The organism is Oceaniradius stylonematis (assembly GCF_965223445.1).
Classification (GTDB): domain Bacteria; phylum Pseudomonadota; class Alphaproteobacteria; order Rhizobiales; family Rhizobiaceae; genus Roseitalea; species Roseitalea stylonematis.
The window spans coordinates 2,120,585-2,176,329 of the sequence record NZ_OZ244994.1 but is presented as its reverse complement, the minus strand read 5'-3'; the positions used below and the strand labels follow the sequence as shown (position 1 = coordinate 2,176,329).

Here is a 55,745-nt window from a genome sequence, read left to right as displayed (position 1 = left end):
GGTGTCGCCGCAGCGCAGACCGGCCCCGGCAACACTTCGTTTTCGTCGCTGCTCTCGATGATCTCGCTGGACACGTTCGAGGTCGTGCAGCTGGCGCTGTTCACCGGCGCCATGGCCGCGGCAATCGGCTCGGCGCTGTGGCTGATCCGCGAGCGCGGGCGCACGGCCTCGCAGAACCTTGCGCTGCGCGGCAAGGTCTCCGCGCTGACCGGGCGGCTGAGCCAGCTCGAGACGCTGGCCGCATCGGAGGGTCAGCGTGCGATCGTCTGGAGCGACGAGCCGAACAAGCCCGCCGCCGTCATCGGCACGCTCGGTGCCCGCTCGGGCGCGCCGGAATCGCGATCCGAGTTTCTTGCCTTCGGGCGCTGGCTCGAGCCCCGCTCGGCGGCGCGCATCGAACAGGCCATTGCACGGCTGCGAGACCATGCGCTGCCGTTCGACGATCTGGTGCAGACGCCGACGGGCAATCCGGTCGAGGTGACCGGCCGGACCAGCGGCGGCAGCGCGATCGTACGCTTCGTGTCGCTGTCGGGCGAACGGGCGGATCATGCGCGGCTGATCGCCGATCACGCCCGGGTCGTCGAAACGCTGGAAACCCTGCAAGGGCTGATGGACCAGTCCGACATGCCGGTTTGGCTGCGCAGTGCCGACGGGGCGCTTGCCTGGGTGAACCGCGCCTATGCGGACGCCGTCGAGTGCGCCGATGCCGATGCCGTCGTCGCCGAACGGGCCGAACTGTTCGGCACGCAGGCCGGCAAGACCATCGCCCAGCAGCGGCAGGCCGACGGCCATTTTGCCGACCAGGTTTCCACGGTGGTGCGCGGCGACCGGCTGATGTTCGACGTGATCGACGTCGCCGGCCCCTTCGGATCGGCCGGCATCGGGCGCGACCGCACGGAGACCGAGGCCGTTCGATCGGAACTGAACACAACCATCCGCAGCCACGAGGAAACGCTCGACCAGCTGACGACGGCCGTGGCCATGTTCGACAGCGATGCGAGGCTGCGTTTTCACAATCAGGCGTTCGAACAGCTCTGGGAACTCGACAGCGGGCTCCTGGCATCCAAGCCGGACATGTCGATGTTCCTCGACCGGATGCGCGCCGAGGGCAAACTCCCCGAGCAGCCGGAATGGCGCCGCTGGAAGGACGGGCTGCTCGCCGCCTTCAAGGCCGTCGAGCCGCAGGAGGACTGGTGGTACCTGCCCGACGGGCGCACCGTGCGCGTCATTGCCAGCCCGCATCCGCGCGGCGGCCTTACCTGGGTTTTCGAGAACCTGACCGAGCGCATCGATCTGGAAAGCCGCTACAAGACGCTGATGCGCGTACAGGGCGAAACGCTCGACCATCTGGCCGAAGGTGTGGCGGTCTTCGAAGCCGACGGAACGCTGCAACTGGCCAATCCTGCCTTCGAGCGCTTCTGGCATATCGGCCACCTGACCGGCGAGGCCCGCGTTCATATCAACCAGATCGGCGAGGCGTGCGCCGCCAAGTTTGGCCATGCCGGGCCCTGGGAGCAGTTTGCGGGTATCGTCACGGGGTTCGACGAGGACCGTGCCGGCGCGACCGGGCGGACGGAGACCGGCAGCCTCACACTGTCATGGACCGTCGTGCCGCTTCCCAACGGCCAGACGATGATCACCTTCGTCGACATCACCGCCAGCGACCAGATGGAGCGCGCCTTGCGCGAGCGCAACGACGCGCTGGAAAAGACCGCACTTGTGCGGGACCGGCTCATCCGGCACGTATCATACGAGCTGCGCGCACCGCTGACATCGATCGGCGGCTTCACCGAACTTCTGGAGATGGACGCGACCGGCCCCCTGAACGGCAAGCAGCGCGAATATCTCGACCATATCGCCGCTTCCACCGGCACGTTGAACGATCTGACCCGCGACATTATCGATTTGGCGAGCGTCGATGCCGGCGTCATGGAACTTGCGCTCGACGAGGTCGAACTCGAGCCGGTCATGCGCACGGCGGCCGCCGAGATCATGCCGAGGCTGGAAGACCACGGCATCAGCCTGGCGCTGCGCATCGCGCCGGATGCGGGCTGCATCATCGCCGACCGGGCACGGCTGACCCAGGTTCTCACCAACATCCTGGCCAATGCCGCCGACTATGCACCGGAAGACAGCGAGGTCGTGTTCACCTGCGAGCGCACCGAAGATGGAGTCCGGTTCCGGATCCGCGATCACGGGCCGGGCATCGAGGAAGGGGCGCTGACGGAGGTCTTCGAACGGTTCCACACGGACCAAGGCGGCCGGGGACGAGGCGCCGGCCTTGGCCTGGCAATCGTCAAGAGTTTCGTGGCGCTGCATGACGGCGCCGTGTCGATCCAATCGTCGCCGGACAGTGGCACCGAAGTGACCGTCACCTTCCCGGAGGCGCCTGCGCGTGTCAGCGTCGCTGCCGAATAGGATCGCCTTGCCCAAGATGCAATTCGGACCGTTCGACGAACCGGCCATGGCGCGGTTCGCCGCCGATCTGGCGCGCATCGTCCTGCCGGGCGATTGTGTGGCACTGTCCGGCGATCTGGGCGCCGGCAAGACCAGCTTCGCGCGGGCCTTCATCCGCGCGCTGGCCGGCGACGCCGAGCTGGAAGTCCCAAGCCCGACATTCACGCTCGTACAGGAATACGCCACCAGTCCGCCGGTCGCCCATTTCGATCTCTACCGCATCGCCGACCCGGACGAAGTTGCCGAACTGGGGCTGGACGAAGCGCTGGAGGCAGGGATCGCGCTGATCGAGTGGCCCGAACGGGCCGGCACTGCCCTGCCCGCCGGTGCGATCGGGCTGGCTTTTTCGGAAACCGTGACCGACGCCGGCGCCGATGCCCGCACGATCGCGATCGAAGCACCCGAAGCGGCCGTTGCGCGCATAAGGCGCACGCTGGCGATCCGCGCACTGCTCCTGTCCGCGGGCCATGGCGGGGCAAACCGCGCGCCGCTCACCGGCGATGCCTCGACGCGCCGGTACGAAACGGCAACCGACGGTGCGTGGCGTGCCATCGTCATGGACGCGCCGCCCATGCCCGACGGGCCCCCGGTGCGCGACGGCAAGCCCTATTCGCAGATCGCTCATCTGGCGGAAGATATCGGCCCGTTCGTCGCAGTGGCCCGGATGCTGACCGGAGCGGGTTTCGCCGCGCCGGAGATCATGGCGGTCGACCATGAGGCCGGGCTGATCCTGCTCGAAGATCTCGGCGATGATGGCGTGCTGGATGCTGCCCGCCGGCCGATCCCGGCGCGCTATGAGGCGTCGGTCGATTGCCTCGCCGCCATGCACGCCACCGACTGGCCCCGCGAGATCGTCCTGGAAGACGGCACGGTCCACCGGGTGCCGGCGTTCGACCTCGGCGCCTTCCTGATCGAGGTCGATCTGCTGCTCGACTGGTATGTTCCGAGGGTCGCCGGCGCTCCGGCCAGCGCCGAGGACCGGCAATCGTGGCACGCCATCTGGCAGGCGCTGTTCGCCACCGTCGATGCCGGCCCCAAGACCCTTGCGATGCGCGACTTCCACTCGCCCAACATTGTCTGGCGCGGCGAAAGGACCGGACATGACCGGGTCGGGCTGATCGACTTTCAGGATGCGCTCTGGACCCACCCCGCCTATGACGTGATGTCGCTGATCCGCGATGCGCGTGTCACCGTCGAACCGGACCTGCAGTCGCGGCTTCTGGAAGCCTATTGCGCGGCAAGGGACCAACAGGCGGAGGACTTCGACGAGACCGGCTTCCGGGAGTGTTCCGCCATTCTGGCCGCGCAGCGGGCCGCCAAGCTTCTGGGGATATTCGTGCGCCTCGACGAACGGGACGGCAAGCCGGGCTACATCGCACATCTGCCCCGCATCCAGACATACATGCGCCAGTCGTTGTGCCATCCGGCGCTCGCCGATCTCGACGCGTGGCTCGCCGCGCGCGGCCTGCTCGACGTGACGGTCGAACCGCGATGACCGCACCGGTCTCAACAGCCATGGTGCTGGCCGCCGGCTTCGGAAAACGGCTGCGGCCGATCACCGACACCGTGCCCAAGCCCCTGGTCCCGGTGGGAGGGCGTACCATGCTCGACCGGACGCTCGATGCGGCGGAAACGGCCGGGATCGCGCGCGCCGTGGTCAACGTTCATTATCTGGGCGAGCAGATCATTGCGCATTGCGCGAGCCGGCAGACGCCGGCGACGTCGATCAGCGACGAGCGCGACGCGATCCTTGAAACCGGGGGCGGCGTGGTCAAGGCGTTGCCGTTGCTCGGCGATACTCCGTTCGCGCTCCTCAACGCCGACACGTTCTGGGTCGATGGCGGCCGGTCGACGCTTGCGGCGATGATCGACGCCTTCGACCCGGCACGCATGGACATGCTGCTCCTGACCGCGCGCCTTGACGATACGACGGGACATTCGGGCGGCGTGGACTTCACACTGGACGCCGGCAGCCGGATCGCACGGGCGCCGGATCCGGCCGGAGCCGGCGTCATCTACGCGGGCGCGGCGATCATCGATCCGGCGGTCTTCACCGGCGCGCGTGCCGAGCCGCATTCGCTGAACCGCTATTTCGACGCCGCCATCGCCGCCGGCCGGCTGTTCGGCCATGCGCTCGAAGACGGCCACTGGTACACGGTCGGCACGCCGGACGGGCTGACGGAGGTCGAGGCGCATCTGGCAGCGGGCAGGGTTTGACCGCCGAGCGGGAGGCCCGCAGACTTGGGCTCTCCGAATCGCGATCTGCCGCCGTGACCCAGAACCGCTACGTCCATCCCAAAGTCTTCACCGTCGCGCCCGGCGCGCCTTTCCTGCCCGCCATCGCCGATGGACTGCTGGAGGGCACACTGGTCGACGGCTTCACCTTCGATGGCGATCCGATGGCGTTGGCGCGGGCGACCATCTATGTGCCGACGCGGCGCGCGGCGCGCGAGCTGCGGTCGGTGTTCATGGATGCGCTCGGCCAACGCTCCATCCTTTTGCCGCGCATCCGCCCGCTCGGGGAATTCGACGAGGATGCCGCCTTCTTTGCAGCAGGCGCGGGGGAGATGCTGTCGGTGCCGCCGGCGATCGACGCGCTTGAGCGCCAGCTTGCGCTCGGCACGCTGACGGCGCGCTGGACAGAGGCGATGACAGAGGAGTTGCATGCGCTTTACGGCATCGAGCGGGTGACGACGCCGGTGTCGACCGCCGACGCTTTCTGGATGGCGGCCGATCTCGCCGCGCTGATCGACCAGCTTGAGACCGAGGGCATTCCGTTCAAGGCCATCGAGGATGCCGCCGGCGCCGAGGTCTCGGAATGGTGGAACGTCACGCTCGCCTTTCTGCAGATCGTCAAAAAGGCCTGGCCGGCGCATCTCGCCGAGGCCAACCGGCTGGACCCGGCCGACCATCGCAACCGGATGATCCGGGCCGAGGCGGCCCGGCTCGCCGCCGCGCCGCCCGCCGGACCGGTGATCGTCGCCGGCTCGACCGGCACCATCCCTGCGACGGCGGAACTGATCGCCACCATTGCGCGGCTTCCCCAGGGCGCTGTCGTGCTGCCGGGCTACGACACGGAGATGGATGGCGAGACACGCGCGCTTCTTGAAACCGTTGGCGATGCCACGCCGGTGATCGGCCATCCGCAGTTCGGCATGCACAAGCTCGTCCGCTCGATCGGGATCGCGCCCGACGCGATCGAGCGGCTCGGCGCGGCGGAGGACGATGCGGTTGCGGCGCGAAGCCGCTGGGTCGCAGCGGCGCTGGCACCCGCCGAACGCACGGCGGACTGGGCCGCCCAACGCGCGACGTTCAAGGACGCCGCCTTTGCCGGAACTGCGGTTCTGCACGCGGCCGACGAGCGGACCGAGGCGCTGGCGATCGCCTGCGCGCTGCGCGAAGCCATTCTCGATCCGCAGGCGACGGCGGCGCTGGTGACGCCCGACCGGCAGCTGGCCCGCCGCGTTGCAACCGAGCTTGCGCGCTTCAGTGTCGAAGCCAACGATTCCGGCGGCACGCCGTTTGCATTGACGCCGCATGGCAGCCTGCTTGCGCTCGCCCTGCCGCTCGCGGCGGGAGAGGCGGACCCTGCCGCGCTTCTGGCGCTGCTCAAGCATCCGCTGGCGCGGTTCGGCGCCGACCGGGCGGCGCACATGACGGCGGTCGCACATCTGGAAATGCTGGCGCTGCGCGGCGGCACGGGCCGGATAGCGCTCGGCCGGTTCGCGGGCTTCGCCGAAGACGCACTGGCACAATGGGCCGACTACGGGCGCCGCAAGCCGGACTGGTTCCAGGCGATCGACGCCGGTGCTTTCGATCAGGCACGGGATCTGGCCCAGCGCATCGAGGCAGCCTTTGCTCCCCTTTGCGCGCTCGGCGATGCGGCGGAAACGATCGCTCTCGACAAAACCGTGTGCGCAACGGTGCAGGCGCTTGAGGCGATCACGCGCGATGGCGACGGGCGGTTCGACGCGCTTTACGCAGGCGAAAGCGGCGTGGCGCTCGAAGGCCTGTTGCGGCGCCTGCGCGACAGCGCAACGCCCATCGCCTTCGCTGCGGACCAGTGGCCGGACATGGTCCGCGCCCTGACCGCAACGATGGCGGTCAAACCGGCCGTCGGGGGTCATCCGCGCATTGCGATCTGGGGCACGCTGGAAGCGCGCCTCCAGACCGTCGATCTGATGGTGCTGGGCGGCCTCAACGAAGGCAAATGGCCGGCGCAGACATCCAATGACGCGTTCCTGACGCGGTCGATGAAAGCGGAAATCGGTCTCGATCCGCCCGAACGGCGCATCGGGCTGGCGGCGCACGATTTCCAGATGGCGATGGGCAATCGCCGCGTGCTTCTCACCCGAGCCATTCGGGCAGGCGGTGCCCCGGCCGTCGCCTCGCGCTGGCTCCAGAGGCTGGAAACGCTGGCCGGGCCGGATCGGACGGCGGCAATGCACGCGGCCGGCGGTCACTATGCGCAATTGGCCGAAACCGTCGCCGCGCCGTCCATCGCCGATCCGGCCGGGCGGCCGGCGCCGCAGCCGCCGCTCACGGCGCGGCCGAAGGCGCTGTCGGTGACCGAAGTCGAAACTCTGCGGCGCGATCCCTACGCCGTCTATGCGCGCCGCGTTCTGGAACTGGCGCCGCTCGATCCGCTGGTGCGCGATCCGGACTTCGCCGACCGGGGATCGCTGATCCACAAGGTGATGGAGGAAGCGGCGCGGGCGAGGATCGACTGGCCAGCGGAGACGGCCCACGCCGCGCTGGAGCGCCTGGCGCGAGACGTGTTCGATGCGGAGAGACTTCCGCCGGAGATCGACGCGGTATGGTGGGCCCGGATGCTGGCCGCGCTGCCGCGGATCGTCGCCTGGGAGACCGAAAGGCAACCGCTGATCACCGCCCGACATCCCGAAGCCCGCGCCCGGCCGACGCCCGTCGGCGCAACGGGCGTGACACTGCGCGGCTATGCCGACCGCGTCGATGCGCGCACCGACGGGCTTGCCGACATTATCGACTTCAAGACCGGCGGCGCGCCATCCGCGCCACAGGTTCAGACGCTGCTGGCGCCACAATTGCCGCTCGAAGCGGCCCTGCTTGAACGCGGCGCCTTCGACAGCCCCGAAAAATCCGAGCCGGGCGATCTCATCTATGTCCGGCTCGGCGCGCGCGGCGAACTGGTCGCCCGGCCCGTATCGGGCGGCAAGAATGACAAGGCGGCCACGCTCGCCCGGCGTGCATGGGAGAAGCTGGAGGGGCTCTGCGCGCACTACAACAAATTCGAGCAAGGCTACCCGAGCCGCCTCATGCCGTTCCGGGAGGCCGATTTCGACGGCGATTACGACCATCTGGCGCGGGCGCTGGAATGGGCCGACGCGGTGCGGCGCGAACGCGATGGCTAAACCGCTTCCCGACGACAGGACCCGAGCCGATCAGGCCCGAGCGGCGGACCCGGCCAATTCCGCCTGGGTGTCCGCCAATGCCGGGTCCGGCAAGACCTGGGTCCTGTCGACCCGGGTCATCCGTATTCTTCTGTCCGGCACCGAGCCGTCGAAAATCCTGTGCCTGACCTACACCAGGGCCGCCGCCGCGGAGATGAAGACCCGTGTGTTCCAGCGGCTCGGGGCCTGGGTGGCGATGGACGATGCGGCGCTGCGCGACGAGCTGGCCGCCATCACGGACGAACGACCGGGGCGGGAAGCTATCGCGTTCGCGCGGACCCTGTTTGCCCGCGCGCTCGAGACGCCGGGCGGGCTGAAGATCCAGACCATCCACGCCTTTTGCGAATCGCTGCTGCACCGGTTCCCGCTCGAAGCCAACATTGCCGGCCATTTCGAGCTGCTGGACGCCGAGGCGCAGGCGCTGCTTGTCGCACAGGCGCGGCGCGGACTCCTGGCCGATGCGGCGCAGCGGAGCGGCGCGGGTGCGGCGGTCATGCGGCTTCTGGCGATTGCCGGAGAAAGCGGGGTCGAAAAGCTGCTCGACGAGATCGTCGTCCGGCGCATCGCGGTCACCGATCTGCTGCGGCGGCTTTCGCCGGCCGGGGAGAGACGCGGTGCCTATCGCACCGCCTTCGGGTTCGCGCCGGACGAGACCGATGCGGACGTCGCCGCGACCGTCTGGCCGCTGCCGGGGTTCGGAGAGGCCGATCTGGAGCGGCTGGAACATGCGGCCCGTGCGCCGAAGTCACCGCGAAAGACGCATCTGAAGTTCATCGCCGAGCTGCGCGATGCGTCGGCGGAGCCGGACGCTCTATTGCGCCTCTCCTCGCTGGCCAGGGCATTTCTGAAGGCCGATGGCACGCCGGCGACGCACAATATGTTCCCGGCCGATATTGCCGGGGCGCTGCCCTCCTTCGAGGCAGACTATCTGTCGGCAGCGGACCGGATCGCAAAAGCCTGCAACCGCTTGGACCTGCTGCGCGAAATCGAAGGCACGCTCGACGTTCTCGCCGTTGCCGACGCGCTGATCGCGCGCTACGAGGCGCTCAAGCGCGCGCGCGGGCTGCTGGACTTCGAAGACCTGATTGCGCGCACCGCCACGCTTCTGACGCGCACCGGCGCTTCGCTCTGGGTGCGCTACAAGCTGGACCAGGGCATCGATCATATCCTTATCGACGAGGCGCAGGACACCAGCCCCGCCCAGTGGGACGTCATCCGCACTTTGGCCGACGAGTTCTTTGCCGGCGATGCGGCGCGGCCGGAACTGCGCACCGTCTTTGCGGTCGGCGACGAGAAACAGTCCATCTACTCTTTCCAGGGGGCCGATCCGGACAAGTTCGCGGGCACACGCACCCATTTCGCCCAACGGGCTGGCGAAGCCGACCGTGCCTTTGAGCCGGTGGAACTGCAGGTCTCGTTCCGGTCCACCGAGGCGGTTCTGGCCGCGGTCGACCATGTTTTCGCGACTGAAGAAAACCGGGCCGGGCTGACACGCGACAGTCTGCCCACCGCGCACCGTTCGCTGCGCAGAGGCGAGCCGGGCCGCGTCGAAATCTGGGAGCAGGTCGCAAAACAGAAGAGCGACCCGAGCGAAGACTGGACCGCGCCGGTCGATGCGATCGAAGAGCCCTCCCTGCGCGTTGCCACGCGCATCGCCGAAACGATCGGCAATTGGATCCAGACCGGCACAATCCTCGAAGCGACGGGCCATCCGATCGCGGCGGACGACATTCTCGTGCTGGTCCGGTCGCGGGACGGGTTCGTCAGCGCCCTGTCGCGCGCGCTCAAGGATCGCGGCGTCCCCGTCGCCGGCGCAGACCGGCTGGCGCTGACCGGCCACATCGCGGTGCTCGACCTGATGGCGCTCGGGCGCGTCATGCTCAACCGCGCCGACGATCTGTCACTGGCCGCGCTTCTCAAGAGCCCTCTCTTCGGCCGTAGCGATGACGATCTGTTCGCGCTCGCCCATGGCCGCGAGGGTGCGGCGCTCTGGTCGCGGCTGGCCGATGCCGGGCGCAACGACCCGGTCCTTGCGGCCATCGCGGCGCAGCTCGCCGACTGGGCGGACAAGGCGATGCGCTGGCCGGTGCACGAGTTCTATGCCCATGTGCTGTCGGCCTGTTCGGGACGCGAAAAGCTGATCGGCCGGCTGGGCCCGGAAACCGCCGACGTGCTCGACGAATTCATCGCGTTGACGCTGGCGGCCGAACGCACCGGACCGCCGGCGCTCGAGACCTTTCTCAACACGCTCGATCTCTATGCGCCGGAGATCAAGCGCGAGATGGATCAGGCCAAGGGCGAAGTCCGGATCATGACGGTGCACGGCGCCAAGGGGCTCGAGGCGCCGATCGTGTTTCTCGTCGATCGCGGCAGCGCGCCGTTCGATGCGCGTCAGGCGCCGGCGCTGCTGCCGGTGCAACTGCCAAGCGAAACAGGCTCCGACAGCGACGCCCTTTTGTGGCGCGGCGTGCCGGACGCGCGCTCTGATGTTCAAGCCGCAGCGCTCGAAAGGCTGAAGTGCGCCGCACAGGACGAATATCGCCGGCTCTTGTATGTCGGAATGACGCGCGCCGCCGACAGGCTGATCGTCGCCGGCTATCGCGGCATCCATGCGCCGTCCGAGGCGACATGGCACACCATGGTGCTGTCGGCGCTGGAGCCGCATTGCGACGTGACCGAAACCGGTGACGGGACGGTCTGGCAGTTTCCGGCGGGGCTTGGCGCTGTGCCGGCCAGCGCTCCGGCGGTACCGGACAAGCGCGAACAGGCGTTCTCGCTGCCCGCGGGTTTTGCCGATCCGGCGCCCCCCGAACCTCCGGCGGCGCGGCCACTGGTGCCGTCGGGAGCGTCGGGCCTTGCCATTTCCCCGGAGACAGCGGATGCCGCGGAACCGGGCAGCGTGTCGCTGCTGGACGACGGGGGCGGAACACCGGGCGGATCGGCGGCGCGGCGCGGAACGCTGATCCACACGCTGTTGCAGATGCTGCCGGCAATCGACCCCAGCGAACGGCAGGACCGGGCGCGGCAATGGTGCGCGATGACCGCGCCCGAAATGGACATCGGCGACGTCGATTCGTTGCTCGCTCAGGTGTTTGGCGTGCTGGACGACCCGCGTTATGCGCCGCTGTTCGCGCCGGAATCGATTGCCGAGGTGTCCGTGATGGGCACGCTGAAGCTTGGCGGCGAGGCGCGCGCCGTCTCCGGCGTGATCGACCGGCTAGTGGCGGTGGGCGACACGGTGCTGATCGTCGATTACAAGACCGGCCGCCACATCCCCGAAACGCCCGATGCGGTCGCCGAGGCCCATGCAAGGCAGATGGCGCTTTACCGCGCGCTCGTCGCCCCTCTCTATCCGGGCAAGACGGTGCGCACGCTTTTGCTTTTCACCGCCGGGCCGGCGATGATCGAAGTCTCCGGCGAGAGGCTCGCCTCCGCCTTGGCCGGTCTCGCACAATCGTGAGAATCGGCCTATAGGTACGGGCTTGAACATGCGTCCGATCCGGCCCACATGCGGGCCAGGACATGAGAAGGAGGCCGCAATGGCGACCGTGAAGATCGATACCAGCAATTTCGAGGCCGATGTGCTCGGCGCCGACGAACCGGTGGTCGTGGATTTCTGGGCGGAATGGTGCGGCCCGTGCAAGATGATCGCACCGGCGCTGGAGGAACTGTCCGGCGAACTGGACGGTCAGGTGAAGATCGCCAAGGTCAACATTGACGAAAATCCGCAGATCGCCGCGCAGTACGGCATCCGCTCGATCCCGACGCTCTACATGTTCAAGGGTGGCGAAGTCGTCGACCAGATGGTCGGCGCCGTGCCCAAGGGCAAACTGTCGGACTGGATGAAGGGCGCCATCGCCTGAGGCCGGCTGCACGGATTTTCACGAAAACCCGGCCCTTGCGCCGGGTTTTTTGTGCCGGCTACCGTGGCGGCGTGCCGTTGTCGCGCAGAACATCGCCGGCCAGATAGAGCGAGCCGCATATCAGGATACGCGGCGGACGCTCCAGGCCGTTCCAGCTTTCAGCCAAAAGACGGAGCGCGGCGGAGACGTTTTCCATCGGCTCCGCCGAAAGGCCGGCTTCGAGCGCCTGGTCGGCGAGAAAGCCCGGATCGACACCGGCATCGCTGCCCGGCACCGGAACGGTGAAGACGTGCCGGACAAGACCGTCAAACACCCTGAAATAGCCGACGGCATCCTTGGTGTTGAGCATGCCGGCGATCATGAACAGCGGCCGCTCGACCTGTTCCTCGCGTGCGGCGAGATGCTCGGCGGCCATCGCCGCGCCGTCGGGATTGTGGCCTCCATCGAGCCAGATCTCCGCCCCCTTTGGTGCGAGCGCGACCAGATCGCCTTCGGTCAGCCGCTGCAACCGCGCCGGCCAGTCGACCGTCTGCATCGCGCGCTCGGCGGCCGCCTCGGTCAGGGAAAAACCGCCGGCGCGCAGCGCGGCGATGGCCGCGGCGGCGTTGGAAAGCTGGTGTCGGCCCCGCAGCGCCGGCAAAGGCAGATCAAGCAAACCGTCGGTGTCCTGAAAGACCAGCCGGCCATGCTCCTCGAAGGCGATGAAATGCTCACCATAGATGTGCGCGTCGCAGCCCAGAGCTTCGGCGCGCGTGACCAGTTCGTCGCGCGCCTCCGGATGAGGCTGGGCGCCGATGACCACCGGCGCGTCGGGTTTCATGATGCCGGCCTTTTCGCCGGCGATCAGTTCGACGGTGTCGCCGAGATAGGCCTGATGGTCGAGACCGACCGGCATGATGACGCTGACCGCCGGCCGGTCGATCACATTGGTGGCGTCGGCGCGGCCGCCAAGACCCACCTCGATGACTGCCGCATCGGCCTTGTGTTCGCTGAACAGGACGAACATGACCGCCGTCAGGATCTCGAAGACAGTGATCTTGCGGCCGTCATTGGCGTCGGCGACGCGGCGCACCGCATCTGCGAGCACTGCATCGTCGACCAACGTGCCGGCCAACCGGAACCGCTCGTGCCAGCGCACGAGGTGCGGCGAGATGTGAACGTGGGTGCGATGGCCGGCGGCCTCCAGCAGCGCGCGGCAGAAGGCGGCGCACGACCCCTTGCCGTTGGTGCCGGCGATGTGGATCGCCGGCGGCAGCGCCGTGTGCGGATCGCCGAGCGCGCCCAGCAGACGGCGGATGCGGCCGAGCGACAGGTCGAACCCCTTCGGATGCAGGGCCATTAGCGCCTCGATGGCGCGGGTGGCTTCGTCGGGCGATACCAGTTCGGTGCCCGGCGCGGCGGGCGGATGATGATCGCTTGCCATGGCCGCGCTCCGTCAGAAGCTGGGCGAAGGCTTTTGGGGCGTCGCCTCGGCCGGTTCAAGAATTTCGGTCTCGACGGCACCTGTCGTCACCGCCGCATCTTCGGGATCGGCGACCGGCACCGTGTCGACCGAGCCGGTCTCGTCCATCACCGCGGCCTGCCCGACCGTTTCGGTCGCAGGCACGTCCTGTTTGGTCAGGATGCGAAGCAGGCGGGCGATGGTCGCCCTCAGTTCGGTGCGCGGCACGACCATGTCGACCATGCCGTGATCGAGCAGATATTCGGAACGCTGGAAGCCCTCGGGCAGCTTTTCGCGAATGGTCTGTTCGATGACCCGCGCGCCGGCAAAGCCGATCACCGCGCCCGGTTCGGCGATGTGAATGTCGCCCAGCATCGCATAGGAGGCCGAAACGCCGCCGGTGGTCGGATTGGTCAGGACGACGATGTAGGGCAGGCCCGCCTCCTTCAGCATTTCGACGGCAACCGTGGTGCGCGGCAACTGCATCAGCGACAGGATGCCCTCCTGCATGCGCGCACCGCCGGATGCGGCGAACAGCACCATCGGGCATTTCTTTTCGATGGCCGTCTCAAAGCCGCGAATGATCGCTTCGCCGGCCGCCATGCCGAGCGAGCCGCCCATGAAGGTGAAATCGTGCACTGTGGTGACGATTTCCATGCCCTCGAGCTTGCCGGTGGCGTTGATGATGGAATCCTCGAGACCGGTCTTCAGCCGGTTCTCGCGCAGCCGGTCGGAATACTTCTTCTGGTCCCGGAAACGCAGCGGGTCCTGCGCCACCTCCGGATTGGCGATCTCCTGGAACGCGCCGCCATCATAGAAATGGGTGAGCCGCTGGCGCGCGGCGATCTTCATGTGGTGTCCGGAGACCGGGATCACCCACTGGTTTTCCTCGACATCGGCGTGAAACACCATCTCGCCGGTCTCGGGGCACTTGATCCAGAGGTTTTCCGGCGTCTCGCGCCGCCCCAGCATGGAGTTGAGGCGCGGACGGACGTAGTTGGTGATCCAGTTCATGACCGATTCCCGTTTTGGGCCAATGTGGACCGGCTATTCGGCAGCTTCAAGGCGCGCGGCGCGGACGCCTGCGGCCAGGCCGCCCACCAGCGTCGTGACGGCGGCGACCGTGTCGGACGTCGCGCCGCCATCGCCGTCCAGCGAATTGACGATGGCCTGGACGATCGCCGTGCCGACCACCACGCCGTCCGCATCGCGGCCGATCAGCCGGGCCTGCTCGGCGGTCTTGACGCCGAAGCCGACACAGACCGGCAAGGGCGTATGGCCCTTGATACGGTTGACCGCCTCGCCGACCGCGCCGGTGTCGGCGATGGCCGATCCGGTGATGCCCGTCATCGAGACGTAGTAGACAAAGCCGGACGTGTTGGCGAGGACGGCCGGCAGGCGCTTGTCGTCGGTCGTCGGGGTCGCCAGCCGGATGAAGCTGATGCCGGCCTCAAGCGCCGGAATGCACAGTTCGCCATCCATTTCCGGCGGCAGGTCGACGATGATCAGACCGTCGATTCCGGCAGCGTTCGCATCGTCGAGGAACCGGTCGACACCATAGATGTAGACCGGATTGTAATAGCCCATCAGGACGATCGGCGTATCGGTATCGGTCTTGCGGAAGGCTTTGGCCATCGCCAGCGTACGGGCCAGCGTCTGCCCGCCCTTGAGCGCACGTTGGCCGGCCATCTGAATCGCCGGCCCGTCGGCCATCGGATCGGAGAAGGGCATGCCCAGCTCGATGATGTCGGCGCCCGCATCCGGCAAGGCCTTCATGATGGACAGGGATGTGTCGTAGTCGGGATCGCCGCCCATGATGTAAGTGACGAGCGCGGGCCGGCCTTCATCGGCAAGCCGCGCAAACAGCGTGTCGAAACGGTTGGTCATGCGCTCTGCCCCGATTTGCCGACGACTTCGCCGTCTTCCTTTGTGAAGATGCCGATCTTGTCGGCGTTCGGCAGCACGTCCAGCACCTTTTCGGACGGGCGCGACAGGACCGTTCCGAGCGGCGTGACGACGATCGGCCGGTTCATCAGGATCGGGTGCTCGACCATGAAGTCGATGAGTTCGTCATCGGTCCATTTGGGGTCGTCGAGCCCGAGTTCCTCATAGGGCGTGCCCTTCTTGCGCAGAACCTGGCGCACGGAGAGGCCGGTAGCCGCGACCAGCTCGACCAGCCTGTCCCGGCCGGGCGGCGTCTTGAGATATTCGATCACCTCGGGCTCCTCGCCGGACGCGCGGATCATCGCCAGCGTGTTGCGGGAGGTGCCGCATTTGGGATTGTGGTAGATGGTGATCGTGCTCATTTCGGCACCTCCGGGTGATCGAAGCGTTCGCCGTTCTTCCAGCCATCGGCCGAATTGCCGTGTGCGGGAATGCCGCCGGCGTCATCCAGCATCTTTGCCAGATGCATCAGGTTCCAGGTCATGAACGTGGTGTTCCGCCGCGTGAAGTCGTTGTCGAGACCGGCGCCATTGTCGCCATAGGAATCGCCCGGGCCGGCCTCGCCGATCCAGCCCGCATCGGCTTGGGGCGGCACCGTGTAGCCGATGTGCTGGAGCGCATAAAGGCACGTCATCGATGCGTGCTTGATGCCGTCCTCATTGCCCGTGATCAGACAGCCGCCGACCTTGCCGTAATAGATGTACTGGCCGGCATGGTTGCGCTGGCCCGCATGGGCGTAAAGCCGTTCGATGACGACGCGGCAGACGGACGATTCCTCGCCGAGCCAGAGCGGTGTGCCAAGAACGAGAATATGCGCGTCGCGCACTTTCGGCCAAAAGATGTCGGGCCAGTCGTCGTGATCGGCGCCGTGGTCGCGCATGTCCGGCATGATACCGAACGCGATCCGGTGATCGGCGGCGCGCAGATAGTCCACCGTGACGCCGTTCCTTTCCATGATCGCCATGGAGTTGCGCATCAGCCGTTCGGTGTGGCTCGGCCCCTGGGCGGTCGATTTCAGCGTCGTGTTGATGAACAGGGCTTTGAGGCCGGCAAAGTCGACCATCGTCACATCTCAAATCCCAGCCGCTTGCCGACGGCGAAGACGTCCTTGTCGCCGCGGCCGCACAGATTCATGACGATGATCTGGTCCTTGCGCATCTTCGGTGCGCGCTTGATCACCTCGGCGAGCGCGTGGCTGGGTTCGAGCGCCGGGATGATGCCCTCGATCTTCGAGAGCAGCTGGAAGGCTTCGAGCGCCTCGGTGTCCATGATCGGCACATAGTCGACGCGGCCGGTGTCCTTCAAATAGGAATGTTCGGGGCCGATGCCGGGATAGTCGAGGCCGGCCGAGATCGAATGGCCTTCCTCGATCTGTCCGTCGCCGTCCTGCAGAAGATAGGTGCGGTTGCCGTGCAGCACGCCGGGCGAACCGGCGGTCAGCGAGGCGCAGTGCTCGTCCGTGTCGAGCCCCTTGCCGCCCGCTTCGACGCCGACCATCTGCACATTGCGGTCGTCGAGGAACGGATGAAACAGGCCGATCGCGTTGGAGCCGCCGCCGACGGCGGCGACCAGCATGTCCGGCAGCCGGCCCTCGATTTCAAGCAGCTGCTCCCTGGCCTCCTTGCCGATGACCGACTGGAACTCGCGCACCATCTCCGGATAGGGGTGCGGGCCGGCGGCGGTGCCGATGATGTAATAGGTGCTCTCGACATTGGTGACCCAGTCGCGCAGCGCCTCGTTCATCGCGTCCTTGAGGGTGCCGTTTCCGGCCGTCACCGGGGTCACCTCGGCGCCCAAGAGCTTCATGCGGAAGACATTCGGCGCCTGCCGGTCGATGTCGGTGGCGCCCATATAGACATGGCAGGGAAAGCCGAACCGCGCGGCGACCGTGGCCGAGGCCACGCCATGCTGGCCGGCGCCGGTTTCGGCGATGATCCGCGTCTTGCCCATGCGCTTGGCCAACAGGATCTGGCCCAGGCAATTGTTGATCTTGTGCGAGCCAGTATGGTTCAGCTCATCACGCTTGAAGTAGATTTTCGCGCCGCCCAGATGCTCGGTCAGCCGCTCGGCGAAATAGATCGGCGAGGGCCGGCCGGTATAGTGCGTGTTCAGATGCTGCAATTCGGCCTGAAACTCCGGATCGGTCTTGGCCTGGTTCCACTTGTCCTGCAGGTCGAGGATCAGCGGCATCAGCGTCTCGGCGACGAAGCGGCCACCGAAAATGCCGAACATGCCCTGCTCGTCAGGACCTGTGCGAAAAGAATTGGGTTCAGGTGGCTTGTTCATCGTCAAACTCCCAAAGCGGCGGTCTGCCGCTGTTCGCGCGCCTCGGCGACCGCCAGAAAAAACGCCTCGATCAGGCCCGCGTCCTTGATGCCCGGCGCGCTTTCGACGCCCGAGGACACGTCGATCCCCGGCGGACCGGCGATCCCGAGCGCCTCGCCCACATTGCCGGCATCGAGCCCGCCGGACAGCATATAGTCCGTGTCCGCGTCAAGCGAGGCAAGGAGCGACCAATCGAAGCTGACGCCATTGCCTCCGGGAAGGTCCGATCCTTTTGGCGGCTTGGCGTCGAGCAGGAACCTGTCGGCGACGCCGCGATAGGCGTCCAGTTTTTTCAGGTCATCGCGACCGGAAATGGCGAACGCCTTCATCACCGGCAGGCCATGGCGCGCCCTGACCGCGGCGACCCGTTCGGGGCTTTCGCTTCCATGCAATTGCAGCATGTCGGGCCCGGCCGTCCGGACGATCCGGTCGAGCTCGGCGTCGTCCGCATCGACCGTTACGGCGACCGTCACAACGCCGGCCGCCTTGGCCCGCGCTGCCAATGGCGCCGCATCGTCCGGCGTGACATGGCGCGGTGATCTCTCGAAGAAGATGAAGCCCGCATGGCTCGCGCCGCCGGCTGCCGCCGCGTCGACGGCGTCCGGTGTCGAAAGTCCGCAGATCTTGATGTCGAGGCTCATGCAGGCGCCTTAGCGCGCACGGTTCAGCGAGTCGAGCATTTGATCAGCCCGGCGCCATGCCGGACGAGGTCGCCGACTGGTCGATCTATTTGTGAAAGAGAACAAAATTGACTCTTTCCAATACTTGGATCACCCTCAGAATGTTTCTGTTAAAGGAGATTTGGTCCATGCCTAAAAGAGAAATCACTGCACGAAAGCTGATTGGCGAAAAGCGCTATGCCGAACTCAAAGAGCGCTACGATGCGTTTGTCGGTCAGGCGATCGTCGACAAACTCGTGGAGCCGGACATGCTGTCGGGCTTCCCTCCCTTGGGGATTCACGCCGAAGGGCCGCACTACGAGCAGGAAGGCGGCGATTACGATCAGTCCACCGGCGGCAATCACAGCCAGACCGGCGGCGGCAGCTACAAGCAAGCGGCTCCCAAGACCGAAGAGTTCCGCTAAGCCGGCCGCGCCACAATGCCCCCTGGTCTGACCGGCGCGGCCACGACGCGACGCCATGCGGCCGTGCCCTCGATCCGGACGCTTCAGGTCGTGTTGAAGGTGGCCGAGCGCTGCAACATCAACTGCAGCTACTGCTATTATTTCAACATGGGCGAGACATCGGCGCTGGACCGTCCGGCGCTGATCAGTCTCGATACGGTGGCCTCGCTCGCGCGCTGGATACGTGAGGGTTGCGCGGAACTGGGCATCGGGCGCGTGATGGTCTCGTTCCACGGCGGCGAGCCGCTGCTCCTCAAGCCCGCGCGCTTCTCCGCGGCGTGCACGCTCCTGCGCGAAACGATCGAGCCGGTCGCCAAGGTTTCCTTTGCCGTGCAGACCAACGGCACGATTCTCAGCCGGCAATGGCTCGATATCTTCGCCGAGCACCGCATCCATGTCGGCGTCAGCATCGATGGCGACCGCGGCGCCAATGACCGTTTCCGCCTGACCAAGGACGGACGGTCTACCTTCGACACGGTCGACGAGACGATCCGGACCCTGGTTGCCTGGTCCGGCGGCAATCAGGCTCTCGGCCCGTCGACGATCTCCGTTCTTGATCATCGCAACGACTATGGCGCCATCTATCGCTACCTGCGGTCGCTCGGCATCATGAACATGAGCTTTCTCCTGCCCGACCGCAGCCACGATCAGGGGTTCAGTGCCGACGATGGCGATGCGGAGAGCTATGGCCGGTGCCTGTCGGATCTGTTCCAAGCCTGGTTCGCCGAGGACAATCCCGATGTGAATGTGCGGCAGGTCAAGGAGGTCATCCGGCATTTCCAGAACACGGAAAAAGGCCCGCCCGAACCGCCGGGCGAAGACAAGATCGCCTACCAGATCATCGTCGCGCAGAGCGACGGAACCGTGTCGGTCGACGATTCGCTCATCCCCGCCCTTGACTGGTTCAAGGGCACGCCACGCGTGGCCATCGCGGACACATCGCTGCCCGACTTCCTCGCCGATCGGGTTTTTGGAGAGATCCGGCGCGCAAACAACACGATCGCCACCGCCTGCCGAGACTGCGATTGGCGCGGCGTGTGCCGCAGCGGCGATCTCGAAAACCGTTACGCCGACGGCATGGGGTTCGACAATCCGTCCGTCTACTGCAGCGGTTACCAGCGGTTTTTCACCGACGTCTGTGGAACGCTGCTTGCCAACAACTATCCGGTCGATCTGCTGGAAGATCGCATCGAGCAATCATTCGCCGCGGTCGACGCGCATGTTTGAATGAAGCCTGGCGTGGCCGGCACGGTGGGGCCGGTCAGAACACGATCGACTGCAGTTTCGACCCGTTGCGCTTGAGCCAGGCCTTGCAGCGCTTCGTGTCCGGGCAGAGCTCCTCGCACAGCGCCCAGAAGCGCGCACCGTGGTTCATCTCGCGCAGATGCGCCACCTCGTGGGCGACCAGATAGTCGATCACCCGCGGCGGCGCCATGGCGATCCGCCAGGAAAAGGACAGGTTGCCCTCCGACGAGCACGACCCCCAGCGGCTGACCGTGTCCTTGAACCGGACCGCGCGCGCCGGCCGGCCGACGGTGGCGGCATGGCGGGCCACCAGCGGCTCGATGCGCTCCCTGGCGGTCTTCTTCAGAAAATCGGCGACACGGCGCGGCAAATGTTCCGGCGCGCCGAAGACGACCAGTTCGGGGCCGTTCGCCCCGTCCTCGATCCGCGTGACGCCGCGGCCGGGCCGGTGGACGATCAGATGGTTGACGCCCAGAACCGGCAGCTTGATGCCCGGCCGCACCTGCGGGCGATCGGGCATCTTGGCGATCTTGCCGGCGAGCCAGCCCTCGTGACGGGCCAGGAACCGGTCGATCTCCGCTTGCGCCATGCCGGGCGGCACGGTGACCTTCAGACCGCGATCGCCGGGCTGTATGCGCAGCGTCAGCCGCTTGGCGCGGGGGTTTTCGACGATCGAGAGCGGCAGCGTCCGGCCAGCCACCTGGTGGCTGTCCGGACGTTGCTCGTGTCGGTGCCGTGCGCGCGTCAGGCCGAAAACCATGGGGTGTTCATAGCGTGATTCGGCGGCGCGCCTAACAGCGAAACCGGACCTGCGCGAAGCAGCTCCGGCCGGCCCGCCAACGCCGGGAGAGGTCCCGACGTCGCGGTTTGTGTGCCGGCGCCATCACAGGACGGCGCCCGGTTCTTTGCGTATCAGCTCTCGTCCGATCCCTTGACGTTCGGGACCGAAGTGCCCTTGGCGCCATTGCCGGCGTCGGCATCCATGTCGCGACCGCGTGCCGCCATGAACTGGTCGAATTCTTTCTGGTCCTTGGCGCGGCGCAGTTCGCGCAGATAGTCATCGAACTCCTTGCGCATTTCGTCGAGCTTGCGGCGCTCTTCCTCGATGCGCTTGAGTTCGGCATCGCGCCAGTCGTCAAAGGCGACGTTGCCGGTGCGCGGTGCCATGTTGGCGGAACGGCCGCAACGGCTCCAATTGCGGGACATGGCATCGGTGGCGCGGTTGACGTCACCCTTCCAGCCATCCAGCCGGTCGCCCCAGAGAATGTAGGCCAGCATCGCCAGGCCCAGCGGCCAGAAGACGATGAAACCCAGCACCATCAGGCCGATGGTGGCCGGCGTCCACGCGGGACGGATCAAGGCAGTCTGTGTCATGTTCGAACACCCCATTTTTGCCTGGCGATAAAGGCTCGCCACGGTTCTGAGGTGGTGACCGAACACCTGCTCTGCAAGCGCTTTTGGCCGGTTTTTCGGCGGACAATCGTTAAATTTTGTTCAGATTCAGCGTTTTGCCAGCGCCAGAAAATGCACCGCGAGACCCAGCATCAGGCCCCAGAAGGCGGCGCCGATGCCGAAAAAGACAATGCCTGAGGCGGTGATGGCAAAGGTGGTCATCGCCGGAATGCGGTCGCGTTCCTCGGCGACGGCAATGCGGGTGGAGTTGGCCAGCGGCCCGAGCAGCGCGATGCCCAGAACCAGCGCAATCAGCGAGGCGGGCAGCACGGTGACAAGCGCCACGAACGAGGCGCCGAACAGCGCGAACACGATATAGATGAGGCCGTACCAGATGCCCGTGACCCAGCGCTTGTGCGGATCGGGATGGGCGTCTTCGCCGGTGCAGATGGCCGCGGTCACGGCGGCGAGATTGGTCGATGAGGCGCCCAGAAAGCCGGTCAGGGTCGAGAAGACGCCGGTGACGGCGATCACCGGCCCGGCCGGCGGGCGATAGCCGTCGGCGCGGAGCACCGCCAGGCCGGGCAGGTTCTGCGAGGCCATGGTGACGACGTATAGCGGTACGGCGAGGCCGAAGAACGAGCCGACCGATATCTCCGGCACGACGAAGGCGAGCGACGAGGTCTCGATGGTGATGTCGCCTTCGGTCATGCCGCCAAGCAGCGCCCAGGCAATGCCGACGAACAGCACGCCGATCACCGCCAGCTGCGCGTCATAGGTGCGCAGCACGAAAAATCCGGCGGCCAGCGGCAGGATGAAGGCCGGATCGATGGTGGCCGCCTGCGCGCCGGCGACGACGAAGGGCAAAAGGATGCCGCCGAGCATGCCGGCGGAGATCGCGCCGGGAATGGCTTCGACCAGCCGCATCAGCGGCCGGAACAGGCCGGTGGCGATCGTCAGGAGCCCCGCCGCGACGAAGGCGCCGACCGCTTCGTTCATGGAGTATCCCGTGCTTGCCGTCACCAGCGCCAGGCCGGCGATCGACCAGGCGGCGATGATCGGCATGCGAAACCAGATGGTCAGGATCAGGGTCTCGATGGCCACCGCGATGCATATTGCGGTGATCCAGCTTGCCGTCTGGGCCTCGGTTGCGCCGACAGACTGGGCTGCGCCAAGCACCAGCGCCATCGTGCCGCCGAAGCCGACGAATGAGGCGACGAGCGCCGCCGACAGGGCCGAAAAACGAAACATGGTCAGCCCTGGCCGCCTCCCTGGCCGCCGGACTTGCCCGCAAGCGCGCCGGCGGCATCGAGCATCATGGCGATGTCCTGCGGCCGCGACAGGCGGTGATCGCCATCCTTGACGTAGCTGATCACCGCATCGTCCTTGGACAGAAGCTCGAACAGACGCTGCGCATGCTGCCACGGCACGTCGGGATCGGCCTGGCCCTGAATGATGCGCACCGGGCAGTGTGTGTCTATGGGCCCGGTCATGACGCGGTTGTTGCGGCCATCCTCGAACAGGTCCCGCGTGAAGATGTTCGGCTCGGGCCCGTATGGCGTCGGCTCGGCGAAATAGCCCTGCTCTTGCAGATCCCGCTTTTGCGCGCCGGTCAGCTTGGGCTCATGCAGCTCGCTGGTGAAGTCGGGCGCGGGCGCCAGCAGCAGCAGCCCTGCGATCGGATCGCCGACACCGCCCCGGTTGAGTTCGGCGACCATGCGCAGCGCGATCCACGCGCCCATTGACGAGCCGACAAGCACCAAGGGCGGCGCGCAGACGTTTTCGGTCACCGCGAGCGCCTCGCCGAGCCAGCGCGAGATCGTGCCGGCCCGGAAATCGCCACCCGACCGGCCATGCCCCGAATAGTCGAACCGGGTGCAGGCCATGGCGTGCTCGCCGCACCAGCGGTCCAGTTCGACGGCCTTTGTGCCGTCCATGTCGGATCGGTAACCGCCGAGCCAGACGAAGTTCGGCGCGCCGCCCGTGCGGTGGCACACGGCGATCTCGGCGCCGTCCACGGTCAGCGATTGTTCGTCCATCTCGCGCTCCTCCGGCGGTCCCTGCGCCATCGTCCGCCTTATGAGGGGTTGCATCGGACCTGTGAAGCCATCACATGGCCGAATGCGTCCGGCCGGATCAATGCAACAAACGGCCCAAGGCAGGTGATTTGCGGACACGTTCATGCTATGGACCTGCCGTCCGCACCCCGGCCAGCCGGCTCGGACCATGAACCCTTCCGGTCAATATCAAGGAGATTACGACCATTCGCAGACCATTCAGAGCGCCACCGCCGCAAAAGTCCGGCCCGCCCGCCAATGACGACATTCGCGATCCAGAAGTGCAGCTTATCGACGCCGACGGCGAAAACAGGGGCATAACCGAGACGCTCGAAGCGCGACGCATGGCCGAAGATGCCGGCCTCGATCTCGTGCTGATCTCACCCAACGCCAAGCCGCCGGTCGCCAAGATTCTCGATCTGGGCAAACTGAAATACGAACAGCAGAAGAAGGCGGCGGCCGCGCGCAAGAAGCAGAAGACCGTCGAGGTCAAGGAAGTGAAGATGCGCCCGAACATCGACACCCACGACTATGAGGTGAAGATGAAGGCGGTGAAGCGCTTCTTCGAGGATGGCGACAAGGTCAAGGTCACGCTGCGCTTCCGCGGCCGCGAGATGGCACACCAGCAGCTCGGCATGCAGCTTCTGCAGAAGGTGCGCGAGGAAGTCGGCGATATCTCAAAGGTCGAAGCCGAGCCCAGGCTCGAGGGGCGACAGATGATGATGGTTCTGGCGCCGAAATAGAGCGGCACACATCGCGCCATGCAATGAAGGCTCGCCGGCGGCGGGCCTTTTTTCCTGGCTGGCCGTTTCGTTCAGCCGGCCTTGCGGGCGGCGATCACCCAACCGGTCAGGCCGGTGCCGACAATATGTTCGCCATGTTCATCGGCGCGGCCGGTCAGAAGGCCGCCGGCTTCGAGGGCGTCGAGCTTTCCGGCCAGTCCGCCCGACCGGTAGAAATTGTCGTTCAGTCCGATCACCAGAAAGCCGCCGGGACGGATCACACGCACGATCTCGTCGATCGCGTCCGGCCGGACATGGGCGGTCGAAAAGACGCCGACGCAGGCCGCGGCATCATAGGCGCCATCGCCGGCATCGAGCGGCGGCCGGTTCAGATCGGCCTCGAACAGCCGGCGATAGATGCCGGTCGCCTCGGCTTTCTTTAGCATGCCGGTGGAGAAATCGCAGCCATCGATCGCGCCGTATCCTGCCTGATGCAATGCGATGCCCGACAGGCCCGAGCCGCAGCCGACATCGAGCACCGCAACACCGGGCCCCGGCGCGAGCCGTTCGGCCAGGGCCTGTGCGCAGCGTGCCGGCTGGCGGTATTCGTTCTCGCCCAGTTCCTCGTCGTAGACCTCCGCCCAGCGGTCGTAGAGCGCCCGTGTCTCCTCATCGGTCCTGACCTGATAGGCCTTGTCCAGAAAGCGTTCCCGCCCGTTGGTCATCGCGCGTACCTCCCCACCGCCAAGGCTTGCATCCACAACGGTTTGAGTCTATAGGCCCGCGGTCCGAACCGTCCGGCAGGGCATGCCGTGGCGGTTCACGAATGCTGAACAGCCAGCACGTCATCGACAATCGAGCGAAGCGAGGCGGGATCGGCCGATCCCCGTTCGAATTTTCGAACGCCCTTGCGGAGCGCCTGCGAAAGCGGGCCGGCGTGAACGCGAACAATGGAGAGCAAAATGCCCAAGATGAAGACGAAGGCTTCGGTCAAGAAGCGCTTCAAGACCACCGCCTCGGGCAAGATCAAGGTCGCCCAGGCCGGCAAGCGCCATATGATGATCAAGCGGTCCAACAAGTTCATCCGCAACGCGCGCGGCACCATGGTGCTGTCCGAGCCGGATACGAAGATCGTCAAGAAGTTCATGCCCTACGGCCTGTGAGCCGTCACGCACCAGATTTGAAGGAGCCAAGACCATGGCACGTGTCAAACGCGGCGTGACCGCTCACGCCAAGCACAAGAAAGTTCTCAAAGCCGCCAAGGGCTATTACGGCCGGCGCAAGAACACCATCCGCATCGCCAAGCAGGCGGTTGAGAAGGCGGACCAGTACGCCTATCGCGACCGCAAGGCCCGCAAACGCAATTTCCGCTCGCTGTGGATCCAGCGCATCAATGCCGCCGCGCGCGAGCACGGCCTGACCTATGGCCGGCTGATCGACGGGCTGAACAAGGCCGGCGTCGAGATCGACCGCAAGGTGCTGTCAGACATGGCGATCCACGAACCGGCGGCATTCGCTGCCATCGCGGAAAAGGCCAAGGGCGAGCTGGCCTATCTGAAAGACACCACGCCCAACGCATTTGAGGCCGCTGTCCGCTAGGCCAGCGCGCTTCTCAACGCATCACCCAAGTTTGAGAACCCGCTTCTGGCCACCGCCGGACGCGGGTTTTCTTTGTCGCCGGACTGTGAGAAACGAACCGCCGGACAGATAGGGAAACCGTCATGAACGAAACGGCCCGACCCGAGATCGATCAGCTTGAACGGACGCTGATGGCCGACATCGCCTCGGCCGCCGACGAGGACGCCATCGAACAGGTGCGCGTTGCGGCAATCGGCAAGAAAGGCGCGGTCTCCGAGCGCATGAAGACGCTCGGCAAGATGAGCGCCGAAGAGCGCCAGGTGATGGGCCCGGCGCTGAACGGGCTTAAGGTCCGCGTGACCGACGCGATCGCGGCCCGCAAGGCCGAACTGCGCGACGCGGCGATCGAGGCCCGGCTGGCGACCGAGACGGTCGACATCACGCTTCCCGTCCGTCCGTCGCCCGCCGAGACCGGCCGCATCCATCCGATCAGCCAGGTGATCGACGAGATCACCGCGATCTGCGCCGACATGGGGTTTGCCGTTGCCGAAGGCCCCGATATCGAGACCGACTATTACAACTTCACGGCGCTCAATTTCCCCGAGGATCATCCGGCGCGGGAAATGCACGACACGTTCTTCATGGCGCCGGACGCAAACGGCGAGCGCAAGGTGCTGCGCACGCACACCTCGCCAGTCCAGATCCGCACTATGGAAGCGCAGGAGCCGCCGATCCGCATCGTCATTCCCGGCAAGACCTACCGGCACGATTCCGACGCCACCCATACGCCGATGTTCCATCAGCTGGAGGGACTTGTCGTCGACAAGGTGACGACGGTCGCGCACCTGAAATGGACCATCGAGGAGTTCTGCAAGGCCTTCTTCGAGGTGCCCGACGTCGCCATGCGGTTCAGGCCGTCCTACTTCCCGTTCACCGAGCCGAGCCTGGAGGTGGACATTCAGTGCGACCGGTCAAAGCCCGGCGAAGTCCGGTTCGGCGAGGGCAATGACTGGATGGAGATCTTGGGTTGCGGCATGGTGCATCCGAACGTTTTGCGCGCCGGCGGGCTCGATCCGGACGTCTATCAGGGCTTTGCCTGGGGCATCGGCATCGACCGGCTGGCGATGCTGAAATACGGCATGCCGGACCTGCGCGCCTTTTTCGACGCCGATGTGCGCTGGCTGAAACACTATGGCTTCCGGCCGCTCGACATGCCGACCCTGTTCGGAGGATTAAGCCAATAGCGGCGAACCTGCCGCGCCGGCCGCTGACCAACGCCTATCGAAAGCAAAAACGATGAAATTCACATTGTCCTGGCTCAAGGACCATCTCGACACGGATGCAACGCTTGCCGAGATCACCGAGGCGCTGACCATGATCGGCCTCGAGGTCGAGGCGGTGGACGACAAGGCGCAGTTCGCGCCGTTCACCATTGCGCGCGTGCTGACCGCCGAGAAGCACCCCGACGCCGACAAGCTGAAGGTGCTGACGGTCGATGCCGGCGACGGCAAGCCTGTTCAGGTGGTGTGCGGGGCGCCCAATGCGCGGGCCGGCCTCGTCGGCGCGTTCGCCGCGCCGGGTACCTATGTGCCGGGCATCGATCTGGAACTGTCGGTCGGCAAGATCCGCGGCGTCGAGAGCCATGGCATGATGTGCTCGGAGCGCGAGCTTGAGATGTCGGACGAGCATTCCGGAATCATCGACCTGCCCGAGGACGCGCCGGTGGGTACGCCTTTCGCCGCCTATGCGGGGCTCGACGATCCGGTGATCGAGATCGGCCTGACGCCGAACCGGCCCGACTGCACCGGCGTCCATGGCATTGCGCGCGACCTGGCGGCGGCCGGGCTGGGCACGCTCAAGCCGCTCGGCATCGAGCCGATTGCAGGCGACGGCGCATGCCCGGTCGATGTGCGCATCGACGCGCCGGACCTGTGTCCCGGCTTCGCCCTGCGGCTGGTGCGCGGCGTCAAGAACGGCCCCTCGCCGCAATGGATGCAGCAGCGCCTGATCGCCATCGGCCTGAGGCCCATCAATGCGCTCGTCGATATCACCAACTATGTCACCTTCGGCTGGGGCAGGCCGCTGCACGTATTCGATGCCGCCAAGGTGACGGGCAACCTCGTCGTGCGCCGCGCCACCGATGGCGAGACAATTCTTGGCCTTGACGGCAAGGAGTACACGCTGACCGGCGAGATGTGCACGATCGCCGACGAGCGCGGACCCGAATCCATCGCCGGCATCATGGGCGGCGAAGAATCCGGCTGCGACGAGACCACGACCGATGTGGTCATCGAATCGGCGCTGTGGAACCCGCGCAATGTCGCGCGGACCGGTCGCGATCTGGGCATCATCACCGATGCCCGTTACCGGTTCGAGCGGGGTGTCGATCCGGAATTCATGGTGCCGGGACTGGAACTGGCGACACGCATGGTGCTGGACCAGTGCGGCGGCACGCCCACCGAAACGCGCGTGACCGGCTATGCCGGCCATCAGCGCAAGACGGTGGATTTTCCGTTTGCCGAGGTCAGGCGGCTGACCGGCGCCGATGTCGAAGCCGCCAAGAGCACCGACATCCTCGAACGGCTCGGCTTTGACGTGAACGGCAGGGGCGAGATCGCCAAGGTCACGGCTCCGTCATGGCGGCCGGACATTGAAGGCAAGGCCGATCTGGTCGAGGAAGTCATGCGCATCCATGGCGTGGGCAACATCGCGCCGCTGCCGCTTGAGAGCCATGGTGCGGTCAATGGCCGCGTGCTGACCGTCCAGCAGGTGCGCACCCGCGCTGCGAAGCGTGCGCTCGCCGCGCGCGGCATGATGGAAGCCGTCACATGGTCTTTCATTCCGGCTGCCCATGCGGCGGCGTTCGGCGGCGGCGCGGCCGCGCTGCAGCTTGCCAACCCCATTGCGGCCGACATGAGCGACATGCGTCCCTCCCTGCTTCCGGGCCTTCTGGCGGCGGCCCAGCGCAACGCCAATGTCGGCCATGGCGATGTGGCGCTGTTCGAGGTCGCGGGTACTTATGAAAGCGACACGCCGGACGGGCAGCGCAGGGTCGCCGGCGGCATCCGCCGCGGCACGGCGACGCTCACCGGCGCGGGCCGGGCATGGGACGGACACGCGGCGGCGGTCGGCGTGTTTGACGCCAAGGCCGACGCGCTGGCCGCGCTCGAAGCGTGCGGCGCGCCGGTCGACAAGCTGACGGTCGAGCGCGGCGCGCCGGACTGGTACCATCCGGGCCGTTCGGGGCTGATCAAGCTCGGCCCGAAGAACGTGCTCGGCCATTTCGGCGAGCTGCATCCGCGCACGCTCGAAGTGCTCGACGTCAAAGGGCCGGTCTGCGGCTTCGAGATCTTCATCGACGCCCTGCCCGAACCCAAGCGCAAGGCGACACGCACCAAACCGCGCCTCGATCTGTCGCCGTTCCAGGCGGTGACGCGCGATTTCGCCTTCGTGGTCGATGCCGATGTGGCGGCGGGCACCCTGCAACGCGCGGTCGCGAGCGCCGACAAGCAGTTGGTGACGGGCGTGACGGTCTTCGACCTGTTCGAGGGCGCGGCGCTCGGCGACGGCAGGAAGTCGGTCGCCGTCGAAGTGCAGATCCAGCCGACCGACCGAACGCTGACCGACGAGGACCTCGAAGCACTGAGCGGCAGGATCGTTGCCAGTGTCGAAAAGGCGACGGGCGGCGTGCTCAGGGGGTAAGGTTAGCCGCCGGTGCGTGTCTTGATCGTTCGTTGTCCGCGTTTCGAGTAAGCGCGGCTGCGATGCGCAAGATGGACGATCAGCATCACGGTCCCATCTCGTCGCAATAATTCACAGACGAGGCGGTAAGCGCCGCACCGCAGCTTCCAAAAGCCTTTCAGGTTGCCCGAATAGGGAACCAGGCGCTGTCGTGCGTCCTCAAGGCGGGACAATTCGTCCAGCGCCGCCTTGATGCGCCGCTGATCGGCGGTCGCGATCGCCAGAAGGTCGGTGACGGCATCGGGATGCCATTCAATCCGCAAGACCGACCCTCTTCCAAACCTCTTCGTTCGGCACCGGCTCGAAAGGCTCCGACAAACGACTGCGCACAGTGTAGAAATCCTCAAGCTCTTCGAGCTTGTCGATGATCGCCTGACGGATCAGATGGCTTGCGTTCAAACCGTGCTCTTCGGACAGTTTGTCCCAACGAGCCTTGATCTCCGCATCAACACGGATAGACATCGATGTCATGACGGGCCTCATGTGTGCATCATGTCATACATGTAGTGCGTCGCGTATCGTTCTTCAATAAGCGCTTACCGGTTGCCGCCTGAGAAGTCGGAAGCCTGTACGGGCACCCTTGCCCGCTGCCGCTCGCTCTGACACAAGGCGAACCTCGCATGTCGGAGCCAGCCATGAACCTCATCCTCAACACCGACAGCTACAAATATTCGCATTTCGCGCAGTATCCGCCGGAGACGGCGTCGATCTCGGCCTATGTCGAATCGCGGCGCGGCGGCGACTATGACGTGACGCTGTTCTTCGGCCTGCAGATGTTCCTCAAGGAGTATCTGTCCAGGCCCGTCACGCTGGCGGATGTCGACGAAGCCGAGGCGATGATCACCGCGCACGGCCTGCCGTTCAACCGGCCCGGCTGGGATCTTTTGATCGCGCGACACGGCGGCCATCTGCCGCTGATGATCGAGGCGCTGCCGGAAGGCTCGGTCGTTCCGGCCGGCACGCCGATGGTCCAGGTGCGCAACACCGACCCAGATTTTTTCTGGCTGCCGACCTTCATCGAGACCGCGCTTTTGCGCGCGGTCTGGTATCCGTCGACGGTGGCGACGGTATCGTGGCATGTGCGCCAGATGATCGCCGAAACCCTCGACCGGACCTGCGACGATCCGGGGCCGATCCTGCCGTTCCGCCTGCACGATTTCGGCGCGCGCGGCGCGACCAGCCATGAGCAGGCCGGCCTTGGCGGCGTCGCCCATCTGGTCAATTTCCTGGGCACCGATACCGTCGCGGCGCTCGTCTATGCGCGCAAATATTACGGCGAGGAGATGGCCGGCTTTTCGATCCCCGCCGCCGAACATTCGACGATGACCTCCTGGGGCGAGGAACGCGAGGCGGCGGCCTATGAGAACATGGTCGAACAGTTCGGCGGTGACGGCAAGCTCGTCGCTGTGGTCTCCGACAGCTACGATCTGTTCCGCGCGGTGCGCAACATCTGGGGCGGCGAACTGAAGGAAAAGGTCGAGAACATGGGCGGTACGCTGGTTGTGCGGCCCGATTCGGGTGATGCGACGCGCGTGCCCATAGACACGATCGAGATGCTCGGCGACATTTTCGGCTACCGCGTCAACGCCAAGGGCTACAAGGTGCTGGCCGATTGCGTGCGCGTCATCCAGGGCGACGGCATCACACCGCGCACCATCCGTGTGCTGCTCGAAGCGATGACCGAGCGCGGCTGGTCGGCGGAAAACCTAGCCTTCGGCATGGGCGCGGGGCTGTTGCAGAAGGTCAACCGCGACACGCTGCGCTTTGCCATGAAGGCCAATGCGCGGCAGGACAAGGACGGCGCCTGGCACGGCATTGCCAAGGACCCCAAGACCGATCCCGGAAAGGCCTCCAAGCGCTACCGGCAGGCGGTCGTCATCGACGATGGCGCTCCGGTGGCGATGCCGCTCAAGGATATTGGCGACCGTCAGAACCTGATGCAGCCGGTCTGGGAGAATGGCGAGCTTAAGCGCGACTGGACCTTCGCGGAGATCCGCGAACGAGCCAATCCCGCGCGAAAATAGGAGGGCCATCATGTTCCGTTGGGGGATTCTCTCGACCGCAAAAATCGCCCGTGATCAGGTCGTGCCGGCGATCATGCAGAGCGAGACCGGCATCGTGACCGCCGTCGCCAGCCGCCGGCCCGGTCCGGCAGCCGATTTCGCGCGCCGCTTCAACATCGCACACGCTTTCGACAGCTATGAAGCGATGCTGGACAGCGATGCCATCGACGCCGTCTATGTCCCGACCGTGACATCGACCCATGTCGAATGGGCGATCAAGGCCGCGAAGGCGGGTAAGCATGTTCTGGTCGAAAAGCCGCTGGCGCTCAAAGCCGAAGACATCGATCCGGTGATCGCGGCGCGCGATGCGGCCGGCGTTGTCGTCTCCGAAGCGTTCATGGTCACTTATCATCCGCAATGGCTCAAAGTGCGGGCGCTGATTGCAGAAGGCGCGATCGGCACGCTGCGGATGGTCCAGGGTGCGTTTTCCTATTTCAACCGCGACGGAAGCAATATGCGCAACGTGGCCGATCTGGGCGGCGGCGCACTGCCCGACATCGGCGTTTATCCGACCGTCGTGACGCGCTTCGTGACCGGGCAGGAACCGCGCGACGTGGTGGCGACAATCGACTTCGATGCAAAATTCGGGACCGACATCTTCGCCAATGCGACGATGCGGTTCGACGGGTTCGATCTTGGCTTTTACCTCGGTACACAGCTCGCCCAACGCCAGTCGATGGTGTTTCACGGCGACAAGGGCTTCATCGAGGTCCAGACGCCGTTCAATGCGGGGCTTTACGATTCCGACCGGGTGACGCTGCACGGTGCCGACCACCGCGAGGCGCAGATTTTCGCCTTTCCGGGCGTCAACCAGTACCAGTGTCAGGTGGACGCTTTTGCCCGCCATGTGGCGGGATCGGGCGAAGCGCTGTTCACGCTTGAGAGTTCCCGCGCCAACCAACGGGCCATCGACGCAGTCTATAGGGCGGCGGAAAGCGGCGAGCGCACGCGCGTCTGATCACCACCAGACGCCGCCGCGACCGATGCGGATGCGCGGGGCTTGATCTGCGGGCGGATGCAGCGGACCGGCACAACCCGGACAATCGGCTTCGGTGGCGCCGACGACCGGCCCGACCGGTGGACGCGTCTCGGCAAAGGCCAGCCAGTCACGCATTCGGTCCTGCTCGCGCCGGGGAATTTTCGGAACCGGCGAAACCCGCCGTCGCAGCGGAGCCTGACGGGCAGTGGGATTGTCTGCCGGCGGCGTGCGCAGCAATGTCGGCTTGAGCGCCTGCAACCGTTCGACCCGTTCTGCGGTCGGCGGATGCGAGCGCAGCATGGAAGGCTCGGCCATCCGGCCGGCGGGCAGCAACATCGCTTCGAGCCTGCGCCGATGGGCGCCTTCAAGCTTGACGAGGGCCGACGACAGGCCGTCCGGGTCGCCGGTCAGCATGGCGGCACCATAATCGGCGTCGAACTCGCGGGTGCGCGACAGTGCAAGCTGCAGCAGGCTGCCCACGGTCGGCGCCGCGATCATCGCCACAATGCCGAGCCAGGGCACGGTCGGAAAGAAGCCCGAAAGGTTGAACAGAACGGCGATGATGCCGATGGTCGACAGGGTCGATGTCAGCCGCGAGACGACATCGGCCAGGCTCATCACCTTGATGTCCTCGTTGCGGATATGCGTGATCTCGTGGGCCAGAACGCCGGCCAGTTCGCGTGTGGTCAGGCTCCGCACCAGCGCATCAGTCACCGCGATCGCCGATGCATCGCGCCGACCCACGGCAAACGCGTTCATCAGCGGCGACGGAACCACATGCAGATCGGGCGCTCGGGTCAGGCCGGCGCGACGCGAGAGCTCGGCGACGATGGCGTGGCCCGCCGGAAACCGGTCCGGCCCCACAGGCTTTGCCTTGTACATGCGCAGGACGACCGACGGCGAAACCCGCCGGGCAGCGAACAGGCTGACGCCCCCGAAGATGAGCGCGTAGACGATACCGGTCGTGCCGGCGATCGCCCAGGCCGTCATCGCAAGAAGGGCGAGCGAGCCGGCGACCAGCACGAATGTGTGCAGCCGGTTTGCGAAGCGGTGACGCCGATGGATGGCATGGGTCTGTTCGAAAAAGGCGAAGGCCATGGCGTTCATATGGGCGACGCCACGGCCGGTTTGGAGTCCCTGCTTTGGGCCCGATCTCAGCCCTTCACGCCGAACACGAAGCGCGAATAGCCCAGATAGGAAAAGACGGTGACGCAGGCGACGGCAACGAATGTCGCCATTTCGGGCAGGAACCAGTCCGGCGTTGCCAGAAGGACCGCCGAATAGATCAGATAGTTCAACACCGCGCCGATGATGGCCACCGTGACATAGCGCGCGGCCTCATTGCCCACCGTCCTGCCGCTGGCACCGAAGGTGAAGGTCCGGTTGATCAGCCAGGTGGTCAGCATCGCCGCGCCAATCGCCGGGATGCGGGCGGCAAAAGGACCAAGGCCTGCCAGCTCGATCAGCCCGCGAAGCACCGCCAGATCGACGATGAAGCCGGCGCCGCCGGCGAAGGCGAAGCTGAAAAGCCGGCCGAGCCGGGTTCTGGCGGGCTTGACGGCGGGGTCCCGGCCGGGCGTATCGGCATGTTCACCGGTCTGTTTCATGGAACCCTTCATACCGTGGCGGGGTAAACCAATCCTGTCGCGGCGTGCCGGCGCCGGCGATTGGCCGGGCTGGTTGGAGCGGGATGCAAATCGCGATAGACTCGGTGCCATCTGCGGTCGGAATCAGGCGACGGGGAGGCGGCGATGGGTGTTTTTGCACGATTTTCGATGCGAGCCCGGTTCAAACCGGCGCTGACCGGGCTTGCGGTTGTGGGACTTGCGCTAATGTGCGGCCTTGGCTCCACGCCGGCCCTGGCGGAAGAGCCGGCCAAGCAATTGTTCGGCAACACGCCGCTGCCGGCGGCGACTGAAGCCCGCGTCCACGGATTTTATTCCAGTGGCTGCATTGCCGGCGCGGTCGCGATGCCCATCGACGGTCCGAACTGGCAGGCCATGCGGCTCGAGCGCAACCGCCGCTGGGGCCATCCGGACCTGATCGCGCTGGTGCAGCGCCTGTCGCGCGAGGCGGCGGCCGATGGCTGGCCGGGCCTTCTGGTCGGCGACATTTCCCAGCCGCGCGGCGGGCCGATGCTGTCCGGCCACGCGTCCCATCAGGTCGGGCTCGATGCCGACATCTGGCTGACAAAAATGCCGAACCGGCGCCTGACGCAGAGCGAGCGCGCCAACACCAGTGCGGTCTCGGTCCTCAAACAGGGCACGATTCATGTCGATCCGGCGATCTGGACCGCCGAACATGCCAAACTGCTGCGGCGGGCAGCGTCCTACGGCGCGGTGGAGCGGCTGTTCGTGCATCCGGGCATCAAGCGGGCGATGTGCGACGCCTATGGCGCCGATCGCGGCAATGATCGCTGGATGATCAAGATCCGTCCCTATTACGGCCACCACTACCACTTTCATATCCGCATGAAGTGTCCGGCCGATTCGCCCAATTGCCGGCCGCAAGACCCGGTGCCTGCATCCGGCAATGGCTGCGATGCCTCGCTCGACTGGTGGTTCACCTCCGAACCCTGGACGCCGAAACCGCAGGCGCCGGGCACCAAGCCCCGGCCGCGCCGCGAAAAGACGCTCGCCGACCTGCCCAATGCCTGCCGTGGCGTGCTGCGCGCGCCGCGCCCGGCCTCGGAGAGCCTGGCGACCTATTCGGCGTCATTCGATCAGGTTGCGATGATCGCCTCAGCCGTTCCGATTGCCGACGCTGCGCCGGCGCGCGCGGCGCTTCCGGGGCTGGCGCGCCTGCCGATACCCGCCGACCGGCCACGGCAGTAGATGGCGCGAAAAAAGATGCGAGCCCATCTTTCACGCGGACCCCGAAACGGTTAAGAGAAACACGTCTTCTAAATCGATTGAACCACCATGTCCGATGCCCTCACCATCGCCCTGGTCGCCCATGACCAGAAGAAGGACGACATGGTCGCGTTCGTCCGGCGCCATGCGCCGCTTCTGTCGCGCTGCAGCCTGGTGGCGACGGGCACGACCGGCGGACGCATTGCCGATGCCGATCCTGCGCTGGATGTATCGCGGCTCCGCAGCGGGCCGCTGGGCGGCGACCAGCAAATCGGTGCGATGATTGCCGAAGGCGCCATCGACTCGCTGATCTTCTTCGTCGATCCGCTGACGCCGATGCCGCACGATGTCGATGTCAAGGCGCTGATGCGGCTGGCGATCGTCTATGACATTCCCATGGCGCTCAATGCCGCCACCGCCGACATTCTTCTCACCGCGCTGATTGCGGGGCACACCCCGGCGCAAGACACGGAAAAGGCCCATGCCTAGCTCCTCCAGCACCAGCCACTTCGTTTTGCCGTTCCCGATCCTGATCGCCGATGTCGGCGGCACCAATGCGCGGTTTTCGATCCTCATCGACGCCAATGCCGAGCCGAAGGCATTTACGACCATCCGGACGCGCGATTTTCCGACGCTGGATGCCGCGATCCAGAGCCACGTGCTCGACCAGACCTCGCTGATGCCGCGCAGCGCCGTACTGGCGGTGGCCGGGCCGACCGACGGCGACACGATCGACCTGACCAACAATGACTGGGTGGTCCATCCGCGCCGGATGATCGAGGAACTGGGGTTCGACGATGTGGTCGTGCTGAACGATTACGAGGCACAGGCGCTCGCGGTCGTCGCGCTCGACGAAGGCAATCTGCAGCAGATCGGCGGCGGCGAACGCGACCCCGGCGCAAACCGCGTGGTTATCGGCCCCGGCACCGGCCTTGGGGTTGCCGGCTTGGTCCATGCCGCACTGACCTGGATTCCGGTCGCCGGCGAGGGCGGCCATGTCGATCTCGGCCCGCAGACCGATCGCGATGCCGAGATCTTCGCCCATCTCGAGCGGATCGAAGGGCGGGTCTCGGGCGAACAGGTGCTGTGCGGCAGCGGCATGGTCAATCTCTACAGGGCCGTCGCTCGCGCCAACGGCAACGAACCGCGCTTTTCCGACCCATCCGAGGTCTCACAGGCTGCCGAACAGAAGGCCGATCCGGACGCCGTCGAGACACTCGATCTGTTCGCCGAATATCTCGGCCGCGTGGCCGGCGATCTGGCGCTCGTCTTCATGGCGCGTGGCGGGGTCTATCTCACCGGCGGCATCACCTTGAAAATCCTACCCTTTTTCAATGCCGAGCGTTTCCGGACCGCCTTTGAGAACAAGGCCCCGCACGGCGAACTGGTCGGTGCCATTCCGACCTATGCCGTCTTGCACGACCGCGCGCCGATGGAAGGGCTTGCCGCCTATGCGCGCACGCCGTCGCGGTTCGGCGTGTCGCTGGAAAACCGGCACTGGACGCGCTGAGCGCCTGTCCACGCCCTATTGAATAGGCTATAGCGCGCGCCATGAACGACAGACCGGACACGGCCGCGATCAGGGACGGGCTTGGCGGAGGCGTCATCGCGGTTCTGCGGCGCATCCTGTCGGAAAACGGCCGCGCCTATGCGTGGCACTACGCAATCACCATCGTGTGCCTCGTCCTGATCGGCATGACCACGGCGTTCGTCGCCTGGATCACGCGCGACGTGGTCGACGAAATCTTCGTGCGCCAGCGCGGCGATTTGATCATCATAATTACGGGCACGGTGATCGGCGTCTTCCTTTTGCGCGGCATCGCCATGTATGTGCAGGCGGTGGTGCTGGCGCGCATCGGCAACGATCTGGTCGCGCGCTACCAGAGCCGGGTCTTCGACAAGTTGATGAAGCTTGGCATCGGCTATTTCACCGAAGCGCGCTCGGGCCATCTGTCGGCCCGCATCGCCGAGAACGTCAACGGTATCCGCGACGTGCTGTCGCTGACGCTCACAGCGCTGGGCCGCGACCTGATCTCGCTGATCGGCCTTCTGGTCGTCATGGTGACGATGGACCCGATGCTGTCGCTGATCGTCTTTTCGGTCGCGCCGATCCTGATCCTGGCCGTTGCCTGGGTGTCGGCCCGCATTCGCAACGTGGTGCGCGAAACGGTCGAACTGAATGCGCGCGTTGTCGGCACGATGCAGGAAGCGGTACAGGGCATCACGGTGGTCAAGGCATTCACGATGGAAGAGCGGCTGGGCGCGCGCATCGGTGCGATTATCGACGATGCAAGGTCCAAGGCCGACCGGCTCGCCGGCATCATCGAGCGGGTCAATCCGGCAGCGGAGGTCTTTGCCGGGCTCGCCGTCGCCGGCGTGATCGCCTATGCGGGCCTGCGAGCGGTCAATGAAGGCCAGCCGCCGGGCGCGACATTCGCCTTCATCACGGCGCTGCTTCTGGCCGCCGACCCGGCACGGCGCCTCGGCCAGCTCAAGGTCAATCTCGAAAAGTCGATGGTCAATGCGCGGATGATCTACGAGATCCTCGACATGCCGGAACGCCAGAGCGACCGCGCCGATGCCGCGCCGCTGACGATCACCGAAGGCGACGTGCGGTTCGAGGATGTCGACTTTGCCTATGGCGATGGCACCAAGGTGCTGCATGGGCTGACATTCGCCGCCCCGGCGCACAAGACGACGGCCATTGTCGGCCCGTCGGGCGCCGGCAAGACGACGATCATCGCCCTGTTGCAGCGTTTCTACGACATCGATGCCGGGGGGATCGAGATCGACGGCCAGGACATTGCCGGCGTGACGCTTTCCTCGCTGCGCGGCCAGATGGCGTTCGTCTCGCAGCAGCCCTATCTGTTCGAGGGCACGATCCGCCAGAACATCGGCTATGGGCGGCCCGATGCCACAGACGCCGAAATCGAGGCGGCGGCGCGGCAGGCCAATGCGCACGACTTCATCATGGAACAGGCGCAGGGCTATGACACGCCGGTGGGCGAGAATGGCGTGACCCTGTCCGGCGGCCAGCGCCAGCGCATCTCGATTGCCCGCGCGATCGTGCGCGACGCGCCGATCCTGCTGCTCGACGAGGCGACCTCGGCGCTCGACAACGAATCCGAGAAGCTGGTCCAGCAGGCGCTCGAAGACGTGATGGCGGGGCGGACCACGATCGTCATTGCGCACCGGCTTTCGACGATCGTCTCCGCCGACCGGATCGTCGTCATGGACAAAGGGGTGGTGGTCGAGACCGGCACTCATGCCGAACTTGCCAGCCGGAAGGGTGGCCTCTATGCCAAGCTGAACATGCTCGGCGCCGGGACCGATACCGATGCCGCCGAGCCGATAATGGAGACGGATGCGTGAGCGAACCGGTTGCCATTGCCGTCGTCGGAGCAGGCGGGCGCATGGGCCAGGCGCTGATCGGTGCGATTGCGAACGATCCGGCGGCGCGGCTGTCGGGCGCGCTGGAACGCGAAGGGGCCGATGCGATCCTGCGCGATGCGGGCGAAGTGGCGGGCCTGGGCGCCAATGGCGTGACCGTGACCGCCGACCCGGACGAAGCCTTTGACGGCGCCGATGCCATCCTCGATTTCACTGCGCCGGCAGCAACGCGGGCGTTCGCCGACATGGCCGCCCAAAAGGGCATCGCGCATATCATCGGCACGACCGGCATGAGCGCCGACGACGAGGCGCATGTGCATCTCGCCGCAGAACGCACGGTCATCGTCAAATCCGGCAACATGTCGATGGGCGTCATCCTTCTGTCCGTACTCGTCGAACGGGCGGCGGCGGCGCTGGAAGCATCGGATTGGGACATTGAGGTCCTCGAAATGCACCACAAGCACAAGGTGGACGCCCCGTCGGGCACCGCGCTGCTGCTCGGCCAGGCCGCGGCGACCGGGCGCGACATCGATCTGGACCAGAATTCGGTGCGCATGCGCGACGGCCACACGGGTCCGCGCGCCGCCGGCGCGATCGGTTTCGCGACGCTGCGCGGCGGCTCGGTGGTCGGCGATCATTCGGTGATCATGGCCGGGCCGGGCGAACGGCTGGTGCTGTCCCATCATGCCGAGGATCGCGGTATCTTCGCCCGGGGCGCGGTCAAGGCGGCGATCTGGTCGCGCGGCCAGGCGCCGGGGCTCTATTCCATGCGTGACGTTCTGGGCGTCAGCTAATTCAGTCAACCGACTTGGGGAGAAAGCCGATGTCCGGCACGATGGTTCTGGTCCGCCACGGACAGAGCGAATGGAACAAGAAGAACCTGTTCACCGGCTGGCGCGATCCGGACCTGACCGAGCAGGGTGTCGCTGAAGCGATCGAGGCCGGCAAGGTGCTGGCCGAACGCGGCATGAAATTCGACATCGCCTTCACGTCCGTGCTCGTGCGCGCCGAACGCACCTGCCAGATGATCCTGGACGGTGTCGGGCAATCCGATCTTGAGACCATCCATGACCAAGCGCTGAACGAGCGCAATTATGGCGATCTGGCCGGGCTCAACAAGGACGATGCGCGCGCCAAATGGGGCGAGGATCAGGTTCACATCTGGCGCCGGTCCTACGACACGCCGCCGCCCGGAGACGATGGCGAAAGCCTGCGCGACACGGGCGCCCGCGTCTGGCCCTATTACATGACAGAGATCCTGCCGCGCGTCCTGCGCGGGCAGACGGTTCTGGTCGCCGCGCACGGCAATTCGCTGCGCTCCCTCGTCATGATCCTCGACGGGCATACCAAAGAGTCCATCACGCAGCTTAACCTCGGCACCGGCGTACCGATGGTCTATCGCCTGCACGCCGATTCGACCGTCGCCGCCAAGGAAGTGCTGGGCGACATGTCCGGCGCGCATTGATCTTGATGAACCGGCTGGCCACGCCGGACATTGTCCGGTGCCTAATGTGATTTTTCTTTGCTGAGCTGTGGCCGCAGCCGATGCGAATCGGCTCTTCAAGACAGCGGAGTGCAGCCGCCGTGCCCAATGATTTCTACCGAACCGTCACCAAGACAATCAGCGAAGTGGGATACGCCTATTGGAAGCCCGCCAAGGGAAGCCACGAGAAATGGCGTCACCAGACGACTGGCAAGCTGTTAATCGTGCCACGCAACCTCAAAAGCCGGATACCGCCAACAACATTCTGAAATCAGCGGGCAGCCAAAAGCGCCTGTGATGTCAGGCGGCCTGCGGCTCGGGCTTCACGAAGACGATCGCTGGAATCAGGTCACGCGCTGTAAACTTGTGCAGATCGGCATCAGTCACGTGATTGGCCGCAACAAGCTCGGCGGCGACGTCGTGCAGAGTCGATTCGAACGCATCGATGCTATCGGCTTCAATATGAAGTCCTTCGATGTCGCTGTCGGCAACCCAAACCTTGGCGTCATCGTCCCAGACCGCTCGTACGGTGTATGTGCGCGGCACATTCGTCTCCTTCAGACCGTGTTGTAACCTATAGGCGCTTTGGGTGCTTGCCAACAGCCCTCTCAAGGTCTGAGATGTCGGGTGCCGAGAAGGCAAGATTGCCCAGAGATGCGCATGACCGACCTCTTCACACTGTTCTCGGACCACTGGCCGGCAATGATGGCGGTTTTTGCCGTTTTTGCCGTCGCCGCCGCGAGCCCCGGGCCGGCGACGCTCGGCATCATGGCAACGGCCATGGCACGCGGGCGCGCGGCGGGCATGGCGTTCGCCGCAGGCGTCCAGCTTGGTTCGTTCACATGGGCGATGGCGGCCGCGATTGGCCTCTCGGCCTGGCTCAACACGATCGCCTGGGGGCTCATCGCGATGAAGATCGCAGGCGGCGCCTATCTGATCTGGCTGGCGGCCAGGGCGTTGCGCAGCGCGCTGTCGGCAAGGCCGGTCCCGGCCGCCGCAAGCAATGCCAGGTCGCTGACCGGCCATTTCGCCCGTGGCGCGCTGTTGCACCTGACAAATCCCAAGGCCGTTCTGGCGTGGATCGCAATCGTTGCGCTGACGCAGACAAGCGGAGGCGGAACACCGGTGCTGCTGGCGACGCTGGGCATCTGCCTTTTGATCGGAGCGGTGGTGTTCCAGGGCTACGCGCTTGTCTTCGCCTCGCCGGTCATGGTGGCAGCCTACAGGCGCGCCCGGCGTGCCATCGAAGGGGTTCTCGCCGGCGTCTTCGGCTATGCGGGCTGGCGGCTGTGGTCGTCGGCCTGACCGCCGGCCAGCCGGCCCGCCTCCCAGCCCAGGATCGCGCGTTTGCGCGTCAGGCCCCAGTGATAGCCGGTCAGCGCGCCGGACTTTCCCATCGCGCGGTGGCACGGCACGACGAACGAGACCGGATTGGCGCCGACCGCCGCGCCGACGGCGCGTGACGCGGCAGGACGACCGATCCGGTCGGCGATCGCCGAATAGGCTTCGGCCCTGCCCATCGGGATCTTCAAAAGCGCCTCCCACACGCTGACCTGAAAGTCGGTCCCGATCAGCACGACACGCAGCGGCTGGTCGTTGCGCCACGCGCCCGGCGCGAAAATGCGCGCCGCGTAAGGTCCCGTGGCTGCCATGTCTTCTTTAAAACGGGCAACGGGCCAGCGGCCGGACATGTCGGCGAAAGCCTCGCGCTCGCCGCCCGGATCGCAAAAGGCCAGGCCGCACAGGCCACGATCGGTGACCATGATCAGCGCAATGCCGAACGGACACAGATGATATCCATACCGGATGATCAAGCCCTCGCCCTTTGCCTTGATCTCGCCGGGCGACATTGCCTCGTGGGTGACGAACAGATCGTGCAGCCGGCCGGGACCGGACAGGCCCAGCTCATAGGATGCATCGAGCAGCGGCATGTCCGAGGCCAGAAGCCGCCGGGCATGGTCGATGGTCACCGCCTGCAAAAACGCCTTTGGCGACAGGCCGGCCCAGCGCGTGAACAGCTTCTGAAGGGCGGTCGGCTCCATTCCGACATCGTCCGCAAGGGCTTCCAGCGACGGTCGGTCACGCCAGTCCTGCGAAATCTTTTCGATGACCCGGCGAACGGTTTCATAGTCGCCGGTTTCGATCGATGCGGGTTGGGTCAGAACGGCGTGCGGCTGTTCCATGGTCGTTTTTCCAAATGATGTCGGTTGCGCATCATAGGATCATCAAGGCCGGCGCTCCGCCACCCGAAACTTGAGAACGCCGATCAGCGCCGCGCGGTCGCCAAAGCCTGCGAAAACGCCGTCGCGAAGCTCTCGCGATCGTCGGGATTGAGGAAGGCACCGATCGATGTGGCCCGCCCCTGCCCGGTCAGACGCATCGCGGTGATGCCGATTTCGCTATGCCGGTCGATGTGAAACCGCGCCCAGAACGGGTTGTAGTGGTGGTCCTGATGGCGGCCGTTGGGTGCGATCTTGCGGATGTGCACGTCCGAGCGCGTTACCGTGACCTGCTCGCGCGCCCGGCCGGCACGGAAGCTCAGGCGGATCGCGAGGTACAGGATCAACACGTCAACGATCATGAAGATCGCCACCGGCCAGGCGCCGAGCGCAAAATAGAAGACCGCATTGCCCGCGCAGATCGCGGCGAACACGCCCATCAGCAGGGCAAACCCACCCGGTGTCAAAGACCGGTGCGGAAAAAGCTCTGCTGCGAATACCGTCTTTTCGGCTGGCGCGGCGGGTTCTATGTCTGGAGACGCAACGGACATGGATCGAGGTTATAGGCCGCAATGGAAGCCAGCCAAGGGAAAAAGCCAACGGCGAAACGTGCCGGACCGGCAAAGAAGCGGACCAGGCGGCTGCCGCGGACCAAGTACACGCAGGACGAATTGCGCGAGATGTTCCGGCGTTTTTCGATCCAGCGGCCCGAGCCCAAGGGCGAACTGGCGCATGTGAACCCGTTTACGCTGGTGGTCGCCGTCGCGCTGTCGGCGCAGGCGACCGATGCGGGCGTCAACCGGGCGACACGAGACCTGTTCAAGGTCGCCGACACGCCCGAAAAGATGCTGGCGCTTGGCGAGGAAAAGGTGGGCGATTACATCAAATCCATCGGGCTTTGGCGCAACAAGGCCAAGAACGTCATCGCGCTGTCGCAAAAGCTGATCGACGATTTCGGCGGCGAGGTGCCGCAAACGCGCGAGGAACTGACGAAGCTGCCGGGCGTCGGGCGCAAAACCGCCAATGTGGTCATGTCGATGGCGTTCGGCATTCCCACCATGGCCGTCGACACCCACATTCTGCGAATAGGCAACCGGATAGGCCTGGCGCCGGGCAAAACGCCCGATGAGGTCGAGGCGATCCTGATGAAGGTGATCCCCGAAGAGTATCTCTATCACGCCCATCACTGGCTGATCCTGCATGGCCGCTACACCTGCAAGGCGCGCAAGCCCGATTGCGTGGCCTGCGTGATCGCCGATCTGTGCAAGTCGAAGGAAAAGACCACAAGCGAGCCTGCACCGCTCGTGCCGCTTCCGCCGCAGGTGATCGGCTGATGGGCGTCAATCTGGTCATTGTCGTCGCGCTTATCCTGCTCAACGGGCTGTTCGCGCTGGCCGAACTGGCCGTCGTGTCGTCGCGGCGGGCGCGGCTTCAGGCGCTCGCCGACCGGAACCGCCGCGGCGCGCAAAGCGCGCTCGCGCTGCATGCCGACCCGGGCCGGTTCCTGTCATCGGTGCAGATCGGCATCACGCTGGTCGGCATCGTCAATGGCGCGTTTTCGGGCGAGGCGTTCGGCGACGCGGCGGCCGATGCGCTTGTCGCGCTGGGGCTGAACGCGGCAACGGCGGCCACGTTGGGCTATACGGCGATCATTCTGGCGGTCACCTATCTGTCGGTAATCGTCGGCGAACTGGTGCCCAAGTCGCTGGCCCTTCGCAACCCGGAAGGCATTGCCTGCGCCGTGGCACCCGCCATGACGCTGTTTGCCCGGCTGGCGGCGCCGGCGGTCTGGATTCTCGATGCCTCGACGCGGCTGATCATGCGGCTTATCGGGCAGGGCGGCGCCGAGGAGCCGCGCGTGACCGACGAGGAAATCAAGTCGCTGATCGCGCAGGCCGAACAGGCGGGCGTGGTGGAGACCGACGAGCGCGACATGATCGCAAGCGTCATGCGACTGGCGGATCGCCGCGCGACCAGCCTGATGACGCCGCGCATGGAGATCGAATGGATCGACATGAGCGATCCGCCGGCCGACATCGCCGAGCAACTCAAGACCACGCGCCAGACCTTCCTGCCCGCGGCCGGCGAGAGCCTCGATCATGTGGAGGGAGTGGTGCGCACGCGCGAGGCGCTGCTGGCCCTGCTCGACGGCAAAGCACCGGATCTGGAGGCGCTTTTGCATCGCGTCGACAGCGTGCCCGAATCGGCGGCCGCGCTCGATGTGGTGACCCGTCTGCGGGAGGCGCCGACGCCGGTCGTGTTCGTCCGCGACGAACGCGGCCATTTCGAGGGTCTGATCACTTCGACGGACATACTGGAATCGATCGCCGGCGCCTTCGTCTCCGAAAGCGGACCGACAGAGCCGGATGTCGTGGCGCGCGACGACGGCACCTATCTGATGAACGGGGCGATGCCGGCGGACGAGGCGGCCGAACTGCTCGGCATATTGCTGCCCGATCGCCGGTCCTACGAGACGCTGGCCGGGCTGATGCTGGACCGGCTCGGCCGGTTGCCCGACACGGGCGAAGCCATCGAGGCCGATGGATGGCGGCTTGAGGTCATCGACATGGACGGCCAGCGGATCGACAAGCTGCTTGCCCGGCGCACCGCCACCACACGCCGCGCGGGCAAGGGGACCGAAGCCTGACGGGCGGCGCTATGCGGGCGCCATATGCCCCTGGCGCGCCTGCCTGCCGGCAATCGCCTTGTGCAGGTGCACCATCAGCGCGGCGCCGAACAGGGGTGTCATCAGGTTGACGATCGGGATCGCCATGAAACCGGCGATCAGAAGTCCGGCGAGAATGACGGTGCCCGAATGGCGGGAGCGCAGTTCGGCGGCGGTCTTTTCGTCATGAAAGCGCATGGCCGCAAACTGGAAATATTCGCGGCCGAGCAGATAGGCGTTGACCGCCAGAAAGGCGATCAGGTTGACGCCCGGTATCAGCAACAGCAGCAGCGCGGCCAGGTTGCCGGCGACCACAACGCCGAAAAACTTGATGCCGAGCACGATGGAGCGCCCGAGCGGCAGCGGCCTGCCGGTCGGCGCATCGGGATAATCCTGCCGTTCGATGTGTTCGGCGACATCGTCAAGAAAGACGCCGGCGATGACCGCACTCACCGGCCCGACCAGAAAGGCAAGGCCGACCGCCAGCGCCAGACCCGCGGCGACAGCCGCGACGAGCCCGATCGTGCCGGTCCAATCCGGCAGGGCGAAACCGGCGATGAACGCTTCCAGATAGGGCAGCGCGGCCCACTCGACCGCATAGCGGATGGCGAACCAGGCGGCGATCAGGCCCACAACCGTCAGCCCGACCGACTTCCACAGAACCTGCCGCAAGGCCGGATCGAACAGTTCGCCAAGCGCGCGCCGTGCCGATGCAATCACCATGGCGGCTAGATGGGTGCCGGTGATCGGTCATGCAATGACCGGTCGGCACTTCCCATCGCGCCGTTCACGGGCTAAACGCGCCGGGACCGAGACCGAGGGCGCCCAATGAGTCATTATGATGTGCTGTGCATCGGCAATGCGATCGTCGATATCATCGCACGTGCCGAGGACGACTTCCTGCGCGAGAACGGCATCATCCGCGGTGCGATGAACCTGATCGACATGGAGCGCGCCGAGCTCCTTTACGAACGCATGGGTCCGGCCGTCGAGACGTCGGGCGGCAGCGCCGGAAACACCGCAGCCGGTGTCGCCAGCTTCGGCGGAACGGCGGCCTTTTTCGGCAAGGTTGCCGATGACGGGCTCGGCCGCATCTACCGCCACGACATTCGTGCCCAGGGCGTTGCCTTCGACACATCGGAACTGGCCGGTACTCCGCCGACGGCGCGCTCCATGATCTTCGTTACGCCCGACGGAGAGCGGTCGATGAACACCTATCTGGGTGCCTGCGTCGAACTGGGTCCCGAAGACGTCGAAGAGGACAAGGCCGCCGGGTCCAAGGTCACCTATTTCGAAGGCTATCTGTGGGATCCGCCACGCGCCAAGACGGCCATCCGCGACACGGCCAAGATCGCGCACGCGCATGGCAACGAGGTGGCGATGAGCCTTTCGGACCCGTTCTGCGTCGATCGCTATCGCGACGAGTTTCTCGAGCTGATGCGTTCGGGCACGGTCGATATCGTCTTTGCCAACGAGGACGAGGCAAAATCGCTCTACCAGACGGCCGATCTCGAAACGGCGCGTGAAGCGTTGGCCGAAGACTGCAAGATCGCCATCGTCACGCGCTCCGAAAAGGGCTCGATGATCATCAATGGCGGCGGCGCACACACACAGATTGATGCCGACCCGGTCGACAGGCTGGTCGACACGACGGGCGCCGGCGATCTTTATGCGGCCGGTTTCCTGTACGGCTACACGTCCGGGATGGACATGGAGACATGCGGCCGGCTGGGATCGCTGGCCGCCGGAATCGTCATCCAGCAGATCGGTCCGCGCCCGCAGGTTTCCCTCCGCCAGGCGGCGATCGATGCGGGCCTGATCCGGGGTTGATCGTCAGGGGCGCAACGGCTTCTGTCGATCACGCGTCTTTTTCGGCCTCGGCATCGGGCGGGCCGGGTTCGGGCTCGGATGCGGCCTGCTTCGGGCCACCCTTTGCGACGCCCACCATGGCCGGCCGCAGCACGCGCTCGCCAATCGAGTAGCCGGCCTGAACGACCTGAACGACCGTGTTGTTGGGCACTTCGGGGTTGGGCACTTCGAACATTGCCTGATGGAAATTGGGGTCGAAGCGCTCGCCCTCGGGCGCCAACTGTTTGACGCCGTGGCGCTCCATCGTCGACAGCATGGATTTTTCCGTCAGTTCGACGCCTTCGAGCAGGTTCTTGAGCACGTCATCGGCGGCCTCGCGCTGTTCAGCCGTGACGGCTTCGATGGCACGCCGAAGATTGTCGGTCACACCCAGCATGTCGCGGGCGAAGTTGGCGATCGCAAAGCTCTTGGCATCGGCCACTTCGCGCTGGGTGCGGCGGCGCAGGTTTTCCATGTCCGCGGCAAGCCGCAGCAGCCGGTCCTTCATGTCGCTGTTTTCGGCCTGGATCGCCTCGATTTCCTCGGCAATGATCGAACCGGCTGCGGCACTGTCTGTGTCCATATCGCCGAACACCGCGCCCTCGGCCTCATCGGCGCCGTCCTCTTCGCCAAACGCCGCATAGGCATCGGCATCTTCGGCGGCGGCGCGGCGGCGGGCGGCGCGGTCGGCCTTCAGAAGCTCATCGGCGGCCTTGCGGAGGTTTTCGCGGCTGCCGGGATTGATGTCAGCGCCGGAGGTCTCCGGCTTTCGATCATTGTCAGCCATTCGTCATGTCCATTCGGTTGGGAATTCAAAGCTGGGCGCGATATCGAGTGTGCGCAGCGAAAAATCAAGCCCGGCGGCGCTGTGCTATTCGCGTTCGATCATGCGCGAAATCAGCTGCGCGGTGTAGTCGACCATCGGCACGATCTTGGCATAGTTGAGCCGTGTCGGCCCCAATACGCCCAGCGCGCCGATCACCCGGCGGTTGGTGTCGCGATAGGGCGCAACGACCAAGGACGAGCCGGACAGCGAAAACAGGCGGTTCTCCGATCCGATGAAGATGCGCACGCCCGAGCCTTCCTCGGCCATGTCGAGAACGCTGATGATCTCGTCCTTGCGCTCGAGATCGTCGAGCAGCATCTTGGTGCGCTCGATCTCCTCGGCATCGGTGAGGTTTTCCAGCAGATTGGCGCGGCCGCGCACGATCAGCTGGCGGGGATGACCGTCATTGGCGCCGGACCAGACCGCCAGCCCACGTTCCACAAGGCTGGCGCTGAGCGCATCCAGTTCGGCGCGGATTTCGCCGCGCATCGCGTTGATGGCGCGGCGGACGTTGGCCAGTGTCTGCCCTCGCGCGTGATGGTTGAGAAAGTTTGCGGCCTCGGCCAGTTGCGATGCCGTCATGCCGGCAGGCAGGTCGATGATGCGGTTCTCGACCTCGCCCGATTCCCAGACCAGAACGGCCAGAGCCTTGGTTTCTTCGAGGCGCACGAATTCGATATGCTTCATCGCGCCGTCGCGCTTGGCCGCCAGCACGAGCCCCGCGCCGCTCGACACCCGGCTGAGCATCTGGCTGGCCTCGGTCAGCAATTGCTCGGTATGCGGATGGCCTTCGCCGGAGCCCAATTGCTGGTCGATGATCGCTCGTTCCTCGTCGCTGACGGCGCCGGCATCCATGAAGGCATCGACGAAAAAACGCAGACCCTGCTCGGTCGGCAGTCGCCCGGCAGAGACGTGCGGCGCATAGATCAGGCCGAGCGCCTCCAGATCGCTCATCACATTGCGCACCGAGGCCGGCGACAGCGATGTCGGCAACATCTTGGACAGGTTGCGCGAGCCGACCGGCTCGCCCTCGGTGAGATAGCTTTCGACGATGCGCCGGAAGATGTCGCGCGATCTCTCGTCGAGCTTTTCGTCCAGTTCGGTGGCTGTCGGGGTGATATGCTGCATTGGCGCGTGGCAATCCCTGTTGCCCCAGATATATGCCAGCGACGGAATTCGGGAAAGGGGCGACAGCGCACGGTTCCATCGGGCGCGCAAACCGTCTAGACACGGCGCGGATTTCAAACCCGAAGGACATTCCATGAATCGGCCATCCGGGCGCATGCCCGACCAAATGCGCGCCGTCTCGTTCGAGCGCGGCATCTCCAAGCATGCCGAAGGCTCCTGCCTCGTCAAGTTCGGCGACACACACGTTCTGTGCACCGCGAGCCTTGAAGAGCGGGTTCCGCCATGGCTGCGCAATTCCGGCCGCGGCTGGGTGACGGCCGAATATGGCATGCTGCCACGCGCCACCGGCGACCGGATGCGTCGCGAGGCGTCATCGGGCAAGCAGGGCGGCCGGACGCTGGAAATCCAGCGTCTGATCGGCCGGTCGATGCGGGCGATCGTCGATCTCGAAGCGCTTGGCGAACGCCAGATCACCGTCGACTGCGATGTGATCCAGGCCGATGGCGGAACACGCACGGCGGCGATCACCGGTGGCTGGATCGCGCTGCACGATTGCCTGGACTGGATGCATTCGCGCCAGATGGCGTCCAAGACGCGGGTGCTGAAGGACCATGTCGCGGCGGTCTCGTGCGGCATCTATCAGGGCACGCCGGTGACCGATCTGGACTATGTCGAAGACAGCAACGCGGAAACCGACGCCAACTTCGTGATGACCGGCACCGGCGGCATCGTCGAGGTGCAGGGTACCGCCGAAGGCGCGCCGTTCAGCCGTGACGAGTTCAACGCCCTGTTCGGTCTGGCGGAAAACGCCGTGTCCGATCTGGTGACCATGCAGAAACAGGCCATCGGGGGCTGACCATGGCACGGCGGCTCGAACCGGGACGGCTGGTGCTCGCCACGCACAATGACGGCAAGCTGCGCGAGATTCGCGGGCTGATCGGCCCGTTCGGCTTCGATGTGGTTTCAGCGGGCGAACTGGGTCTTGATGAACCCGAGGAAACCGGAACGACGTTCAAGGACAATGCGCGAACCAAGGCGATGGCCGCGATGGAAGCGACCGGCCTGCCGGCGCTGGCTGACGACAGCGGGCTATGCGTCGAGGCGCTCGACGGGGCGCCGGGCGTCTACACCGCCGACTGGGCGGAGACCGGCAATGGCGATCGAGATTTCATGATGGCGATGCGCACGGTCGAGGAAAAGCTTCAGGCGCTGGGTGCGGCCGAACCGGACCAGCGGCGCGCCGCGTTCGTCGCGACGCTGTGTCTGGCCTTTCCCGACGGGCATTGCGATTTCTTCCGGGGCGAGGCGCCGGGCCATCTCATATGGCCGCCGCGCGGCGATCTGGGCTTCGGCTATGATCCGGTGTTCGTGCCCGATGGATACAGCCGCACGTTCGGCGAGTTGACCGCCGAGGAAAAGCATGGCTGGAAACCGGGCGAAGCCGACGCCTTGTCGCATCGCGCCCGCGCGTTCAAACTGTTTGCCCATGACTGTCTGGGCGTCACCTGATCAAACAGCCCCGGCGCCGCTCAATGGCGATGACGGATCGCCGGGCTTCGGCGTCTATCTGCATTGGCCGTTCTGCGCGGCCAAATGCCCCTATTGCGACTTCAATTCGCATGTCCGCCACGCGCCGGTCGACCAGACGGCCTTTGCCGAAGCGTTCCTTCGCGAGATGGCGCATATGCGGGACCTGACCGGTCCGCGCGAGGTGACATCGATCTTCATCGGCGGCGGCACACCATCCCTGATGACGCCGGAAACGGTTGGCACGCTCCTCGATGCGGTTGCCGCGCATTGGAAGGTTCCGGCCAACATCGAAGTGACGATGGAAGCCAATCCGCAATCGGCAGATGCGAACCGATTTGCCGGCTACAGGGCTGCGGGCGTCAACCGGCTGTCGCTCGGCGTTCAGGCCCTGAACGATGCCGATCTCAAATTCCTTGGCCGGCTGCACGATGCCGACGAAGCGCGCGCCGCGATCGAACTGGCGCGGCGGACGTTCCCGCGCCTGTCGTTCGATTTGATCTATGCGCGGCCCGGCCAAACGCTTGAAAACTGGGCATCGGAATTGCGCGAGGCCATCTCGCTCGCGGCCGATCATCTGTCGCTCTACCAGCTGACCATCGAGGACGGAACGCCGTTCAAGGCACTGCACGCGGCCGGGCGCATCGCCATTCCGGACGGTCAACTGGCGAGCAATCTTTACGCGATGACGCAGGACATCACGTCCGATCATGGTTTGCCGGCATATGAAATATCCAATCATGCCGTGCCCGGTGCGCAATCGCGGCACAATCTCACCTATTGGCGATACGGCGATTATGCCGGCATCGGCCCCGGCGCGCACGGACGGTTTTCGACCGTGGGCTATGAAAACAGGCACGTGACCATCACCGAGCGACATCCCGAGACCTGGCTGGAGCGTGTACGCCGGCGCGGTCACGGCATTGCCGAAACCGAAACGCTGGATCGGATGGCCCAGACGGATGAGATGCTGATGATGGGCCTGCGGCTGACGGAGGGCGTCGATCTGGCACGTCACGAAGCGCTCGGCGGGCGCACAATCGATGGACGGGCGCTGCAGGCGATGATCGATCTGGGCATGGTCGAACGCGTCGGCAATGCCCGCATCCGAGCGAGGGCGCGCGGGCGGATTGTGCTTGATTCCGTGATTGCCGAACTGGCGCAATGAGATGAGTGCACCGACCTACACGATCGCCGGCCACGAGATCACGGCGCCGCCGCTGGAGCCGGCGCTCTATCTGGTCGCAACGCCGATCGGCAATTTGCGGGATGTCACGATCCGCGCGCTGGAAACGCTGGCCGCCTGCGATGTATTGGCCTGTGAGGACACGCGGATTACCCGCCGCCTGCTCGACCGCTACGGCATTGCCGCCAAACCGGTCGCCTATCATGAGCACAATGCGGATCAGGCGGGTCCTCGACTGCTCGCCGCGCTGGCCGACGGCCGCTCCGTGGCGCTGGTCTCCGATGCCGGAACGCCTCTGGTCTCCGATCCCGGCTACCGGCTCGGTATCGAGGCAAGACAGGCAGGCCATGCGGTTGTCCCGATCCCCGGTCCATCGGCGGTTCTCGCCGCCCTTTCGGCCTCAGGCCTGCCCACCGACGATTTTCGGTTCGTCGGGTTTTTGCCGGCGAAAGACAAGGCCCGCCGCGACCGGTTGGCCTCGCTTCAGCACGAGCAGTCAACCCTGATCGCCTTTGAATCACCGCGCCGCCTAGTCGGCGCGCTCGAAGCCATGGCGGCAGTGATGGGGGCGGAGCGCACGGTGTGCGTCGCGCGCGAGCTGACAAAACGGTTCGAAACCGTAACGACGGGAACCGTCAACGAATTGTCGAACCGGTTCGGAGACGAAACGATAAAGGGCGAGATCGTTTTGCTGATCGCGCCGGCGAAGACGGAAACCGGCCAAGCCGAGGCGACTGACATCGATGCGCTGCTCGCCGAACTTCTCGCGGACATGCCGGCGGGCAAGGCGGCGCGGGAAGCCGCGCAGATGACGGGCCTGCCCCGCGCCGATCTCTACGCCCGGATCCTTGCGCGGAAAGAGACCGGTGACTGAATCGGGCGGCGCCAAGCGCCGAAAAGCCGAAAGGCGCGGCCACGCCGGTGAAACCCGGGCAGCGTGGCTGATGCGCCTCAAAGGCTTCCGCATCGTGGCGCGCCGCTACAAATGCCGGGCGGGCGAGATCGACCTGATCGTCCGGCGCGGCGATCTGGTGGCGATCGTCGAGGTCAAGGCAAGGCCGTCACTGGCCGAGGCGATGGACGCCGTGACGCCTTACGGGCGCCGGCGCATCATCAGCGCGACCGATCACTGGCTGGCCGGACAGCCGGACCATGGCCGGCTTTCGGTAAGATTCGATCTGGTCGCTGTGCTTCCGGGCCGCTGGCCTGTGCATGTGCCGGCGGTGTTCACGGCCTGAAGCCGATTGATTTTGCCGCGCACGCGCGCCACTTAGGGCCAACCCAATCGAGGAACGATCATGGCGCTTACCATCGCGGTCCAGATGGACCATGTCTCCACCGTCGCGATCGAGGGCGACACCACGTTCGCCCTGTGTCTCGAGGCGCAGGCGCGCGGCCATGACCTGTTCCACTACACGCCCGACCGGCTGGCCCTGCGCGACGGAACGGTCAGCGCCTTGCTTGAGCCGCTGACCGTGCGCGACGTCAAGGGCGATCATTTCACCCTGGGTCCGGCCCAACGCACGGACCTGTCCCGGATGGATGTCGTGCTTCTGCGGCAGGACCCACCGTTCGACATGAACTACATCACGACGACGCATATTCTCGAACGCATCCATCCGAAAACGCTGGTCGTCAACGACCCGGCCTGGGTGCGCAATTCGCCCGAAAAGATCTTCGTCATGGAGTTTGCCGACTTCATGCCCGAAACGCTGATCACCAAGGATGTCGATGCGATATCCGATTTCCGGCGCGAGTTCGGCGACATCATCGTCAAACCGCTTTATGGCAATGGCGGTGCCGGCGTCTTCCATCTGCGCGATGGCGACCGCAACCTGACCTCGCTGATGGAGATGTTCGGCCAGCTGACCAACGAGCCGATCATCGCCCAGCGCTATCTGGCCGATGTCCGCGCCGGCGACAAGCGTATCATCCTGATCGACGGAGAGCCGGTGGGCGCCATCAACCGCGTGCCGCATGAAAGCGACACGCGCTCGAACATGCATGTGGGCGGCAAGGCGCTGGCGACCGAGATGACCGAGCGCGAGCGCGAGATCTGCGCGGCGATCGGGCCGGCGCTGCGGGAGCGTGGCTTCATCCTGGTCGGCATCGACGTGATCGGCGGTCTCATGACCGAGATCAACGTGACCTCGCCGACGGGCGTGCGCGAAGTCGCCAAGTTCGGAGGCGCCGACATTGCGGCGCTTTTCTGGGATGCGGTCGAAAAGCGGCGCTGACCGGCGCCCGTTTGTTCCGCCATACAATCGGCCACAACCTGAATACAGCCTTGACGCGTATATGTTCCCAAAATGTTCTTGCCTTGTTTCACAACCTGTGCTTGATTGATTGACGGGTGCGGGTTGTGCGCGGCGGATGGTCCGGTGCACGCGCCACGCCCTTCGCGCACAGGGGGCAAGGACATGGTCGCACGTGTGACGACAGTCGCCTTCCAGGGCATCGAGGCGGTGCCGGTCGATGTTCAGGTGATGGTGGCGCCGGGCAAGATGATGATGCAGATCGTCGGCCTGCCGGACAAGGCCGTCGCCGAAAGCCGCGAGCGGGTCCAGTCGGCCTTGCATGCATCGGGTTTGTCGATGCCGCCCAAGCGTGTGACCGTCAATCTGGCGCCGGCCGACCTGCCCAAGGAGGGCAGCCATTTCGATCTGCCGATCGCGCTGGGACTGATGGCGGCACTGGGCGCCATTCCCTCCGACGCGCTGGCCGGCTTTGCCGTGCTGGGGGAATTGTCGCTCGACGGCACCATCGCGCCGGTCGCCGGCGTCCTGCCGGCGGCAATTGCGGCCAATGCCTCGGGAAAAGGCCTGATCTGTCCGGCGGCCTGCGGCGCCGAAGCGGCATGGGCGGATGCGACCATGCCGATCCTCGCGCCGGTCAGCCTGATCGGGCTTGCCAATCATTTTCGCGGCACGCAGGTGCTGTCGCGGCCACGGGCGGCGATGCGCGAGGCGGCATCCAACCTGCCCGACATGGCCGACATCAAGGGACAGGAAACGGCGCGGCGTGCGCTGGAAGTCGCCGCGGCGGGCGGTCACAACCTCCTGATGGTCGGCCCGCCCGGTTCGGGCAAATCCATGCTGGCGCAGCGCTTGCCGTCGATCCTGCCGCCGCTGTCGGCACGCGAACTGCTCGATGTCTCGATGATCGCCTCCATCGCCGGCGAACTTGCGGGCGGCGAATTGACCGACCGGCGCCCGTTCCGCGCGCCGCATCATTCGGCCTCGATGGCCGCCATGGTCGGCGGCGGGCTCAGGGCGCGGCCCGGCGAAGTGTCGATGGCCCATAATGGCGTTCTGTTTCTCGATGAGTTCCCCGAATTCGCGCCGCAGGTGCTGGACAGTCTGCGCCAGCCCCTGGAAACCGGCAATTGCATGATCGCCCGCGCCAATCACCGTGTGTCCTATCCCGCCCGCATCCAGCTCGTCGCGGCGATGAACCCGTGCCGGTGCGGCATGGCCGGCACGCCCGGGCATGCCTGTTCACGCGGCCCGCGCTGCCAGACCGACTACCAGGCGCGGATTTCGGGGCCGCTGATGGACCGGATCGACGTCCGCGTCGAGGTGCCGGCGGTGATGCCGGGCGACCTGATCCGGCGCAAGCCGGGAGAGACGAGCGCGGCGGTGGCTGCGCGGGTTGCAGGGGCGCGCGCACTGCAGGCAGACCGATACACCGGTCTCGGCATGGCGGAGGTCGGCGTCAATGCGCACTGCCCGACGGCGATGATCGAGGAGGTGGCGAAGGCCGATGGCGGCGCGCTTCAACTGCTTGCGGACGCTGCCGACAAGATGCGCTTTTCGGCACGCGGCTATCACCGCATCCTGAAGCTGGCGCGGACACTGGCCGATCTCGACGGGCACGACGCGGTCGGCCGGATCCACATTGCCGAGGCCATCTCCTACCGCATCATGGGCGATGCGATGGCCGCCGCGGCGTGAAGGAAACCGGGCCGAACCGGCCCATTTGCGGCCGGCACCGGCGCAAGACCGCCGATCCGGCCGGATGGCGCCAGCCGGTCAGCCCGCGCGGGCGGCGATGGCGACCGCCGCCCCGCCCAGACATGTGGCCGCAAACCGGTTGAGCGCCTTGAGCGCCCGCGGCGTCCTCAGGAAGATGCGTGCCCGGCCCGCCAGCCCCGCATAGGGCACCATGACGGCGAGCAGAACGAGAAATGTCACGGCGATCAGGATGGTGAAGTCCGCCATGGTCACCGCCGTCATGTCGATCAGGGTTGGCAGAAGCGCCAG

55 protein-coding genes (2 of these 55 running past the window's edge) are annotated in these 55,745 nt (G+C 65.8%); 32 read left to right on the top strand and 23 right to left on the bottom strand.

All coding sequences use genetic code 11. From position 1 onward, the window contains the following. The 6 genes from ACOQOU_RS10745 to trxA all read left to right on the top strand — a co-directional run. Positions 1 to 2,418, top strand: partial view of an ATP-binding protein gene (locus ACOQOU_RS10745; RefSeq protein ID WP_306026292.1) — the 3' portion only. It extends 111 nt beyond the left edge of the window; only the last 2,418 of its 2,529 coding nucleotides appear in the window; its start codon lies beyond the left edge, outside the window; its stop codon occupies positions 2,416 to 2,418. A gap of 16 nt (positions 2,419 to 2,434) precedes the next feature. Then, positions 2,435 to 3,952, top strand: coding sequence for a tRNA (adenosine(37)-N6)-threonylcarbamoyltransferase complex ATPase subunit type 1 TsaE (tsaE, locus tag ACOQOU_RS10740; RefSeq protein WP_306026302.1), 1,518 nt, complete (start codon positions 2,435 to 2,437; stop codon positions 3,950 to 3,952). Continuing rightward, entirely contained in the window at positions 3,949 to 4,674 is a 726-nt protein-coding gene (locus ACOQOU_RS10735) for a nucleotidyltransferase family protein (RefSeq protein ID WP_109766953.1), read from the top strand. The genes tsaE and ACOQOU_RS10735 overlap by 4 nt, the downstream gene beginning before the upstream one ends. A 53-nt stretch (positions 4,675 to 4,727) precedes the next feature. Continuing rightward, positions 4,728 to 7,847: a double-strand break repair protein AddB gene (gene addB / locus ACOQOU_RS10730; protein ID WP_306026291.1), complete on the top strand. Its 3,120-nt coding sequence runs from the start codon at positions 4,728 to 4,730 to the stop codon at positions 7,845 to 7,847. Further along, entirely contained in the window at positions 7,840 to 11,346 is a 3,507-nt protein-coding gene (gene addA, locus ACOQOU_RS10725) for a double-strand break repair helicase AddA (protein ID WP_306026290.1), read from the top strand. Before addB ends, addA begins: the two co-directional genes overlap by 8 nt. A gap of 79 nt (positions 11,347 to 11,425) precedes the next feature. Beyond that, complete coding sequence (gene trxA / locus ACOQOU_RS10720; RefSeq protein ID WP_109766955.1) at positions 11,426 to 11,749, top strand: thioredoxin; 324 nt, start codon at positions 11,426 to 11,428, stop codon at positions 11,747 to 11,749. 58 nt (positions 11,750 to 11,807) lie between these two features. On the opposite strand, the gene ACOQOU_RS10715 is transcribed toward trxA, so the two are convergent. Genes ACOQOU_RS10715 through ACOQOU_RS10685 form a run of 7 tightly spaced genes read right to left on the bottom strand, consistent with a single transcriptional unit; the run spans position 11,808 to position 18,100 of the window. After that, positions 11,808 to 13,172 (bottom strand): bifunctional folylpolyglutamate synthase/dihydrofolate synthase, encoded by a 1,365-nt coding sequence (locus ACOQOU_RS10715; protein WP_306026289.1) that lies wholly within the window; start codon positions 13,170 to 13,172, stop codon positions 11,808 to 11,810. 12 nt (positions 13,173 to 13,184) lie between these two features. Next, entirely contained in the window at positions 13,185 to 14,204 is a 1,020-nt protein-coding gene (gene accD, locus ACOQOU_RS10710; protein ID WP_109766956.1) for an acetyl-CoA carboxylase, carboxyltransferase subunit beta, read from the bottom strand. A 33-nt stretch (positions 14,205 to 14,237) separates the two neighbouring features. Next, positions 14,238 to 15,077 (bottom strand): tryptophan synthase subunit alpha, encoded by an 840-nt coding sequence (trpA, locus tag ACOQOU_RS10705; protein ID WP_306026288.1) that lies wholly within the window; start codon positions 15,075 to 15,077, stop codon positions 14,238 to 14,240. Beyond that, positions 15,074 to 15,496, bottom strand: a complete 423-nt coding sequence (arsC, locus tag ACOQOU_RS10700) for an arsenate reductase (glutaredoxin) (protein WP_306026287.1) — start codon at positions 15,494 to 15,496, stop codon at positions 15,074 to 15,076. The genes trpA and arsC overlap by 4 nt, the downstream gene beginning before the upstream one ends. Beyond that, positions 15,493 to 16,197: a flavodoxin family protein gene (locus ACOQOU_RS10695; RefSeq protein ID WP_306026286.1), complete on the bottom strand. Its 705-nt coding sequence runs from the start codon at positions 16,195 to 16,197 to the stop codon at positions 15,493 to 15,495. Before ACOQOU_RS10695 ends, arsC begins: the two co-directional genes overlap by 4 nt. Before the next feature lie 2 nt (positions 16,198 to 16,199). Beyond that, positions 16,200 to 17,420 carry a tryptophan synthase subunit beta gene (trpB, locus tag ACOQOU_RS10690; RefSeq protein WP_109766960.1) on the bottom strand — a complete coding sequence of 407 codons (1,221 nt, stop codon included), beginning with the start codon at positions 17,418 to 17,420 and terminating at the stop codon, positions 16,200 to 16,202. 2 nt (positions 17,421 to 17,422) lie between these two features. Continuing rightward, positions 17,423 to 18,100: a phosphoribosylanthranilate isomerase gene (locus tag ACOQOU_RS10685; protein WP_306026285.1), complete on the bottom strand. Its 678-nt coding sequence runs from the start codon at positions 18,098 to 18,100 to the stop codon at positions 17,423 to 17,425. Positions 18,101 to 18,267: 167 nt separating this feature from the next. Between ACOQOU_RS10685 and ACOQOU_RS10680 the strand changes: the two genes are divergently transcribed. Then, positions 18,268 to 18,543, top strand: coding sequence for a transposase (locus ACOQOU_RS10680; protein WP_109766962.1), 276 nt, complete (start codon positions 18,268 to 18,270; stop codon positions 18,541 to 18,543). Positions 18,544 to 18,558: 15 nt separating this feature from the next. Continuing rightward, entirely contained in the window at positions 18,559 to 19,809 is a 1,251-nt protein-coding gene (locus ACOQOU_RS10675) for a radical SAM protein (protein WP_109766963.1), read from the top strand. Between the two features lie 34 nt (positions 19,810 to 19,843). On the opposite strand, the gene ACOQOU_RS10670 is transcribed toward ACOQOU_RS10675, so the two are convergent. From ACOQOU_RS10670 to ACOQOU_RS10655, 4 genes are all read right to left on the bottom strand, one after another. After that, positions 19,844 to 20,587, bottom strand: coding sequence for a M48 family metallopeptidase (locus ACOQOU_RS10670; RefSeq protein ID WP_306026284.1), 744 nt, complete (start codon positions 20,585 to 20,587; stop codon positions 19,844 to 19,846). Positions 20,588 to 20,739: 152 nt separating this feature from the next. Then, on the bottom strand, positions 20,740 to 21,201 hold the full coding sequence (locus tag ACOQOU_RS10665; RefSeq protein ID WP_109766965.1) for a DUF2852 domain-containing protein: 462 nt from the start codon (positions 21,199 to 21,201) through the stop codon (positions 20,740 to 20,742). Positions 21,202 to 21,327: 126 nt separating this feature from the next. Further along, complete coding sequence (locus ACOQOU_RS10660) at positions 21,328 to 22,470, bottom strand: benzoate/H(+) symporter BenE family transporter (protein ID WP_109766966.1); 1,143 nt, start codon at positions 22,468 to 22,470, stop codon at positions 21,328 to 21,330. A 2-nt stretch (positions 22,471 to 22,472) separates the two neighbouring features. Beyond that, positions 22,473 to 23,258 carry an alpha/beta hydrolase gene (locus ACOQOU_RS10655; protein ID WP_109767041.1) on the bottom strand — a complete coding sequence of 262 codons (786 nt, stop codon included), beginning with the start codon at positions 23,256 to 23,258 and terminating at the stop codon, positions 22,473 to 22,475. Between the two features lie 224 nt (positions 23,259 to 23,482). Between ACOQOU_RS10655 and infC the strand changes: the two genes are divergently transcribed. Beyond that, complete coding sequence (infC, locus tag ACOQOU_RS10650) at positions 23,483 to 24,019, top strand: translation initiation factor IF-3 (protein ID WP_109766967.1); 537 nt, start codon at positions 23,483 to 23,485, stop codon at positions 24,017 to 24,019. Between the two features lie 71 nt (positions 24,020 to 24,090). On the opposite strand, the gene ACOQOU_RS10645 is transcribed toward infC, so the two are convergent. Beyond that, on the bottom strand, positions 24,091 to 24,723 hold the full coding sequence (locus ACOQOU_RS10645) for a class I SAM-dependent DNA methyltransferase (RefSeq protein ID WP_306026283.1): 633 nt from the start codon (positions 24,721 to 24,723) through the stop codon (positions 24,091 to 24,093). 237 nt (positions 24,724 to 24,960) lie between these two features. Between ACOQOU_RS10645 and rpmI the strand changes: the two genes are divergently transcribed. From rpmI to pheT, 4 genes are all read left to right on the top strand, one after another. Next, complete coding sequence (gene rpmI / locus ACOQOU_RS10640) at positions 24,961 to 25,161, top strand: 50S ribosomal protein L35 (RefSeq protein ID WP_109766969.1); 201 nt, start codon at positions 24,961 to 24,963, stop codon at positions 25,159 to 25,161. A 34-nt stretch (positions 25,162 to 25,195) separates the two neighbouring features. Then, positions 25,196 to 25,597: a 50S ribosomal protein L20 gene (gene rplT / locus ACOQOU_RS10635; RefSeq protein WP_109766970.1), complete on the top strand. Its 402-nt coding sequence runs from the start codon at positions 25,196 to 25,198 to the stop codon at positions 25,595 to 25,597. 122 nt (positions 25,598 to 25,719) lie between these two features. Beyond that, on the top strand, positions 25,720 to 26,820 hold the full coding sequence (gene pheS, locus ACOQOU_RS10630; RefSeq protein WP_109766971.1) for a phenylalanine--tRNA ligase subunit alpha: 1,101 nt from the start codon (positions 25,720 to 25,722) through the stop codon (positions 26,818 to 26,820). A gap of 52 nt (positions 26,821 to 26,872) precedes the next feature. Continuing rightward, positions 26,873 to 29,278 carry a phenylalanine--tRNA ligase subunit beta gene (pheT, locus tag ACOQOU_RS10625; protein ID WP_306026282.1) on the top strand — a complete coding sequence of 802 codons (2,406 nt, stop codon included), beginning with the start codon at positions 26,873 to 26,875 and terminating at the stop codon, positions 29,276 to 29,278. A 2-nt stretch (positions 29,279 to 29,280) separates the two neighbouring features. Here the strand turns inward: pheT and ACOQOU_RS10620 are convergent, their stop codons facing one another. Both ACOQOU_RS10620 and relB read right to left on the bottom strand, forming a co-directional pair. Next, on the bottom strand, positions 29,281 to 29,580 hold the full coding sequence (locus ACOQOU_RS10620; protein WP_306026281.1) for a type II toxin-antitoxin system RelE family toxin: 300 nt from the start codon (positions 29,578 to 29,580) through the stop codon (positions 29,281 to 29,283). Continuing rightward, positions 29,570 to 29,788 (bottom strand): DUF6290 family protein, encoded by a 219-nt coding sequence (relB, locus tag ACOQOU_RS10615; protein WP_158585167.1) that lies wholly within the window; start codon positions 29,786 to 29,788, stop codon positions 29,570 to 29,572. Before relB ends, ACOQOU_RS10620 begins: the two co-directional genes overlap by 11 nt. Before the next feature lie 164 nt (positions 29,789 to 29,952). Between relB and ACOQOU_RS10610 the strand changes: the two genes are divergently transcribed. Further along, on the top strand, positions 29,953 to 31,341 hold the full coding sequence (locus ACOQOU_RS10610) for a nicotinate phosphoribosyltransferase (RefSeq protein WP_306026280.1): 1,389 nt from the start codon (positions 29,953 to 29,955) through the stop codon (positions 31,339 to 31,341). A 10-nt stretch (positions 31,342 to 31,351) separates the two neighbouring features. Beyond that, complete coding sequence (locus ACOQOU_RS10605) at positions 31,352 to 32,338, top strand: Gfo/Idh/MocA family protein (protein WP_306026279.1); 987 nt, start codon at positions 31,352 to 31,354, stop codon at positions 32,336 to 32,338. Here the strand turns inward: ACOQOU_RS10605 and ACOQOU_RS10600 are convergent, their stop codons facing one another. Continuing rightward, entirely contained in the window at positions 32,339 to 33,466 is a 1,128-nt protein-coding gene (locus ACOQOU_RS10600; RefSeq protein WP_245412765.1) for a zinc metalloprotease HtpX, read from the bottom strand. It abuts the gene before it with no gap. A 47-nt stretch (positions 33,467 to 33,513) separates the two neighbouring features. After that, entirely contained in the window at positions 33,514 to 33,966 is a 453-nt protein-coding gene (locus ACOQOU_RS10595) for a GtrA family protein (RefSeq protein WP_306026278.1), read from the bottom strand. Positions 33,967 to 34,110: 144 nt separating this feature from the next. On the opposite strand from ACOQOU_RS10595, the gene mepA reads away from it, so the two are divergent. The 6 genes from mepA (at position 34,111) to ACOQOU_RS10565 (ending at position 40,066) form a co-directional block, all read left to right on the top strand. Further along, positions 34,111 to 35,193 (top strand): penicillin-insensitive murein endopeptidase, encoded by a 1,083-nt coding sequence (gene mepA / locus ACOQOU_RS10590; protein ID WP_306026277.1) that lies wholly within the window; start codon positions 34,111 to 34,113, stop codon positions 35,191 to 35,193. Positions 35,194 to 35,280: 87 nt separating this feature from the next. Continuing rightward, positions 35,281 to 35,700, top strand: a complete 420-nt coding sequence (locus ACOQOU_RS10585) for a methylglyoxal synthase (RefSeq protein ID WP_109766978.1) — start codon at positions 35,281 to 35,283, stop codon at positions 35,698 to 35,700. Beyond that, positions 35,693 to 36,721, top strand: a complete 1,029-nt coding sequence (locus ACOQOU_RS10580) for a glucokinase (protein ID WP_306026276.1) — start codon at positions 35,693 to 35,695, stop codon at positions 36,719 to 36,721. Before ACOQOU_RS10585 ends, ACOQOU_RS10580 begins: the two co-directional genes overlap by 8 nt. 41 nt (positions 36,722 to 36,762) lie before the next feature. Beyond that, the gene (locus tag ACOQOU_RS10575) at positions 36,763 to 38,583 is read left to right on the top strand and encodes an ABC transporter ATP-binding protein (RefSeq protein ID WP_306026275.1); all 1,821 of its coding nucleotides are present in this window, start codon (positions 36,763 to 36,765) and stop codon (positions 38,581 to 38,583) included. Beyond that, positions 38,580 to 39,395 (top strand): 4-hydroxy-tetrahydrodipicolinate reductase, encoded by an 816-nt coding sequence (dapB, locus tag ACOQOU_RS10570; RefSeq protein ID WP_109766981.1) that lies wholly within the window; start codon positions 38,580 to 38,582, stop codon positions 39,393 to 39,395. Before ACOQOU_RS10575 ends, dapB begins: the two co-directional genes overlap by 4 nt. Positions 39,396 to 39,424: 29 nt before the next feature. Then, positions 39,425 to 40,066 carry a 2,3-bisphosphoglycerate-dependent phosphoglycerate mutase gene (locus tag ACOQOU_RS10565; RefSeq protein ID WP_306026274.1) on the top strand — a complete coding sequence of 214 codons (642 nt, stop codon included), beginning with the start codon at positions 39,425 to 39,427 and terminating at the stop codon, positions 40,064 to 40,066. A gap of 318 nt (positions 40,067 to 40,384) precedes the next feature. Here ACOQOU_RS10565 and ACOQOU_RS10560 read toward each other — a convergent pair whose 3' ends face one another. Further along, on the bottom strand, positions 40,385 to 40,684 hold the full coding sequence (locus ACOQOU_RS10560) for a DUF1902 domain-containing protein (RefSeq protein ID WP_306026273.1): 300 nt from the start codon (positions 40,682 to 40,684) through the stop codon (positions 40,385 to 40,387). A gap of 60 nt (positions 40,685 to 40,744) precedes the next feature. Here ACOQOU_RS10560 and ACOQOU_RS10555 point away from each other — a divergent pair, with 60 nt between their 5' ends. Continuing rightward, positions 40,745 to 41,389, top strand: a complete 645-nt coding sequence (locus ACOQOU_RS10555; RefSeq protein WP_306026272.1) for a LysE family translocator — start codon at positions 40,745 to 40,747, stop codon at positions 41,387 to 41,389. Here the strand turns inward: ACOQOU_RS10555 and ACOQOU_RS10550 are convergent. Together ACOQOU_RS10550 and ACOQOU_RS10545 are read right to left on the bottom strand one after the other, a co-directional pair. Beyond that, a complete protein-coding gene (locus ACOQOU_RS10550; protein WP_306026271.1) occupies positions 41,356 to 42,267 on the bottom strand; it encodes a bifunctional helix-turn-helix domain-containing protein/methylated-DNA--[protein]-cysteine S-methyltransferase in 912 nt (303 codons plus the stop codon). The genes ACOQOU_RS10555 and ACOQOU_RS10550 overlap by 34 nt on opposite strands. Positions 42,268 to 42,350: 83 nt before the next feature. Further along, entirely contained in the window at positions 42,351 to 42,854 is a 504-nt protein-coding gene (locus ACOQOU_RS10545) for a DUF2244 domain-containing protein (protein WP_109766986.1), read from the bottom strand. Positions 42,855 to 42,875: 21 nt separating this feature from the next. Here ACOQOU_RS10545 and nth point away from each other — a divergent pair, with 21 nt between their 5' ends. Further along, the gene (nth, locus tag ACOQOU_RS10540; RefSeq protein WP_109766987.1) at positions 42,876 to 43,637 is read left to right on the top strand and encodes an endonuclease III; all 762 of its coding nucleotides are present in this window, start codon (positions 42,876 to 42,878) and stop codon (positions 43,635 to 43,637) included. Then, positions 43,637 to 44,950 carry a hemolysin family protein gene (locus ACOQOU_RS10535; RefSeq protein ID WP_306026270.1) on the top strand — a complete coding sequence of 438 codons (1,314 nt, stop codon included), beginning with the start codon at positions 43,637 to 43,639 and terminating at the stop codon, positions 44,948 to 44,950. Before nth ends, ACOQOU_RS10535 begins: the two co-directional genes overlap by 1 nt. Before the next feature lie 9 nt (positions 44,951 to 44,959). Here the strand turns inward: ACOQOU_RS10535 and ACOQOU_RS10530 are convergent, their stop codons facing one another. Continuing rightward, entirely contained in the window at positions 44,960 to 45,691 is a 732-nt protein-coding gene (locus tag ACOQOU_RS10530; RefSeq protein ID WP_306026269.1) for a sulfate transporter family protein, read from the bottom strand. Positions 45,692 to 45,796: 105 nt separating this feature from the next. Here ACOQOU_RS10530 and ACOQOU_RS10525 point away from each other — a divergent pair, with 105 nt between their 5' ends. Next, positions 45,797 to 46,798, top strand: a complete 1,002-nt coding sequence (locus tag ACOQOU_RS10525; RefSeq protein WP_306026268.1) for an adenosine kinase — start codon at positions 45,797 to 45,799, stop codon at positions 46,796 to 46,798. Between the two features lie 28 nt (positions 46,799 to 46,826). On the opposite strand, the gene grpE is transcribed toward ACOQOU_RS10525, so the two are convergent. Next, positions 46,827 to 47,603: a nucleotide exchange factor GrpE gene (grpE, locus tag ACOQOU_RS10520; RefSeq protein ID WP_306026267.1), complete on the bottom strand. Its 777-nt coding sequence runs from the start codon at positions 47,601 to 47,603 to the stop codon at positions 46,827 to 46,829. Between the two features lie 84 nt (positions 47,604 to 47,687). Beyond that, complete coding sequence (gene hrcA, locus ACOQOU_RS10515) at positions 47,688 to 48,770, bottom strand: heat-inducible transcriptional repressor HrcA (protein ID WP_306026266.1); 1,083 nt, start codon at positions 48,768 to 48,770, stop codon at positions 47,688 to 47,690. Between the two features lie 133 nt (positions 48,771 to 48,903). Here hrcA and rph point away from each other — a divergent pair, with 133 nt between their 5' ends. The 7 genes from rph (at position 48,904) to ACOQOU_RS10480 (ending at position 55,436) form a co-directional block, all read left to right on the top strand. Continuing rightward, positions 48,904 to 49,626, top strand: a complete 723-nt coding sequence (rph, locus tag ACOQOU_RS10510; protein ID WP_306026265.1) for a ribonuclease PH — start codon at positions 48,904 to 48,906, stop codon at positions 49,624 to 49,626. A 2-nt stretch (positions 49,627 to 49,628) separates the two neighbouring features. Continuing rightward, positions 49,629 to 50,279 carry an RdgB/HAM1 family non-canonical purine NTP pyrophosphatase gene (gene rdgB, locus ACOQOU_RS10505; RefSeq protein ID WP_306026264.1) on the top strand — a complete coding sequence of 217 codons (651 nt, stop codon included), beginning with the start codon at positions 49,629 to 49,631 and terminating at the stop codon, positions 50,277 to 50,279. Further along, positions 50,257 to 51,465: a radical SAM family heme chaperone HemW gene (gene hemW / locus ACOQOU_RS10500; protein WP_306026263.1), complete on the top strand. Its 1,209-nt coding sequence runs from the start codon at positions 50,257 to 50,259 to the stop codon at positions 51,463 to 51,465. The genes rdgB and hemW overlap by 23 nt, the downstream gene beginning before the upstream one ends. 1 nt (position 51,466) lies before the next feature. Continuing rightward, positions 51,467 to 52,357 (top strand): 16S rRNA (cytidine(1402)-2'-O)-methyltransferase, encoded by an 891-nt coding sequence (rsmI, locus tag ACOQOU_RS10495; protein ID WP_306026262.1) that lies wholly within the window; start codon positions 51,467 to 51,469, stop codon positions 52,355 to 52,357. Beyond that, complete coding sequence (locus ACOQOU_RS10490; RefSeq protein ID WP_306026261.1) at positions 52,350 to 52,721, top strand: YraN family protein; 372 nt, start codon at positions 52,350 to 52,352, stop codon at positions 52,719 to 52,721. The genes rsmI and ACOQOU_RS10490 overlap by 8 nt, the downstream gene beginning before the upstream one ends. 60 nt (positions 52,722 to 52,781) lie before the next feature. Continuing rightward, positions 52,782 to 53,720 (top strand): glutathione synthase, encoded by a 939-nt coding sequence (gshB, locus tag ACOQOU_RS10485; protein WP_306026260.1) that lies wholly within the window; start codon positions 52,782 to 52,784, stop codon positions 53,718 to 53,720. Between the two features lie 183 nt (positions 53,721 to 53,903). Continuing rightward, a complete protein-coding gene (locus tag ACOQOU_RS10480) occupies positions 53,904 to 55,436 on the top strand; it encodes a YifB family Mg chelatase-like AAA ATPase (protein WP_306026259.1) in 1,533 nt (510 codons plus the stop codon). Positions 55,437 to 55,514: 78 nt separating this feature from the next. Here the strand turns inward: ACOQOU_RS10480 and ACOQOU_RS10475 are convergent, their stop codons facing one another. Further along, a protein-coding gene (locus tag ACOQOU_RS10475; RefSeq protein WP_306026258.1) for a LysE family translocator crosses the window boundary here: on the bottom strand, positions 55,515 to 55,745 show its final stretch. 390 nt of this gene lie beyond the right edge of the window; 231 of the gene's 621 nt are visible here — the last part of the coding sequence; its start codon lies off the right edge, out of view; it ends in the stop codon at positions 55,515 to 55,517.

Bases quoted from the DNA above. Each gene is read 5' to 3' on its own strand.
- tsaE (WP_306026302.1), top strand. From the start codon at position 2,435: ATGCAATTCGGACCGTTCGACGAACCGGCCATGGCGCGGTTCGCCGCC.
- ACOQOU_RS10735 (WP_109766953.1), top strand. From the start codon at position 3,949: ATGACCGCACCGGTCTCAACAGCCATGGTGCTGGCCGCCGGCTTCGGA.
- addA (WP_306026290.1), top strand. From the start codon at position 7,840: ATGGCTAAACCGCTTCCCGACGACAGGACCCGAGCCGATCAGGCCCGA.
- trxA (WP_109766955.1), top strand. From the start codon at position 11,426: ATGGCGACCGTGAAGATCGATACCAGCAATTTCGAGGCCGATGTGCTC.
- ACOQOU_RS10715 (WP_306026289.1), bottom strand. From the start codon at position 13,172: ATGGCAAGCGATCATCATCCGCCCGCCGCGCCGGGCACCGAACTGGTA.
- accD (WP_109766956.1), bottom strand. From the start codon at position 14,204: ATGAACTGGATCACCAACTACGTCCGTCCGCGCCTCAACTCCATGCTG.
- trpA (WP_306026288.1), bottom strand. From the start codon at position 15,077: ATGACCAACCGTTTCGACACGCTGTTTGCGCGGCTTGCCGATGAAGGC.
- arsC (WP_306026287.1), bottom strand. From the start codon at position 15,496: ATGAGCACGATCACCATCTACCACAATCCCAAATGCGGCACCTCCCGC.
- ACOQOU_RS10695 (WP_306026286.1), bottom strand. From the start codon at position 16,197: ATGGTCGACTTTGCCGGCCTCAAAGCCCTGTTCATCAACACGACGCTG.
- trpB (WP_109766960.1), bottom strand. From the start codon at position 17,420: ATGAACAAGCCACCTGAACCCAATTCTTTTCGCACAGGTCCTGACGAG.
- ACOQOU_RS10685 (WP_306026285.1), bottom strand. From the start codon at position 18,100: ATGAGCCTCGACATCAAGATCTGCGGACTTTCGACACCGGACGCCGTC.
- ACOQOU_RS10680 (WP_109766962.1), top strand. From the start codon at position 18,268: ATGCCTAAAAGAGAAATCACTGCACGAAAGCTGATTGGCGAAAAGCGC.
- ACOQOU_RS10675 (WP_109766963.1), top strand. From the start codon at position 18,559: ATGCCCCCTGGTCTGACCGGCGCGGCCACGACGCGACGCCATGCGGCC.
- ACOQOU_RS10670 (WP_306026284.1), bottom strand. From the start codon at position 20,587: ATGGTTTTCGGCCTGACGCGCGCACGGCACCGACACGAGCAACGTCCG.
- ACOQOU_RS10665 (WP_109766965.1), bottom strand. From the start codon at position 21,201: ATGACACAGACTGCCTTGATCCGTCCCGCGTGGACGCCGGCCACCATC.
- ACOQOU_RS10660 (WP_109766966.1), bottom strand. From the start codon at position 22,470: ATGTTTCGTTTTTCGGCCCTGTCGGCGGCGCTCGTCGCCTCATTCGTC.
- ACOQOU_RS10655 (WP_109767041.1), bottom strand. From the start codon at position 23,258: ATGGACGAACAATCGCTGACCGTGGACGGCGCCGAGATCGCCGTGTGC.
- ACOQOU_RS10645 (WP_306026283.1), bottom strand. From the start codon at position 24,723: ATGACCAACGGGCGGGAACGCTTTCTGGACAAGGCCTATCAGGTCAGG.
- rpmI (WP_109766969.1), top strand. From the start codon at position 24,961: ATGCCCAAGATGAAGACGAAGGCTTCGGTCAAGAAGCGCTTCAAGACC.
- rplT (WP_109766970.1), top strand. From the start codon at position 25,196: ATGGCACGTGTCAAACGCGGCGTGACCGCTCACGCCAAGCACAAGAAA.
- pheS (WP_109766971.1), top strand. From the start codon at position 25,720: ATGAACGAAACGGCCCGACCCGAGATCGATCAGCTTGAACGGACGCTG.
- pheT (WP_306026282.1), top strand. From the start codon at position 26,873: ATGAAATTCACATTGTCCTGGCTCAAGGACCATCTCGACACGGATGCA.
- relB (WP_158585167.1), bottom strand. From the start codon at position 29,788: ATGACATCGATGTCTATCCGTGTTGATGCGGAGATCAAGGCTCGTTGG.
- ACOQOU_RS10610 (WP_306026280.1), top strand. From the start codon at position 29,953: ATGAACCTCATCCTCAACACCGACAGCTACAAATATTCGCATTTCGCG.
- ACOQOU_RS10605 (WP_306026279.1), top strand. From the start codon at position 31,352: ATGTTCCGTTGGGGGATTCTCTCGACCGCAAAAATCGCCCGTGATCAG.
- ACOQOU_RS10600 (WP_245412765.1), bottom strand. From the start codon at position 33,466: ATGAACGCCATGGCCTTCGCCTTTTTCGAACAGACCCATGCCATCCAT.
- ACOQOU_RS10595 (WP_306026278.1), bottom strand. From the start codon at position 33,966: ATGAAACAGACCGGTGAACATGCCGATACGCCCGGCCGGGACCCCGCC.
- mepA (WP_306026277.1), top strand. From the start codon at position 34,111: ATGGGTGTTTTTGCACGATTTTCGATGCGAGCCCGGTTCAAACCGGCG.
- ACOQOU_RS10585 (WP_109766978.1), top strand. From the start codon at position 35,281: ATGTCCGATGCCCTCACCATCGCCCTGGTCGCCCATGACCAGAAGAAG.
- ACOQOU_RS10580 (WP_306026276.1), top strand. From the start codon at position 35,693: ATGCCTAGCTCCTCCAGCACCAGCCACTTCGTTTTGCCGTTCCCGATC.
- ACOQOU_RS10575 (WP_306026275.1), top strand. From the start codon at position 36,763: ATGAACGACAGACCGGACACGGCCGCGATCAGGGACGGGCTTGGCGGA.
- ACOQOU_RS10565 (WP_306026274.1), top strand. From the start codon at position 39,425: ATGTCCGGCACGATGGTTCTGGTCCGCCACGGACAGAGCGAATGGAAC.
- ACOQOU_RS10555 (WP_306026272.1), top strand. From the start codon at position 40,745: ATGACCGACCTCTTCACACTGTTCTCGGACCACTGGCCGGCAATGATG.
- ACOQOU_RS10550 (WP_306026271.1), bottom strand. From the start codon at position 42,267: ATGGAACAGCCGCACGCCGTTCTGACCCAACCCGCATCGATCGAAACC.
- ACOQOU_RS10545 (WP_109766986.1), bottom strand. From the start codon at position 42,854: ATGTCCGTTGCGTCTCCAGACATAGAACCCGCCGCGCCAGCCGAAAAG.
- nth (WP_109766987.1), top strand. From the start codon at position 42,876: ATGGAAGCCAGCCAAGGGAAAAAGCCAACGGCGAAACGTGCCGGACCG.
- ACOQOU_RS10535 (WP_306026270.1), top strand. From the start codon at position 43,637: ATGGGCGTCAATCTGGTCATTGTCGTCGCGCTTATCCTGCTCAACGGG.
- ACOQOU_RS10530 (WP_306026269.1), bottom strand. From the start codon at position 45,691: ATGGTGATTGCATCGGCACGGCGCGCGCTTGGCGAACTGTTCGATCCG.
- ACOQOU_RS10525 (WP_306026268.1), top strand. From the start codon at position 45,797: ATGAGTCATTATGATGTGCTGTGCATCGGCAATGCGATCGTCGATATC.
- grpE (WP_306026267.1), bottom strand. From the start codon at position 47,603: ATGGCTGACAATGATCGAAAGCCGGAGACCTCCGGCGCTGACATCAAT.
- hrcA (WP_306026266.1), bottom strand. From the start codon at position 48,770: ATGCAGCATATCACCCCGACAGCCACCGAACTGGACGAAAAGCTCGAC.
- rph (WP_306026265.1), top strand. From the start codon at position 48,904: ATGAATCGGCCATCCGGGCGCATGCCCGACCAAATGCGCGCCGTCTCG.
- rdgB (WP_306026264.1), top strand. From the start codon at position 49,629: ATGGCACGGCGGCTCGAACCGGGACGGCTGGTGCTCGCCACGCACAAT.
- hemW (WP_306026263.1), top strand. From the start codon at position 50,257: ATGACTGTCTGGGCGTCACCTGATCAAACAGCCCCGGCGCCGCTCAAT.
- rsmI (WP_306026262.1), top strand. From the start codon at position 51,467: ATGAGTGCACCGACCTACACGATCGCCGGCCACGAGATCACGGCGCCG.
- gshB (WP_306026260.1), top strand. From the start codon at position 52,782: ATGGCGCTTACCATCGCGGTCCAGATGGACCATGTCTCCACCGTCGCG.
- ACOQOU_RS10480 (WP_306026259.1), top strand. From the start codon at position 53,904: ATGGTCGCACGTGTGACGACAGTCGCCTTCCAGGGCATCGAGGCGGTG.